Here is a 57671-nt window from a genome sequence, read left to right as displayed (position 1 = left end):
ACTTAACTATGTAGGCGGTTATGCCATTGGTTTGGATTTAACTGCTCGTGATGTGCAGACAGAACTAAAAGGTAAAGGGCTGCCATGGGAGAAGGCCAAAGGATTTCCTACCGCTGCGTGTGTTTCACACTTTATTACCCCAGATAAGGTCAACGATATCCAGACGCAGGATTTTTGCCTGAAAGTTAATGGGGAAATACGACAGCAGGGCAATAGTCGCGACATGATGTTCTCCTGTCGGCAGATTATCAGTTATTTGTCCCGTGTTTATGGTTTGCAGGCTGGTGATATTATTTATACCGGTACACCGGCAGGCGTTGCCGCAATTAAGTCTGGTGATGAGCTGGAATTGATCTGGCCGGAAAAAATTATGCTTAAATTTCAGGTGGCATGAATTTATTCAACCTGATTGATAAAACTCAAGCGCAATTTATCAAAAAAATTGCGCTTGAGTTTTTCGGGACAGGATGGCTTATTAAAGACTATCTGTCCGTAATCCACTGGTGCTGTACTGTGGAATTGACCTTAATCTTTACAGTACCGCTATAATAATGTGCTTTAAAAGCTGAAATCCTATCCATGTCATGTAGACCGTTTTCAGTCCGATTGCCTTTATGGTTAATCCTGTATTTTATTTTGTGGACAGTATTACCATTTGTGCTTTCTGCCAGCTACCCATTAGATGTGCCTGAAGGTATTTATTGGGGGCGTGAATGGCAATGGGGATATTACAAGCATCCACCACTTTCAAGCTGGATACTGTATTCTTTCTATCATATTTTCGGACACATCGGCCCGTATATTTTGAGCCAGTGTACTATTGCGCTGAGCTTGTGGCTGGCTTATCTGTTTGGACGACGCCTGATGAGTCCGAGCAGGGCATTTGTAGGTGCTCTGTTTTTATTGGCTATCTTTTACTATACGTGGCCTTCACTGGAGTTCAATCATAATATAGCGCAAATGCCAGTATGGCTTGGCTTGGTATACGTATTTTATCTGGCGATCCGAGAAAATCGCTGGCGATACTGGTTGCTGTTTGGTTTGCTGGCTGGCGCTGGTATGTTGGTAAAATATACTGTTGCCGTACTGATTATTACCATGGTACTGTATTCGCTGTGCACACCATACCGCCGCTTATGGTTAACAGCAAAACCATGGCTGGCGATACTGATAGCCTTACTGGTTTTTGCTCCGAACGTGTACTGGCTCATGCAGCATAACTGGTTACCATTGACCTATGCTTCCGCCCGTTCTGCCGAGGATGCCAGCCGCAATGGTCATTTGGCTGCTTTTGGTTATCTGGGAACACAGATAATCAATCATCTGCCCCTTTTACTGATTCTTCTTTTTACCCGTACACGCCTGAGCTTACGCACTCCCGTTCAGATAATGTATCGGTCTGACTGGCATTTTCTGTTATGGATGGGACTGGCTCCTACATCGATACTGGCTTGTGCCGGACTGATTTTCGGACTTGGTTTGCGGGATATGTGGGGTATGCCGATGTGGGGGTTATCTGGACTGATAATAGTTGCTCTCATCCCTGAACAGGTATTCACCAATAAAATTGACTCCTTGCTAAAAGGCACAGGCATCTGGGCATTAATCGTCACCATATTAATGGCTACTTATGTAGAATTTGGTGCCCGTATACGCCATAAACCTTCACGCATGGACTGGCCACAGGTTGCACTGGCCACACAGGCTGATAAACAATGGCAAATGCTTTCTTCATGTAAACTGGACAGTATGACTGGTTCAGACTGGGTAGTGCTATTGGTTGCTTCCTATTCAAAATTTGCCCCATCGGTAATGGTGTCGGGCGATGCTGCCTATTCACCTTGGATGAGTGATAATCGTTTGCAGCAGCATGGCACACTGGCATTATGGCCAGCCAACGAGCGGCCGCAAGTGCCATGGTTACAGCCTTTAGCTCACCAGCCTGATTTGATCATGAAACGAGGGGAGTGGACAATCGCATGGAATAAATTGCCTGATCGTGAACCGCTTAAAGTAGTCTGGCAGGCTTATATTCCAAAAAAATGTTTGAAGTAACAATGTGCTTACTTATTGCAAAAATGAAATCGGGTATTATCTATAAAATGCCTGGGTTATCTCAATCTGCCAGTCGTCTGTAAGGTAAATTATATGGATAAAAATATCATTGGTTTGAGCATTATTCTACCAATATATAATGATGCGGCCGCAGTAGGCCGTTTTTTGCCGGAATTATTTACTTTTACCAGCCGGCAGGAAAAATCTTGTGAAATTATTCTGGTTGATGATGGCAGTACAGATCATTTGACCGCTACGTATGAGCAGCTCAGGCAACAACTACCGGCCAACACTGCCTTGCGATTGGTGCAGTTTTCACGCAATTTCGGGAAAGAAGCAGCACTGACTGCCGGACTGGAGCAATCGCAGGGTGAGCTGGTTACTATGATGGATGCTGATGGCCAGCATCCTGTATTAGTACTTGAGCAAATGCTGACTTTGATGCATACCAATAATGTAGATGTGGTAGCAGCAGTACAGGCCTCGCGCGAACACGAAGGGTTATTAATCCGAACATTGAAAAATAGTTTTTACCATTTTATGCAGGATACGCATCGCTATGAGCTTACCCCTAATGCCGGTGACTTTCGTCTGATGAAGCGCAGAGTGGTACAAGCTCTGCTTCAGTTACCTGAGCGACAGCGTTTTATGAAAGGGCTGTATGCATGGGTTGGTTTTTCTACCATTTACATCCCATTTCAGGCATCTTTACGCCAGACTGGCAAAAGTAAATTTAACTATTTTAGCCTGTTTGAATTAGCCCTGATAGGTATTACATCATTTTCACAACGGCCGTTACGCTGGATTTCTCGGATGGGACTGATTATTTCCCTGCTGGCACTAATCTATGGCTTGTGTATTGTGGCTGATACCTTATTTTTTGGCAAAGACCTTGCCGGCTGGCCGACTTTGGCCGCTGGAATTATGTTTTCTGCCGGAATTCAGCTGGTTTGTCTTGGTGTGATTGGCGAGTATATTGGCCGTATTTATGAAGAAGTAAAACAGCGGCCGCTTTATCTGGTGGATAAAGTATGGGACAGCCGCGAACCAAAATGAAAATCGCTTCCAGACAGGGAGGCTGGTTTGCTCTGGTAGGAGGAGCTGCTGCTGCTATGCATTTTTTCTGTTTGTTACTACTGGTACAGTATGCTCAGCTTGTGCCTGTTTTAGCTAATCCATTGGCTTTCCTGTGTGCTTTTGTTATCAGCTTTATGGGACATTATCACCTTACCTTTAGCCAGACGCATTATTCGTGGTTTCAGGCTCTTTGGCGCTGGTTTTGCAGTGCCGTGGTAGGTTTTGGGCTTAATCAGATTTTATTCATGGCTGGCATAAAATGGTTTGGCAATCAGGCTTACTGGTGGTTATGGATCATTGTTACCATAATAGTGACGGTTTTATCTTTTATTCTGGGTAAATTCTGGGCCTTCAATGAGAAAGTAAGCCATGAAGCCAGTAATGATTAATGTAGATGATTTAGGTTTGTCGGCAGCCGTAAACGAAGCTGTAGTGCGGTTGGCGCAAATGAGACGCATACAGGCCAGTAGTTTCATGAGCCTGGGTACAATTGCAGCAGATGAAGTAGCTGAACTGAAAAAACAGCATATCGATATTGGTTTGCATTTTGATTTAACTGGTTTTGCAGGTTTGGGCAGCCTGAAACAGGTTTTAATCAAATCTTACTTACATGCATGGCCAAAAACAATTTTGCAGGATGTGATTAATCGCCAACTTGATGCCTTTGAAGAAAAAATCGGGTATAAACCGGTTTTTATAGATGGACATCAGCACGTTCATCAGTTTCCGCAGATACGTTCCGTTTTACTAGAGATTATATTACAGCGGTATGGATGTGATGTTGCAGTACGCAGCACTAAAAGCACACAGCACGATATCAAAGCAGGAATAATTCATGCTCTTGGCGGCTATCAGCTAGATAAATCATTAGAACAAGCACACATCACACATAATTGTGCTTTCGCAGGTATTTACAACTTCGATGCGGATGTCAAAATCTTACAGGCCAAATGGACAGAATGGCTTGGCAGTGCTTCAAAACAGGGTTTGTTGATTATGTGTCATCCCGCGGTTCCGTCAGTGAGTTGGAATGATGAAATTAAAAGTGCGCGTGAATATGAATGGCAATGGTTGCAAAGTGAAGCGTTTATCCAGTGCTGGCAGCAGCACCATTGCCATGCAGTTAACTGGCAAGACCTTCGACAGGGAAATCATTGTCGCTAAGCAGTAATCCATTGATAAATAATTCCAGCCATTTTGACTATTATTTACAGTATACTTGTGGTTTTTAGCCGTTGGCATGAAAAATTCAGTCAGCACGTTCATGATTTATCAAGTACACTATCTGTATTGCATTGCAACTACATCATCTGGAATCAAATTGCACTGGATATTCTAAGGGTCGTTATGATCATATTTGAAAATATAAAAAAAACTTATATCAAAAATAAACAGCAAGTACATGCCTTGAATGATATTAATCTCACTGTTGATACGGGTGATATCTTCGGGCTGATTGGTTGGAGTGGCGCAGGTAAGAGCAGCTTAATCCGTCTGGTAAACCAGCTAGAAAAACCTACAACTGGCACAGTGTGTGTAGATGGAGTTGACTTAAACAAACTGGATGCTACAGCACAACGCGCGCACAAGAAAAAGATTGGTATGATTTTCCAGCATTTTAATTTGCTGGAATCCAAAACAGTAGCCCAGAATATAGCCATTCCACTGGTTTTGCAGGGCTTAAAACGTGAAGAAATTGATCGTCGGGTTGATGCAATGTTGTCGTATGTTGATTTAGCCGGCAAAAAACACAGCTACCCCGGTCAGTTATCCGGCGGACAAAAGCAGCGTGTCGGAATTGCACGCGCTCTGATTACTGAGCCATCCATATTATTGTGTGATGAAGCAACCTCTGCACTGGATCCGCAAACTACTTTATCAATATTGAAATTATTAAAGCAAATTAATAATGAACGTAATATTACTATATTACTGGTTACCCATGAAATGGAAGTAATCAGTTCAATTTGTAATAAAGTGGCCGTGATGGAAAAAGGTCAGGTAATCGAGCAGGGTTCAGTATTGGATATTTTTTCAGCACCACAGCAGGAAACAACAAAAAAATTTGTCAGCACTGTAATCAATGCTGAAATACCCGAAGCTGTACTGGATAGTCTGGTTGAACAAGACAATATCTTCCGCCTAGAATTTCTGGGCGATTCAGCCAGAGAGCCAGTAGTAAACGAGTTGATTTTAAAACAGCTGGTGGAAATCAATATACTTTTTGCCAATATGCGTGAAATAGGTGGTGTTGTGCTGGGAAGTATGTTTATTCAAATGAACGGTACTGAAATAAATGTAGAACAGGCAGTGGCATTTTTACAAACAAAAGGCGTTCGGGTTGAAAGAGGTGGTGTATGAATCAATGGTTTGAAACCTCATTAACTGCTGACCAGTTTGGTACAGCATTATTGCAAACCTTCAACATGGTTAGCATTTCATTTGTTCTGGGTTCAATATTAGGTACAGCTCTGGGCGTATTATTATTGCTTACCCGTCAGGGAGGCGTGTGGCCAAAGCCAATATTGTATAACTTGTTAAATATTATTATTAATATTGTCCGCTCATTACCTTTTATTATTCTGCTGATTTGTGTATTACCGGTTGCCAGCTTGATTATTCATACCTCTATTGGCACCAAAGCAATGATTATCCCCCTGATTATCTTTGTTTCCCCCTACATAGCACGCCTGATAGAAAACTCATTACTGAGTGTGCCTGCCGGGATTATTGAAGCAGCTCAATCAATGGGTGCCACCAATTTCCAGATTATTCGCTATTTTATTTTACCGGAAGCAATGCCTTCTATTCTTCTGGCTTTAACCACAGCACTGATTGGTTTGATTGATGCCACAGCCATGTCTGGTACAGTTGGCGGTGGCGGTATTGGTGATCTGGCGGTTAATTATGGTTACCAGCGGTTTGATTACGTAATTATGATTGCTACTGTCATTGTACTGGTATTGATTGTGCAAATTATCCAGACTTTAGGCAACTGGCTCGCGGCCAAAGCCAAAAAGAATTAAGCTGTAAAAAACGGCTTTGAAAAAAGCCGTTTTTTGTACTTATAAGCTTATAACTTTTTAATCTTTGTTTATAAGCAGCCAATCTTTTAATATCCTGCTGCAATCAGTAGAAAATATCATTTAATCTCAATTTTCTAACTATTGGAAGACTCACTCAAACAATCATAAAGCCAAATGCAAGTGGTTAATCTCTATTCAGAACAGACTAAAAATTTTTGGTTTTTGCAAAATATAGGATTTAAATCTTACTTTAACCGGAGCAGATAGCATGAAGCTGATAAAGGATCTTTTTATTTTAATAATAGCCTGCTTAGCACTGGGGGCCTGCCAGCAGAATAAAAACAATAGCAAACAGATTATTATTGGTACATCGCCCGGGCCCTATAGCCAGCTTTTTCTTGATGCAGTCAAGCCGATTCTGGAAAAACAGGGTTACCAGATTAAACAGATTGATTTTTCTGATTTACTGCAGGCCGATATTGCTTTACAGCAAGGCAGTGTAGATATTAATGTCGATCAGCATACTGCTTATATGCTCGCTTTCAATCAAAACAAAAAAGCCAGTCTGGTGGCTTTGACACACATTCCAACCGTACCTACAGCTATTTATTCTAAACGCCATGATAATTTGCAGGCAATAAAAAAAGGCAGTGCCATCGCCGTACCTAATGACCCGGCAAATGCTGCCCGAGCATATCGTCTGCTAGCGAAAGCAGGCTGGATTACCCTAAAACCCCTAACTAATCCAGGCATGATTTCTAAAAATGATATCAAAACTAATCCTTATCAGTTGAGCATTACAGAACTAGACCCGGGTAATATTCCAAGAACATTGTCTGATTTCGATTACTCAGTGATACCGGGAAGCAGAGCCTATGCAGCCAAAATTAATCCTGATCTTGCCCTTTTGCAGGAAGATATAGTACCTGCATTTGAGCTGGTGGTAGCAGTAAGAGCGGATAATGTACAAAAGTCTTGGGCTCAGGCTGTTAAATCAGCTTATAACTCAGTAGAATTCAAGCAGTATATGCAAACACATAACACCAAGCATTACTGGTACATACCTAAAGAAAGTAACTAAATCAAAACTCAATAATAAAAACTGCCTTTTCAAGGCAGTTTTTAGATTTTTTATAATTACTGTTTAATCAGGCAGCGAAGCGTTTTTCTACTTCACCCCAGTTAACAATTTCCCAGAAATTACTTAAGTAATTTGGACGACTATTACGATAATCAATGTAGTAAGCATGTTCCCATACATCGCATGTTAACAGCGGAGTATTGGTACTGGTAAGTGGAGTGGCAGCATTACTGGTTGATACCAGATCAAGCTCACCATCCGGTGTTTTTACCAACCAGGCCCAGCCTGAACCAAAGGTACCTGCTGCTACTTTATCGAATGCCTCTTTAAAGGCATTAAAGCTGCCCCATTTAGCATTGATTGCCTTGGCTAAAGCGCCGTTTTCTGTCAATGCTACACCATTCGGGGCAAAACCAAACCAGTAAAAAGTATGATTCCAAGCTTGCGCTGCGTTATTAAATAGTCCACCTGAAGATTTTTTTACAATCTCTTCCAGAGGCATGTTTTCAAACTCAGTACCCTTAATCTGGTTATTCATATTGGTGATATAAGTTTGATGATGTTTACCATAGTGGTATTCCATTGTTTCTTTGGAAATGTGTGGTGCCAGAGCATCAAGAGCGTAGGGCAGTACTGGTAATTTATGTTCCATGGTTGAGATTCCTTTTGATTAGGTGGTTTGTTAGTGCTTTGTAGTGTGTTTATGCGTTCAGGCAAATTGGGTTAATTTGCAAATATAAAAAACGTTTAACTCACCTTAAACCATTATATGGTTCATTAATCATTGTAATACACTGCCCTCATCAGCGGCAAATAAACACGCGCTTAATGGTAAAATTAAAAAAGAGGTCATTAAAGTTAAAAGACATGGAAGAAATCAATATAAGCAGTGAAGAGATAAATCAGCTAGCAGTACCTCCACACTCAATGGAAGCAGAACAGTCTGTTCTGGGTGGTCTGATGCTGGAAAACAGCGCTTGGGACAGGATTGCAGATTTAATTGATGAAGATGATTTTTATCGTCATGAGCATCGACTCATATTCAGGGGAATCAAAACTTTAGTTGAACTGTCGCGTCCAGCTGACGTAATTACAGTACAGGAAGAATTGCAACGGCGTGAAGAGCTTGAACCAGCAGGTGGGCTGGAGTATCTTATCACGCTGGCTCAGAACACACCTTCAGCCGCAAACATCCGCCGTTATGGGGAAATTGTGCGCGAACGCTCCATTATGCGTCAGCTAGCACAGGTCGGCACACAAATTGCCCGCTCAGCTTATAGCCCTCAAGGTAAAGACGCAGCGCAGATGCTGGATGAGGCAGAAAATAGTGTATTCCAGATTGCCGAATCAACAGCACGTTCAAAACAGGGTTTTTTAAGTATGCCCGTGCTGTTGAAAGAAGTGGTAACCCGAATTGATTATTTGTATTCCCGTGACAACAAAAATGATGTTACGGGCGTATCAACCGGATTTATAGATCTGGATAAAATGACATCCGGCCTGCAACCTGGCGATCTGATCATTGTTGCCGGTCGTCCTTCTATGGGTAAAACCGCTTTTTCCCTGAATATTGCTGAACATGTGGCCATTTCAGAAAAATTACCAGTAGCTGTATTTTCAATGGAAATGGGTGGAGCACAGCTGGTACTACGTATGTTGGGTTCAGTAGGCCGGGTTGATCAAAGTGTACTCAAAACAGGACAGTTGCAGGATGAACATTGGGGCAAGCTGAATGATGCTGTAGTTAAACTGACTGATGCACCAATGTTTATTGATGAGACTCCTGGATTAACCGCCCTAGAAGTACGTGCACGCGCACGGCGGCTGGCTCGGCAGCAGGGTGGTAAACTTGGTCTGATTGTGCTTGATTACTTACAGTTAATGTCTGGTTCGGGTCGTTCGGATAACCGCGCTTCAGAACTGGGTGAAATTTCCCGTTCTTTAAAATCATTAGCCAAAGAGTTACAGGTTCCTATCATTGCCTTGTCACAGTTATCCCGCACAGTAGAGCAAAGAACGGATAAACGGCCAATGATGTCGGATTTGCGTGAATCTGGCGCAATTGAACAGGATGCAGACCTGATTATGTTTATGTATCGAGATGAATATTATCATCCCGATAGTCAGTTCAAGGGTTTAGCAGAATGTATCATCGGCAAACACCGAAACGGACCAACCGGAAAAGTACACCTAACCTTTCAGGGTCAATTTACCAAATTTGATAATGCAGCTATGCCTGATGGGTATTTTGATGATTAATTTTGTTTTTGGCACAAATAATTAGTTCAAAACAGGTGAAATGTTGTAAAATTATCTGAAAATAACTGTATATTAATTTGTGTCTGGAAATTTTAGGATTGAAATTATGGTTTCATCCAAACCAACAAATGCTGGTTTTACCTTGATCGAAATGTTAATTGTTATTGCAATTACAGCCATACTGGCTGCAATTGCTTTACCGGGTATGGAAAGATTGATTGCTTCGCAGCGAAACAGTAATCGAGCGGATCAGATGTTTGCTTTGTTTCAGTTTGCCCGTGCTGAAGCTATTCGTACCAATAAGCCAGTATTAATCTGTCCTACAAAGATCAGAAAAAATACGGCTGCTGATAATGGCTGCGAAAAATTTACTGAGTATAAAGAAGGTAAGGGCTGGCAAGGATTTTTGGCGTTTAATGATGTAAATATGAATGGAAGTTACGAAGCAAATACAGATTCCTCTGTACGAGTTGTTGCTCTGAATCAGAATACTAATGATATTAATAAAATCAAGGTAAAGCTGAGGTGGCAAATCTGCAACACCAATCAAACCACTTGTAGCGACACGATAGTAGGGAATGATGTACTGGGTTTCATGCCGAATGGCCAATTTGGCATTGGTAGTGGGGCAGGTGCTAATGGCTGGATTATTGGGCAGTCGAATGTTGTAATCGACGTTATTGATAGCCACTATGAGAATATAAACCGGCGTATTGTCATTACCCCAAGTGGCAAACCGATCGCATGCTATGGCCAGAGTAGCACCAATAAGACAAATTCTTTCTGTTCGGTGCAGTTACCTTAATTTTGAAACATAGGGAAATTGATATGTCACAGCATAATATAAAAAAAACAAAATACTGTTTGTATGCTTACCAGTCACAGCGGGGTACTACTATAGTTGAAGCAATTGTGGCTATATTCGTCCTGTCTTTCGGTGTACTTGCATTGATGTTAGCGCAGATTACAGCGGTTAATACGTCAATTAACGCGGCAAATCAAAGTGAGGTAACTAGAGCAGTGCAAAATTATATAGAAGAGATGCGCTCTCATCCTGGTCTAGAGATTGTGGAAAGAGAGGACGCAAATGGTACCAAAATACAATATATTGCTAAAGTCTATTCTCAATATGCTACCAATAATACGAATACTTGTTCAAACAAACTGGATATTCACTTAGTTAATGCAGGTCTAAATAGCTGTACCATTAGTCCAGATGGCCAGATTACTGTTAGATGGGGTGGACAATCTCTGGGTAATAATGATGTAAGTGATGAATTTTCATATAGTTTAATAGCAGGCCAATCATGAAAAAATCTTACCATGCTCAGATTAATCAAGATAATCTAGAGAGTAAATCTTACTCAAATTTCGCGGTTATTTTACATAAACAACGTGGTTTCAGTCTTGTCGAAATAATGGTGGCTTCAACTATCAGTATAATTATACTACTGGCAGCCAGTTCAACATTTTTAACTACCTATAAGCTGAAAGAACAGGTTAAAACAAGAATCAATTATGAGCAGGATGTCAGAAATGCAGCAAACCTGTTACGTAGTGATACACGTCAATTAGGTAATTTTAGTTGCATGAATCCACCAACAACAAATAATTTAAATAACATATTCAATGGTTCTTTTACTGATCCAAATAACAAACAGTTTTTATCAACTAGATTTACTAAAGATGGTATAGGTATTACTCAGACTAGAGGCAGTCAGCCACTAATAATGACATATATTAATGAAAATTATGCAAATACTCTTGTATCCACAAAGTGCAATAACAGTATACCGGACTTAGAACATCATGTAGATGCAGCAGTGTATATGGTTGGTACCACAAATTCTGATACTGTGCCCAGCTTATATCGCGTAAATTATAGTGGAGGACGCTGGAGTGCTCCCCAACTTCTTGTAAGTAATGTCTCCAATATACAATATAGCTTTGATTATGATGGGCATAGTGATGATGGGCATGCTAGTACAAAATGCCCACAGCCATCAGCAGGAGCTAACTCTTCCGTTCAAGTGATTGATAATGTAAAAAAAGACCAGCTTGATTTTAATTTTGCCAAACCACCTGTTTTAATAAAAGTAACATTGACAATAAATCAACCACAGGCGAACGCAGGTAATGTGAATTATGTAATTAATGCAATGGTTAGACAGGGTGAAGTTTGTATCAATAATCAGGTTCAACAGTAAATACTTAAATATTTCTAGAATAATGGCTACAGACATGAAGACTAATTATAAGACTCTACCAGGTAAGCAATCCGGCTTTGCACTGTTTCTAGTGCTTATTATGATGATTGTAATTGCTTTTCTAGTTGTTGCTACCATGCAGAGTACTTCAATGGATACTCGTACAAGTGCCAATGATAGCGACCATCAATTTGCTCTGGAGAATGCACAGTTAGGTATAATTGCAGCAGAAGATCTTATTAGTAGCTGGCCTGCTGCGCTTGGTATTAATGGAGATAAAAAAGTATTTACCTGTAACTGTAAAGATGGTTTATGTGCAGCCAATAATATACAACCATCAATAGCTAATAGTAAGTTGGCAACTGTAGAAAATTGTGGCACACCATTGAAAGAAGTCTGGAAAAGAGATAATGTATTTACCAATACAAATAATGATCCTTCCATTAAATCATCTCAATCAGAGGCCAGAGATGGAAAGCAGTACCGATATGTTATAGAATATTTAGGGCCTGATAAAGCAGCTGGAGTAGGTATATATTTGTTTCGCATCACGTCCAAAGGATGGGGGCGTAATCAATCTACAAACAGTATAGTTGAGGAAAATGTACAAGCTGCCCTATATGATAATTGATTTAATGAAAACAGATATAAAGATTGGCTTTTATGATCAATAAATTTTTAAGTAAAGGTTTCACTTTAGTAGAATTAATGATAGTAGTCGCTATTATAGCGATACTGTCTGTTATTGCCCTGCCTAGTTATAGAATCTATGTTGAAAAGGCAAATCTGGCAGATGCTAGCACTACGTTAATAAATCTCAATCAAAAAATTGCCGAACGAAAATTACAATTATTTAATGACAGTTTTGTTCAAAGTGATCTAAGTGCTATTGTTGGGCAGCAAGTTGGTAGCGGCAATAAATATACTATCGGGGTAATATGTCAGAACGATACCGATTGTTCAACTTATCATTTATATGCTGAACCCAAAAGAGGTAGTAATTTAAAAAAATCAGTATGGATGGGAAATAATAGTGGTCTATATATCTGTGATATAAGTAGTGTTAGTGGCATTGTTGATGCATCTAGTGAAACTAACTGTACAAAACAATAAAACAATTATTTCATTAGATAAAAAATTTAGAATTTATGGTCAAATTGTTTAACTAGAAATAATAACAAGACTTATTGTATAGATTAGTAAACCTTTATTTGTATGAACATATAATATTTTAAACTTACGACTTTAAAATTTGTAAGAAAATTATTAAATACCATATAAATCTTGGGTTAATTAAACCTTAATGAGTCACTTATTATATTTTTATGTATCTAGAGTTAAAATATTTAATAGCTGCATCAACAAATAGGGATATATATTAAGTAAACTGACAAGTTACACTGCAAAATTAAAGCTTATTCAGTTTGATAAACTATACTGAATACAAAGGCGGTTAAATTCACATATGGTAAAATTGTTTTTTCAAGAAAGAAATATAGAGCTAGTTTTAATTAATTGTTAATTATTAGCGTAAACAATTATTAATCCAGTTTTGACGCTGTTGATTATTTAAAACCTGTAAAAAATCATACTGAACCTTTAATTCTTCTACATCCTGCTGCATTCGTGGCATATAATGACTCAGCACATAGCGTTTAGCTTCTGCCTCATCAAACTTTGGTTGCATCAGAATTTGATTCAATTGTTCATTTTTACGTTTGTTATTTGCAGTATGTTGTAAGTTTGTATCATGATTGCGCTTATACTGCATTCTAATGAATCTGAGCCGTGCTTTTTGCATTTGAGTTAGTTCAAGCTTGCGGATATCACAATTGATTTGTCCAGAAGCAAAAGCAGGGCAGGCAAATGTCAATATGACAAAGCTAGTACAATAGCGTACTATTTTTTGCCAGCATGGGGTTACCATTCTGTTCTCCCTTTCAGTTCTCTTGAACGTTAAGAGTATACTTAAATAGCGGTCAAGCACCTATAATGGTAGTAAACTTGCGTAAATAATACAATTTACCATAGGCCTTTTATATGAATAAGTTAATAAAGCCAGATTTTTTTATAGCACCCAGTATTCTATCTGCTAATTTTGCCTGTTTGGGCAACGAGATTGCTTCAGTAATTGATGGTGGTGCTGACTGGATACATTTTGATGTAATGGATAACCATTATGTGCCAAATCTTACTTTTGGTCCTATGGTTTGTCAGGCTGTAAAGCCTTATGCCTCTGTACCGATTGATGTGCATTTGATGGTTGAGCCAGTAGACGAAATGATAAATGCTTTTGCTGCAGCAGGTGCCAATATTATTACTTTTCATCCTGAAGCAAGTCGGCATATTGACAGAAGCTTAAGTCTGATAAAAGCAGCAGGATGTGAGGCAGGGCTGGTATTAAACCCAGCTACGCCAATCCATGTATTGGCAGAGGTAATAGACAAACTTGATGTGATATTGTTGATGTCTGTTAATCCAGGCTTTGGTGGACAGAGTTTTATTCCATCAACGTTGAAAAAAATAAGTCAGGTTCGAGCGCTAATCAATGAATATGCAAGAGAAAATGGAAGGTATATTCGTCTGGAAGTAGACGGGGGTATCAAGATTGATAATATAGCTCAGGTAGCCGCGGCAGGTGCTGATACATTTGTTGCAGGCTCTGCAATTTTTGGACATGATAACTATGCCAAACAAATAACAGCAATGCGAACACAACTGACTGATATAAGTTAGTAATTAGTCAATTGGTATTTTGTTCGGATATAAACAACAATATCGAATTGATATATTGATTTCTGTAATTAATTGATTCTTATAATGACATATTATTTATGTTTCTTTAAGATTTAAATAATTTTATAAAAAAAGCAGTTAGTTTATATCCGACTGCTTTTTTTATTTTTACAAATAAGAGCAATATCAAAATAATATAATTAAATTTTAATGAGCCTCATCCCAGTTATGGCCATTTCCAACGTCGGCAATTAATGGTACCTTTAACTGGGCTACACCAGACATCAATTGTGGTAAATGATGCTGCAAGGTTGATAATTCAGATTCAGGTACTTGTAATACGAGCTCGTCGTGTACTTGCATAATTAGTTTTGTATGCATTTTTTCCTGCTCCAGCCAACTTTGTACAGCAATCATGGCACGTTTTATTAAATCTGATGCTGTACCTTGCATTGGTGCATTGATTGCAGCTCTAAATGCTCCAGCGCGCTCCGTACCATTGCTACTTTTTAAGCCTGGCAGATAAAGACGTCGTCCAAAAAGTGTTTCTACAAATCCATGCTGCAATGCCTGTTCTTTAGTTTTTTCCATATATTCATGCACACCCGGATATCGGCTAAAATAGCGGGAAATGAAATGTTGTGCTGCCTGAAGTTCAATTCCGAGTGATTTGGCCAATCCATATTCACTCATGCCATAAATTAAACCAAAATTAATCGTTTTAGCGTAGCGTCGCTGTTCTGCAGTTATCTGATCCTGACTGATTGCAAAGATTTCTGCAGCTGTACGCTTATGAATGTCTTCATTATTGCGGAAAGCATCAATCAGAGTAGTATCATTGGCAAGATGAGCCATAATGCGTAACTCAATTTGAGAATAATCCGCTGAAACTATGAGTTGGCCGGGTGGGGCGATAAAGCTTCTTCGTATACGCCGTCCTTCTTCGGTGCGTACAGGAATATTTTGCAAATTAGGATTGTTACTGGCTAGTCGGCCTGTAATGGCAACAGCCTGGGCATAAGTAGTATGTACACGCCCTGTGTGTGAATTTATCAGCTGAGGCAATTTATCCGTATAAGTAGACTTAAGTTTGGCCAGGCTACGCGTCTGTAAAATAAGTTTGGGCAGGGGATAGTCAGCAGCCAGTTTTTCCAATACTGCCTCATTGGTTGAAATACCGCCAGACGAGGTTTTTTTTAGCCCAGAAGTAGGGATACCCATTTTTTCAAACAGTATGGATTGCAGCTGTTTTGGAGAGTTTAGATTAAAAGGCTGGCCGGCCAGCTGATAAGCCTGTTCCTCCAGTTTAACCAGCTGCGTACCAAGCTCATGGCTTTGCTGGGCCAGTTCGTGACGATCAATTAATACCCCTGTACGCTCCATAATACATAATATGTTTTCAACAGGGATTTCCAGATTACGGTACAGCTCGAGCTGGGCTGCATCCATTTGTTGTCTGAGTAAAATTTCGAGACGTAAGGATACATCCGCGTCTTCTGCGGCGTAGTTAACTGCATCTTCCAGTGCTACATCAGCAAAACTTATTTGTTTTGCTCCTTTACCACATAAATCTTCATAGTGAATAGTTTGCCAGTCAAGATGTCGCAGTGCCAGCTCATCCAGACCATGCCCCAAATGGCTTTCAACAATATAAGAAGCCAGCATGGAGTCACCAACAATACCTTTTAAATTAATATTATAATTAGCCAGTACATGCTGGTCGTATTTGATATTCTGGCCAATTTTGCCAAGCTTATCGGCTTCTAAATAAGGTTTAAGGGCATTCAAAACCGTTTCAAGCGGTAATTGTTCACTAACTGCAGTAGGGCTGTGACCAACAGGGATATAGAATGCCTTTCCTGGTTCTAAAGCAATACTGACACCAACCAGATTGGCATTCATTGCATCCAAGCTATCTGTTTCTGTATCCAAAGCAATAGTGTGTATTGTATCTAATTGTTTCAGTAATTCAGCCAGTTGTGTGGCTTTGATAATAGCTGAATATTGTTTAGGAATGTTTTTTAAATCATCTGCATCTGATTTGTTCTGTACAATTTTTTTATTGGTATCTTCATTAATTTCCGTCTCGATAAACAGGTCGTTCACAGGCTGTAAAATAGTTGTGTTCTCTTCATGATGTGTCTGCGCTTCTTTTAACCAGTTTTTAAATCCCAGTTGCTGAAAATGGGGAATTAGTTCTGCCCATGCCGGCGTTTGGCGCTTTAGGTCTTCAAGACCATGTGGCAATTCCTGTTGCAAGTTTATATCTGTTTTAATGGTAATTAATTGATAAGATAAAGGTAATTTTGGTAGAGCTATACGTAAGTTTTCACCAACTTTTCCTTTAATATCATTAGCATGCTCAATGATATTTTGTAGTGTTCCATATTCCTGTAACCATTTGACTGCTGTCTTGGGGCCGCATTTATCTACGCCAGGTACATTATCAACTTTGTCACCAATCAGACTCAGGTAATCAATTATCTGATCAGGTTTGACACCAAACTTATCTAATACGCCGCTAGCATCAAGCTTTTCATTACTCATGGTATTTACCAGGGTGACCTGATTATTAACCAGCTGAGCCATGTCTTTATCACCAGTTGAGATAATAACCTGATAGTCGGCTTGTTGTGCTGAACAGGCTAATGTGCCAATTACATCATCAGCTTCTACACCATTTATAGATAAAACAGGCCAACCCATTAATTTTACCAATTCCGGTAAAGCTTCAGCCTGCGGTCGCAAATCTTCTGGCATCGGTGGACGGTTGGCTTTATATTCAGAATAAAGCTGATGGCGAAAATTTTCACCTTTAGCATCAAATACGCAACAGGCATAATCGTGTGGTGTGTCCAGCCGCAAGCGGCGTAACATATTTAGTACACCGTATAATGCACCTGTAGGCATACCTGTTGGACTAGTTAATGGTGCCAGAGCGTGAAATGCTCTATATAAATAAGATGACCCGTCAACAAGTAATAGTGTTTTTTTCATAGTAATTCCAGAAATATCAATTTTTAGCTCATAAGCCACCTGAAATTAAATCAGCTGGTTTCAATTGTTCGTACTAGATTTTTTAATCCCGTTTTGCTTAGTTGTTGCTAGCCTGATAAAGATATAAAAGACTTTAATTAATTTGTATTTTACGATAAAAAATATTGTTAGTAATTTTAAACTATGGCTTTATTGGTAAAGTCAGTATATAAAAACACGGAAAACGCAGAAAAAATTGATAATCACCGACACCAATCTAATTGATTCATTATAGCTGCTATATTGTTTGTTTATTTCGCATAATGAATATTATGTTAAATTTTTAATATTAAACTTGAACCGATTAAAGTTTATAATTTACAAGCTTCTTCGCCTACTAACCTTTTAGTTTATTTATTCATACAAGCAATTGTTATGTATCTTGCCTCTAGTTCATTTTCTCTGATTATTTTTTCTATTTAAATCCCTATAGTAATTACGAATCGTACTTCTAAAAGTATCTTGTGGATGTTCAATCATTTTTTTAGCAAGTTTATCTAAATCCTTACTATGATAAAGATCTAAACACTTTAAAAAATCAAATTTAATGCCTTTTATCTCAGCTTCAACCAATGGATTAAGGTAATTACGTGACAAATAAGAATCAATTATTTTAATTTCTGCATCTATGCTTTTGTCCATGTTGTAATAAGTCCATTCAATTAACGCACTTACACTACTACCTGCATCCATTGAAGCAATGTCCCCATAGGCTTTTGCTAAACAATTTCCTAAAACCATATCCTTATAGTTTTGAATAAAAGTACGGTTTACAGCTTCAGGTGTCATGGAGTTAATGCTTGATGCATTACAAATCAATGGAAATAAAATTAAACAACAACTGCACAAGATTTGCATTTTAAACTTTTTCATTTTAGCTCCCAGAAATTGGCTTGAATTGTTATGTGTCTTGCTTCTTATTTATTTGCACTGATTATTTTTTTCTATTTAAATCCCTATAATAATTACGAACTGTACTTCTAAATGTTTCTTGTGGATGTTCAATTACTCTTTTTGCTAAAGTATCTAATTCTTTACTATGATAAAGATCCAGACATTTTAAAAAATCAAATTTGATATCCTTTATTTGTATCTCAGCTGATGGATTTAAATAGTTGCGTGATAAATATGAATCAACCATTTTAACTTCTGCTATTATGCTTTCATTCATATCATAATAAGTCCACTCGCGTAACGCAGTGACACTACTTCCTGCATCCATTGAGGCAATTTCACCTTCTTGATAAGCATTAGCTATACAATGTGCTAACACCATATCCTTGTAGTTTTGAATAAATGTTCTGCTAGGCGCTTCGGGTGAAGTAGTTTTATCGTTAGCAGCATTACACAAAAATGGCAATAACGCTAAGAAATAACCACATAGAAATTTGAGTTTAAAGTTTCTCATAGCAAACTCTAAATTTTAATTTTCAGGATTACAAGATGATCTGAAATATTTTTCATTTATTTCTATTTAAATCTCTATAATAGTTATGTAATGAACTCTTGTAAGTCTCATGTGAATATTCAACCATTCTTTTAGCTAGCCTATTTAAATCTTTGCTATGATAAAGATCCAGGCATTTTAGGAAATCAAATTTCACCCCTTTTATCTCTGCTTCAACGAGTGGATTAAAGTAATTTCGTGACAGATATGTATCTACTAAATTTTGTATCGCTTTCGTACTTTCTTCCAAATCGTAGTAAGTCCATTCCTCTAATGCACTAACACTGCTTCCTGCGTCTATTGCAGCTAATTTGTCATCATGATAGGCATCTGCTATACAAAATGCCAAAACCATGTCCTTATAGTTTTGAATAATTGTTCGCTTAGGTGCTTCTGGTGATGTGATATTATTGTTTGAAGCATTACAACCAAATGATAATATAATCAGTAAACAAGCACATATGATTTGCATTCTAAAAATTTTCATAGCAAACTCCAAAAGTTAGCCCGATCTGTGGTATATGTTGACTCTGGTTCGTTAAAATAGCATATAAAAAATTGATTAGATGGTTAACTCGATAGAAATACTTGAATTTCTTATCTCCCCCAGATACTGTTTGCTTTGGTATAAATGGTATTCTGAATCCAGACTGATTCAGAATATAACTCATGCGAACTGCACAAGTGTTATTCCACCTTAGTTTTGGGTCTGGATGATTTATATTGTATGCAACAAGACCACCAATGATCTTAGCAACTCTTTGCCGTCTTTCTTCTAAATTATCAGCTTTATTGTAAATTATCTCAGAAGCAGCCAATTTAAATCTCCTTATATATGTTATGTTCAGATTTTGCATTTGAGATATTTGCTGCGAAACTTAAATATCAAAAGCATAAAAATTTCGCAGCTGATTTAGGGCGTTTTCCTGTTTATTAATACTTTACAGGTTATAACTACCCAATATTGTTTTTTAGATTACTGCTGTTGCCAACGCTGTTGAGATTCACGAATAACCTTTTTAGCTTCTTCGATGTCGCCCCAGTGTGTTACTTGGGTGGTGCCAGCCTTTTTCAGGTCTTTGTAGTGATTAAAGTGAAATTCAACCTGTTTAATCAATTGTGGCGGTAAATCCGCCAATGTTTGAATAGCATTACCATTGTTGCGATCATCTGCCGGTACAACAACTACTTTGTCATCAACTTCACCGTCATCAACAAATTTCATTACGCCAATAATCCGCGCTTCTAGGTAGATACCAGTGCTCAGAGGCTGGTCGGTAACGATTAAAGCATCCAGTTCATCGCCATCCTCGTCTAGTGTTTGCGGGATAAATCCGTAATTAGTTGGCTTAGCGAAAATAACAGGCTCAACACGATCCAGTTTCATTGCACCAAGCTTACGATCCCACTCTATTTTATGGTTGGAACCAGCAGGGATTTCTACTACTACATTGATAATACCGCCGTCTACATCACCGGCATCCAGAATCTGATTAAAATCTGCCATGATTAAATGTCCTGCATTTAAGTTTAAGTGGCCGTATTGTAAACAATAGCTTTTTATTTGCCCATATTTTATTAGATATTTATTGGATAAAATTTTAAAAAGCCAAACCATATCAGGTTTGGCTTTTTTCATTTGCTGATTGCTTCGTTAGCTGGCTATGTGTTGGGTATCATTTGCCAATTTATTTCCAAATTGAACATTCATGAATGCCAATTAGACTTACTTGCATGATCAAAGCCCGCTAAAGCGATAGGTGGGCAAGCAAGTATGAAAAAAATGCACTGATAGCCACTTGGGTAGCTTTTCTATTGCCGGTTATGATTCTGACGATCTCATGATATATACATGTCAAAAAAATGTCAAAACCGGCGAATCAGTGGACTATTCATTAACATCAAAAGTGTTAGATAAAGTATTGAATACAATGCAATAATCAGTGGTGGGTCGTCAGGGGATCGAACCCTGGACAAATGGATTAAGAGTCCACTGCTCTACCAACTGAGCTAACGACCCATCTGGGTAGGAGATTATACGCGTCTTTACATTGAAGGGCAATATCCATTGCTATGCTTTAATGTATTGCCCTTCTCTACTTTTAAATTTTTAAGTAATTATTAAGTTTCAATTATGTAGGCTTTTGATACTTATGGATGCAAGACGCTTTGGCCACCCAGATAAGGCTGTAACGCTGCTGGAATGTTGATGCTGCCATCTTCATTCTGATGGTTTTCCAGTACTGCAACCAATGCTCTGCCTACAGCTAAACCAGAGCCATTCAATGTATGTACCAGCTGGTTTTTGCCATCACTGTCTTTGAAGCGTGCCTGCATGCGGCGTGCCTGAAAGTCTTCGCAGTTTGAACAGCTGGAAATTTCGCGATAGGTATTTTGCGCTGGTATCCACACTTCCAAATCATAGGTTTTGGCCGCACTGAATCCCATATCACCTGTGCATAATACGATTACCCGATAGGGTAATTCCAGCAGCTGAAGAATTTTTTCGGCATGGCCAACCATTTCTTCCAGTGCTGCATAGGAGTTTTCTGGGTGCTGGATTTGCACCATTTCTACTTTATCAAACTGGTGCTGTCGAATCAGTCCCCGAGTGTCTTTACCATATGAACCGGCTTCAGAACGGAAGCAAGGTGAATGTGCGGTTAATTTTTTGGGTAATTCATCTTTGCTTAAGATGCGCTCACGCACGGTATTGGTTAAGGTGATCTCTGCGGTTGATATCAGGTATTGTTCCTGTGTATTTTCTTTATCTCCGCTGCTAACTTTATACATGTCTTCAGAAAATTTGGGTAACTGCCCTGTACCGACCAAGATTTCTGGATTAACAATGTAAGGGGTGTAATGCTCTATATAGCCATGCTGCTGTGTATGGGTATCAAGCATAAATTGCGCTAATGCTCGGTGTAATCGCGCTATCGGACCGCGCATTAATGCAAATCGGGCTCCGGACAGTTCTGATGCGGTTTTAAAGTCCAATCCTAATGGTTCGCCTAAATCGACATGATCTTTAACCTGAAAATCAAAATGCCGTGGTGTGCCAATGCGACGGATTTCAATGTTGTCGTTTTCATCTTTACCTACAGGAACATCGTTATGTGGCAGATTGGGAATAGTCTGGATTAAGTTGTTAATCTGGTTCTGTATGCTCTGGTAATTTTGGTCAGTTTGTTCCAACTCTGTTTTAATCTGGGCAACCTCAGCCATTACTTCGCTGGCTTCATTGTGTTTGCCCTGTCCTTTTAGTGCGCCAATCTGTTTGGACAGGTTATTGCGTTTGGCCTGTAATTCTTCTGTACGCATCTGTAATTGTTTGCGCTGCTGTTCCAGATGGGAAAAAGCTGCGGTATCCAGATTGTAGCCGCGGGTTTGTAATCTTTGGGCAATACTATTGATATCTTGACGGAGTAATTGAATGTCTAGCATGATAATAATGTGTTTAGTGACGAGTTATGGCTATTATTGTAAACGATTAGTAGTTGTAATGCAGGGTGGCTAACTGGCTTTAAATATTTTGTTGCGCAGCTAGCTGCTGTGTTTTCTGGATAAATTCAGTTTGTTTGGCTTTGGCCTTGCCTGAATCAATGGCGGTAATGGCTAAATCTACGCCCTCCTCTAATGAGGATGTGATATCGGCAGCGTAAATTGCTGCGGCAGCATTGAGTACGACTATGTCGCGACAAGGACCTTTTTCGCCGTTTAATACTGCATTCATAATATGCAGAGACTCTTCGCTATTAGATACTTTTAAGGGTTTCAGATCTTCAATAACAGGTATATCAAATTGTGCTGGATGAATATCGTATTCCATTATGGTGCCATTTTTCAGTTCGGCAACGCGGGTAGTACCTGTGAGCGTAATTTCATCCAGACCGTCACTACCATGAACTACTAAAACATGTTTGCTGCCAAGCTGTTTTAATACCCGCGATAGAATTCCAACTAGATCGATATGAAATACTCCTAATACCTGATTGCAAGCTCCTGCTGGGTTGGTTAGTGGCCCAAGTATATTAAATACAGTACGGACACCTAGCGCCCGGCGTACAGGAGCTACATAGCGCATGCTGTTATGGTGGTTTGGTGCATACATAAATCCAACACCTAACTGGTCAATACACTCCCCTACATGCTCGGGTGTTAATTCTAGTGCTGCGCCCATGGCTTCAATAATGTCGGCAGAACCGCTGGACGAAGATACTGAACGTCCGCCATGTTTTGCTACTTTGGCACCCGCAGCAGCCACTACAAACATACTGGTTGTGGAAATATTGAATGTATGCGCATTGTCACCACCAGTACCGACGATATCAATCAGATGTTCACGCTGCTGTACTGGAACTTTTGTTGCAAACTCGCGCATTACTGTAGCTGCAGCTGCAATTTCTGATACGCTTTCTACCTTGATACGTAAACCGATAAGAATGGCAGCAATAACTTCGGGTGCTACTTCTCCATTCATAATCTGGCGCATTAAATCGGTCATTTCATCATAAAATAATTCGTTATTGTCCAGCAGACGGTTAAGTGCCTGTTGCGGCGTAATCATATTAATTCTTTCTAAAAGAAACCAGTATGTTAAACGGCTTTATTACTTCTATTACTTTTGGTGTCGTTGCAGAAAATTACGCAACATTTCATAGCCATTTTCGGTAAGTAATCCTTCGGGATGAAACTGAACGCCTTCGATGGCGTGAGTTTTGTGCCTGATGCCCATAATTTCATTATCATCTGTCCAAGCGGTAATTTCGAGACACTCAGGTAATGTTTCTTTTTCGATAACCAGACTATGGTAGCGGGTACAGTTTACGGGATTGGGCAAATTGGAAAACAGAGAGTTATTGTGATGGTAAACAGGAGAAATTTTACCATGCATAACATTTTTGGCACGTACTATCTTGCCTCCGAAAGCATACCCAATACTTTGATGCCCCAGACAAATTCCCAGAATAGGTATTTTGCCACCAAAATGTTTTATGGTCGCCACCGAGATACCTGCTTCTTTTGGGGTACAAGGCCCAGGACCGATGACAATTTTTTCTGGTGCCAGGGCAATTATATCTTCCACAGTGATTTCATCATTGTTTTTAACGATTATTTCTTCGCCTAGCTGGCCAAGGTATTGCACGATGTTATAGGTGAAACTATCGTAATTATCAATGAATAGCAACATTAACCATGCCTTTTAAGGGTAGTATGAATCGTAGTGGTTTCACAGTAAGCTTTCCAGAGGTAGCCATGAGAGCATTTTGACCCATATGCGCTGCCAAATACTGGTGTCGGGTTCATGATGATAAACCCTAGTTTGATTTTTGTCGTTGGTTTTCAACCATTCGAGTTTGCCCTGTGCTGAAAGTTTTACCTGATAGGTTACATCCGGTAATGCTTCGTTGATGGCCTGATTCATGAATTGTGCCATCTCGGGTGACTGGATAACTACGCCCATTTCTGTATTAAGTCGAGCCGAACGTGGGTCAAAATTGAGGGAGCCAATGTAGAGCTGCTGCCCATCTATGGTAAAGGTTTTTGCATGCAGGCTTGACTCAGAATTACCTGTAAAAGCCCGATCACGTGGGCCTTTTAAGAATCCTTGATTCTTAAGTTCATAAATCTCAACACCCTCTTTTAACAGGGGAGTACGGTAATGTACATAACCAGAATGTACGGCAGGTACATCAGTTGCAGCCAGTGAGTTAGTAAGGATGCGTACTCTTACGCCCTCTTCCCTGAGTTTGAACAAATATTCCAAACCTGTTTGTGTCGGCACAAAATAAGGTGTGATAACCAGCAAATCTTTTTGTGGTTCTACAACAGATGCAGCAAGTGCATTCAGGGTCAAACTCGCTTTTTCATATTTAATTACAGGTGATTGTGCTGTATCTGGTGCAACTAAAAGACTGTCAGTAGGCTGGCTGGTATTTGATTTGTTTTTGCCTTTGGGCAAAGCTTTGTCTGGATTGTCGCTTACTAGAATCAGATGTGCCCACTGGTAATTGAGAGAACCGTCCAGTAACCGATTGATAAAGTTGTCGCGGTTGTAGGCATTACCGTAGCTATCAGCTCGCAAGTAGTTGAAACTTCGGCGCTTGAATATTGGCATACTGGCCTGTAGTTTGTTACGGCGGTGAACGATGCTGCTGAAATCATATGCTGAAGCGCTATTCCAATAACGATCGAAATTATTGGATACCTGATTGACGATCGGCCCTATGGCCAGAATGTCCAGATCAACAAATAGTGTACCTTTACCCATATCAAAGTATTCATCGCCGATATTACGTCCGCCAAGAATAGTTATCTGATTATCTGCTGTGATTGATTTATTATGCATACGCCGATTTAAACGGGCAAAATCAGTTACGTAACTTAATGCTCGCCAGTGCCGGTGCATAAATGGATTGAATAAACGTATCTGGATATTGGGTTCTTGATTAAGGGCAGTTAATACTTTATCCAGACCAACGGTATTGTTATCGTCCAGCAGTAAACGAACTTGTACACCACGTTGAGCAGCCAATACTAGTTCATGAAAGAGTAACTGGCCGGATGTGTCATTACGCCAGATGTAATACTGTACGTCCAAACTGTGCTCTGCGGCACGAATCAAAGCCATACGTGCTGCAAATGCCTCATGACCATCGTCCAAAGGATAGAGACCAGATAATCCCGGGTGCTGGGTGATCAGAGAAGCGTTGGTGTAAGCTAGAGAAGAAGGGATATCAGCTGCTATATGAGTTTCGACGCTACGCCCTTGCAGTGAAGGTAAACTTTGGCAGGCATTTAGCATGCATAGTATGCAAAGATTCAGACATAAAGTACAGACATGATTAATATATTTGCTGTTCATGTGTGTACCGTATGTGGGTTATCAAACTGAAAACTGAAAACTGCATATTGCCTGAATAAATTTATAAACCTAAATCTTGCCATAAGGCATCAACTTTGGCTATGGTTGCTGCATCTTTGTGTATCACCTTACCCCATTCCCGGTTCGTTTCTCCCGGCCATTTGTTGGTTGCATCCAGTCCCATTTTGCCGCCAAGTCCGCTAATGGGGCTGGCAAAATCCAGATAATCAATCGGGGTATGATCGATTAAAGTGGTATCTCGGACAGGATCCATACGCGTGGTAATAGCCCAGACAACTTCTTTCCAATCCCGTATATTAATATCATCATCTACAATAATAATGTATTTGGTATACATGAATTGACGCAGATAGCTCCAACAGCCCATCATTATTCTTTTTGCGTGCCCGGCATATTGTTTTTTCATACTGACAATAGCCATGCGATATGAGCATCCTTCTGGAGGCAGATAAAAATCTATAATTTCAGGAAACTGTTTCTGCAGTAAGGGAATGAATACTTCATTTAATGCGACTCCCAGTACTGCTGGCTCGTCTGGGGGTTTACCGGTATAGGTACTGTGATAGATGGCATTTTCCCGCATGGTAATGCGTTCCACTGTGAATACCGGAAAATAATCCTGCTCATTATAGTAACCGGTATGATCACCATACGGGCCTTCAAGTGCCATTTCTTCTGGCTGTATAACCCCTTCCAGTACGATTTCTGCTCTGGCTGGGACGTGCAAATCATTGCCGATACATTTTACCAGTTCGGTACGTGAACCGCGTAATAAACCGGCAAACTGGTACTCGCTGAGATTGTCTGGTACTGGGGTAACTGCCCCCAGTATGGTTGCCGGATCACAACCCAATACTACTGATACTGGATAAGGTTTATCGGGATGTTTCTGTTTAAATGCCTGAAAATCCAGTGCGCCGCCACGGTGAGCCAGCCAACGCATAATGAGTTTATTTTTACCTAGTAATTGCTGCCGGTAAATGCCCAGATTCTGGCGTTTTTTTTCTGGTCCGCGTGTAACGGTTAATCCCCACGTAATGAGTGGAGCAGCATCTTCTGGCCAACATTTCTGAATAGGTAACTGTGTTAAATCAACTGCGTTACCTTCAAGGACAATTTCCTGACATGGAGCCTTTTTTACGATATGTGGTGCCATGCTCCATAAATCTTTGAGTAATGGCAATTTGGAAAAAGCATCTTTGATGCCTTTGGGTGGTTCTGGTTCTTTCAGATAAGCCAGAGTTTTGCCTATTTCCCGTAACTGGTTGGTGCTGTCTGCACCCATACCCATTGCTACACGTTCAGGTGTGCCAAACAGATTGGCCAAAACCGGAAAACGATATGGTTTTCCAGCCTGACTAACAGGTTGTTCAAACAGCAAAGCCGGCCCTTGTTTGTGCAATACCCGATCAGCAATTTCTGTGATCTCCAGATGGGGAGATACTGGTGTGTGAATCCGCTTTAATAGTTGTTGCTGTTCAAGAACGGAAATGAATTCACGTAAATCACGATATTTCATGACATGAACTTTCAAAATTTATTTGCTGTGCAATTGCTGCTGTACGCTGCTGTATTCACCTTTTAACAAGTGAGGCATGGCAGTCAGGGATTTTTGTATCGCCTCAGTTATTAAGGCATGTTCCTGTGCCTGCGGCTTGTTTAATACATAATGCACAACTAGATTACGGTCACCCGGGTGGCCGATTCCCAGCCGAAGTCGGTAAAAATCTGGTGTACCTAACCATGCCTGAATATCTTTTAAACCATTATGGCCGCCATTACTCCCGCCTTTTTTAAATCTAATCTGACCACAGGGTATATCCAGTTCATCATGAATAATCAGTATTTCTTCGGGTGATATTTTGTAGAATTTGGTCAGCGCCTGCACCGCAGTACCTGATTTATTCATATATGTAGATGGCTTAAGTAGCCAGATTTCACCTTCATCCAGGTTAACTCGCGCAACCTGACCAAAGAATTTTTTTTCTTCTTTTAAACCAATTTTCCATAAGCTGGCCAGTTCATCGATAAAGTCAAAACCTATGTTGTGTCGAGTATGTTCATATTCTTTGCCCGGATTGCCCAGACCTACTATGAGCCGGATATGAGACATGTATGTTCCTCAGTGTGTAAGCAAGCTGAATAAATGAATTTAAAAGAAAGAAACTAGTCTTTCTGCTGTGCCCGTCGCCGTCGGTTTTCTTTGGGATCAATGAGTAATGGTCGATAAACTTCGATGCGATCCCAGTCGCACAGTACATACTCATCTTTAATTTTTTTACCAAAAATACCAATAGGCGCTGTATGAAAATCAATTTGCGGGAATGTTTGTGGTAAGTCTGATTGCAGTAATGCCTGACGTGCACAGGTTCCAGCAGGAACCTTCCCCTGCCAGAGATGCTGGTGTTCAGTCGTAGCATAAACTGCTTCTATAATGATGTCAGTTATCATAACGCCTGTCAGCTTCCTGAATAAAGGCATCTACCAGTGTGGTAGCAATATGGTTGAAAACCGGACCAATCAGGGCTGAAAGCACGGCATTTGAGAATTCATACTCTAGACGAAAATCAATTTTACAGCCCAGATTATCAATAGGGGTAAATTGCCAGATACCTTCCAGTTTGCGAAAGGGACCATTGAGTAAGCTCATCTGGATTTGATTTGGTCTTTGATTGATGTTTCTGGTAGCAAAGGATTGGCGTATTTTCATGTAATCCATATGCAAAACGGCTTCCAGCGATTGTCCATCCCGTTTTAAGATATCTGTACGATTGCACCAAGGTAAAAATTTTGGGTAATCTTCTACAGCGTTGACCAGATCGAATATGTGTTCGGCACTGTGTAACACCAAAACGCTTTTTTCAACTGTTTTCATTTTTTGTCACATATGATGAAGTTATCTGCATGCTGTTGAGGCTGCCAGAGTCAGAAATAAATGCTTGATTTCTGTCCATGCATCGCCGTCTTCTACACCTTTAATTAGCCGGTCGATATGCGCGCATGTTTGTAAGGCCCTGAGTAAATGTTTAACTCCGATACGTTTGGCTGCCTGTGGCGCCAGAGTTTGTTTGTCACCCCATAGACGCAGGCTTTGGCGTAATTCACTGATGGATTTACCTTGTTTTAATGCTGCAAGCAAACGCAACAGGGTACGAATATCTTCGCTGATAACCCATAACAATAGTACCGGCTCATTGCCTTCTGCGGCTAAACCATCAAGCAGACGCAACATACGCTCTGAGTTCCCGCTCATCCATGCGGTAGACAATTGAAATACATCAAAACGTGCTACATTGGCCACTGCTGCCTGTGCTTCAGCCAGGGTAACCACATGGCCTGCAGGATGAATTAGCGCCAGCTTATCAATTTCTTGCCGCGCTGCTAAAAGGTTGCCTTCAACCTTGTCTGCGAATAATGCCAATGCATCATTGTCAATGGCCAGCTTTTGTTCTGCCAGACGTTTTTTTATCCATTGCGGTAAGACAGCCTGGCTGATTGCTTTTGCATCATATACCTGAGCAACTTTAGCCCAGCTTGCAAACCATTTGCTCTGCATTTGCTGGCGCTCCAGTTTGGGTAGTATCAGAAGCATACAGGTACTGTCCGGCAATTGTTCTGCCAACTGTTGTAGCATTGCTGCACCTTCTTTACCGGGTTTGCCAGAGGGTATATGCATTTCCAGTAATTTCTTATCAGCAAACAAGCCAACAGACTGCACCGAAGCCAACAGCGACGCCCAGTCGAAACCGGTTTCAATAACCACAACTTCACGCTCGTTATATTGCTGCTCGCGCGCAGCTGTGCGAACGCTGTCTATAGCCTCTAGCCGCAACAAATCTTCTTCACCATAAATCAGATAGGCTGCGGCTAGAGGCTGGGTAGATAAATCACTCATTCGTCAGTAATTACGGGCAGAAAAGCCAGACGGCGTACAATCTGTTCAGCTGCATCAGTGCGCATATCACGCCAGATCATGCGTTGTTCATCTTCTTTAGCCAAGACTTCATGATCAGAGTAATCCATATAGCGATTTACAGTTACTTGTATAGGGTTTCCCAGCGGCTGATCATGGCGATAGGCTTGTACACTAACGTTAAGTGTCAGCAAGTATTCGCTGGCTCCGCCAGACAAGTCTACTGCTGATGTAGACGAATCCTGAGTAGCTGAAATGACTTTAACCACCACATCCGGTTTTTCGGTATTCACGATAACATCTGGCTGTCGCCGCAATACTACCTCCAGTGCTCGTTGCATACTACCACCATCAATTTTCCAGCTATGATAAGGCATTGGTGCATCAAATGCGGAAGTGCCTTTCAGATGAAAGCCACAACTAGTTAATCCGAATAGGATAGCCAGTACCAGCCAGTTTTTCATGTTTAATCCTTATAATACCTAGGCCAGTTTGCTACGCAGTAAAGACTGAACCTGTTGTGGATTGGCTTTACCACGTGAAGCTTTCATGACCTGCCCCACCAAAGCATTAAATGCTTTTTCTTTGCCAGACTTGAATTCTTCTACAGATTTCTGGTTATTGGCGAGCACTTCATCAATGATTTTCTCAATTGCGCCAGTGTCCGTCATCTGTTTCAGGCCATCACGTTCAATAATAGCATCAGCAGTCAGATCACTGTCCCACATGGTTTCAAATACCTGTTTAGCCAGTTTGTTACTTAAGGTATTGTCTGCAATCCGGCTTGTCAAACCCGCCAGACGTTCTGCACTGATTGGACTGGCGGAGATATCTATACCGGCTTTATTCAGTGCGGCAGCAAGTTCGCCCAGCATCCAGTTAGCGACCAGCTTGCCGTGACCGCTTAATTTGGCTGCCTGTTCAAACCAGCTGGCCTGAATATGATTGCTGGTTAGCAACCGTGCATCATAGTCAGAAATACCGTACTGTTCGATAAATCGGGTGGCCATTTCTTTTGGCAGCTCCGGCATGGCTGCTTTAGCAGCATCCAGCATGGCATCCGTAATGATTACTGGTAATAAATCAGGGTCGGGAAAATAGCGGTAGTCATGCGCATCTTCTTTGCTGCGCATGGCTCGGGTTTCACCTTTATTGGGATCAAACAGACGTGTTTGCTGGATAACTTTGCCGCCATCTTCAATCAGTTCAATTTGCCGCTCCACTTCATAATTAATCGCCTGTTCCAGAAAACGGAAAGAATTCAGGTTTTTGATTTCACAGCGGGTACCGAATTCTGCCTGCCCTTTGGGACGTACTGAAACATTGGCATCAATACGGAAAGAACCTTCTGCCATATTCCCGTCACAAATATCCAGCCACGTTACCAGACTGTGCATTGCTCTGGCATATGCAACAGCGTCGGCTGCTGAACGCATTTCCGGTTCGGATACCACTTCGAGCAAAGGCGTACCGGCACGATTCAGATCAATACCTGTATATTGTTCAAATTCATCATGGATAGATTTACCGGCATCTTCTTCCATGTGTGCTCTGGTTACATTAATGATTTTTACTTCATTACCCACTACAATTTCCAGCTGGCCATGTTCTACGATAGGCAGCTCCAACTGGCTGATTTGATACCCCTTGGGCAAATCAGGATAAAAGTAGTTTTTACGATCAAAAACATTTTTTCGGTTAATCGTGGCACCTAATGCCAGCCCAAGCTTGATGGCCTTGTTAACTACTTCACGATTCATTACTGGTAAGGCGCCGGGTAAGGCACAGTCCACCACATTAGCCTGAGCATTAGGAGCGGCACCAAATGCAGTTGATGAGCCACTAAAAATTTTTGACTGTGTATTTAACTGAACGTGGATTTCCAGACCGATTACAGTTTCCCAATTCATTCTGTCTTCTTTCAATTCGTATACTGGCAGTTATTGTGCAAATGGTGTTCTGGTATGCCAATCACTATTTTGCTGAATCTGGTGCGCAACACCAAGCAGACGGCTTTCTGCGAAATAGTTACCGATGAGCTGAACACCTACAGGCAGTCCACTGGTGGTAAAACCTGCTGGTAACGCAATGCCCGGCAGACCGGCCAGATTAAGTGAAACCGTGTAAATATCAGACAGGTACATTTGTACCGGATCACTGTTATGGCTTCCCAATGCGGGTGCCGCAGTAGGTGCAACTGGTGCCAGAATAATATCGCACTGATTTAGTGCAGCTTGAAAGTCATTTGCAACCATACGGCGTAATTTTTGTGCTTTCAGGTAATAGGCATCATAGTAACCATGAGACAGAACGTAAGTACCGATCATGATACGGCGTTTCACCTCATCACCAAAACCTTCCGCACGGCTATTACTGTACATTTCATCCAGATTGCCAAATTCAGCTGCGCGATGACCATAACGCACGCCGTCATAACGTGACAGGTTGGTACTAGCTTCAGCAGATGTAAGTACATAATAGGCTGGAATGGATAACTCAGTATGCGGCAAGGTGATATCTACAATCTCTGCCCCCTGTTTTTTCAGTACTTCTATAACATTATCAATAGATGTATGTACTTGATTATCCAGTCCCTCACCAAAAAATTCACGTGGCAGGCCTACTTTCAGTCCTTGTAACGGACGGTTTAAATCCCGGGTGTAATCTTCTTTATTGCGCTCGATGCTGGTGGAATCGCGTTCATCAAAACCTGCCATGCTATTGAGTAACAGTGCACAGTCTTCTGCGGTTTGTGCCATCGGTCCGGCCTGATCAAAGCTGGAAGCATAAGCAATCATACCAAAACGGCTGACTAAACCATAAGTGGGTTTCAGGCCAGTAATACCGCAATGTGAAGCTGGCTGGCGGATAGAGCCACCAGTATCCGAACCGAGTGCCGCGGGAGCCAGACGTGCAGCAATAGCCGCGGCTGAACCACCAGAAGAACCGCCGGGCACATGTTCATGCTGCCATGGATTACGAGTGATGCCATAGTGGGAAGACTCGGTAGTCGAACCCATGGCGAATTCATCCATATTGGTGCGCCCGAGAGTAACCATGCCTGCATCAAGCAGATTCTGTACTACTGTAGCCGTATAAGGAGCGATAAAGTTGTCCAGCATTTTACTAGAACAGGCACTGCGCCAACCCTGCTGACAGAAGATATCCTTATAAGCTATGGGCACACCTGTTAACGCTGTAGCTGAACCCTGTGCCAAAAGTGTATCAGCAGCTTTGGCTTCAGCAAGAGTACGTTCTTTATCCAATGTTACATAGGCATTCAGGCTGGTATTGCCCTCTGCAATTGCAGCCAGATATTCCTGCGCCAATTCGCTGGCCGAAGCCTGTTTTGATTGCAGCAACTCACTGCACTGTTTCAATGTATAAGTTTTTGGCATAATGGTTATATAGCTTTCAGGCAACACTTGTTAGAGGCTGCCTGCGATAAATTCAAACGAAATAAAGATAAGGTTAATATCATGAAGTATGAGCTTATTCGATAACCTTGGGTACGAGATACATATCCTTGTCTACCAGAGGAGCGCATGACTGTAACGCACTGTGCTCATCTTTTTCAGTAACGCAATCGTCACGTAAACGTAATGCCACTTCATGTGGATGCGCCATTGGTTCAACCCCATCTGTGTTGACTTCCTGCATTTTTTCGACCAGATCGAATACATGATTAAGTTCTGCCAGCATATTATTTCGCTCTGTTTCTGAAAGACTCAAGCGAGAGAGGCGTGCGAGCTTATCTACATCACTTAATGTTAAAGCCATCAAAAATCCTTAAATTTGATTTAGCAAAACGGGCAAACTGCGGTATCATTGCGCGTTCTGATTCGGTTATTACATAGCGTCGAATTATAACCGAAAACCCTATTCTTTGGCGCATTGATTTGCTTTGGTTAATGTGTCACACAACAGCTTTTGCCATACTTATAATTTAAAAGTTCATTAGGACAGCCTCATGTTTCGCTTTTTTACCAAATATTTATCCAATGATCTGGCTATTGATCTCGGTACAGCCAATACTTTGATTTTTATTAAAAATAAAGGGATCGTACTGAATGAACCGTCAGTTGTTGCCGTGCAAAACGATACCATAAATGCTAAAAATGGTATGCTGGCGGTAGGTACAGCAGCAAAAAAAATGCTGGGACGCACTCCGGGTAGTATTCAGGCAATCCGGCCAATGAAAGATGGGGTGATTGCTGACTTTAATGTCACTGAAAAAATGCTCAAGCAATTTATCAAAAAAGTAAACAATAGCCGCTTTACTGCACCACGTATTGTTATCTGTGTGCCTTGTGGCTCAACTCAGGTTGAGCGCAAAGCCATTCGTGACTCTGCTCTGGCTGCTGGAGCGTCAATTGTTAACCTGATTGAAGAACCAATGGCCGCAGCTATTGGTGCAGGTTTGCCTATTGAAGAACCTACTGGTTCCATGGTGGTTGATATTGGTGGTGGTACAACTGAAGTGGGCGTGATTTCCCTGTCTGGCGTGGTTTATTCTCACTCAATCCGTGTAGGCGGAGATGCGTTTGATGATGCAATCATCAACTATGTACGACGCAATTATGGCATGCTGATTGGTGAATCAACTGCTGAGGAAATCAAGAAAAGCATCGGTTCTGCTTTCCCAGGTATGGAAGTTAAGGAAATTGAGGTTAAAGGCCGTAACCTGGCTGAGGGCATTCCCCGTGCCTTTACAATCAGTTCGAATGAAGTACTTGAGGCGCTGACTGAACCATTAAACCAGATTGTGCAAGCCGTTAAAAACGCTCTGGAACAGACGCCACCGGAGCTGGGTGCTGATATTGCCGACCGTGGTTTGGTACTGACTGGTGGTGGTGCATTACTGAAAGGTTTGGATCGATTGCTGTCAGAAGAAACCGGTCTGCCAGTGATGATTGCCGAAGATCCGCTAACTTGTGTTGCTCGTGGTTCTGGTCATGCGCTAGATATGATTGGTAAAATGAATTCTGTATTTGTATCCAATCCTTAAACACCGTAATGTTTGTTTAATATAATTAACAATGGCAGAGCCTTCACTTAATTTTGTCCACAATGGCCTGCGCAGTACCAGTAAACTGGTTGTTTTGTCACTGGTTGCGGTTGCATTGCTGTTGCTTGATAATCGTTATGATGTGGTTAAAATCAGCCGCAATTATATTGGTACGGCCTTATATCCCTTGCAATGGCTGGCCATGCAGCCGGTTAATGCTGTTTCCAATAGCATGGTTTTTTTTGAAAAACAGCAAAACCTGAGCAATGAAAACAGGATGTTAAAGGCGCAAAATGCGCAGCTCAAACTGCAAATCAGTCAGTTGGATGTACAGTTAAAATCTGTAGTTAGCCTGGATCATTTGTCCCAACTCCAGAAAGCAGCGCTACCACAGGCACAGGTGGCACAGATTGTATCCAATGATGCCAATCCACTGGCTGATCGTTTCATTATTGATAAGGGCAGCCACCATCAGATTCGTCAGGGTGATGCGGTAAGCGACGAACATGGGCTGATTGGTCAGATTACGTCTGTTCAGCCATTAAGTTCTGAAGTCACCTTGATAACCAGTAGTAATACAGTTATTCCGGCGATGGTGATGCGAACTGGTGTACGTACACTGATTTATGGCCGTTCGGGCAGTCTGGATCTGCGCTATTTTCCTGCCAATGCAAGCCTGTTGCGTGACGACTTACTGGTTACTTCCGGAATGGACAGTATTTATCCGGCTGGTATCCCTATTGCTACTGTGACACAGGTACAAAGTGGTAATGGTTCGCCTTATTATCGTGTACAGATTGAACCTGTTGCACAGTTACACAATAGCAATTTTGTACTGGTTATTCCACAAAAGCATGGGCAGACTGCTCATTATTCTGCTGATGTAGTAGTTACTAACCCACCCTCTGCCAATCATGACTGAAGTTGACAGCCTGCACCGTCGTACCCGAAAACGGCTTATTGTATTGAGCCTGGTGGTTGCACTATTTCTTGACCTGATTCCTTTTCCTCAACCTCTGGCTGGCTGGTTGCCAGCCTGCACAGCTATGATGACTTTGTACTGGAGCTTACACCGGCCAAAAAACATTGGTATCGGTATGGCTTTTGTACTTGGTCTGGTGATGGATGTTGGCCTTGGTACACCGTTTGGGCAACATGCATTGGGTTTAATGGCGGCAGTATATCTGGTTGAGCAAAACCGGCATCAGATACTTGGTTATTCCTATGGATATCAGGCTCTGACTATTTTTGGCTGCCTGATGCTGATGACATTGTTATTAGTGATTGTACATTTCTTTTCAACCCATCAGTTTACTGGCTGGAATCTGTTTGTTTCTCCATTCATCAGTGCTCTGCTCTGGCCTCTTTTATCCAAGTTCATGCTTTATCTCGCCTATTCCAGACGTCTATGAAAGCACTGCAATTTCGAACCAAAAAAAAACGCCCGTCCAAACCTGCTCAACATGGTGATCTGGGGCTGCGGATTGCGGTTGCTTTTATATTGATTATCGTCTGTTTCTGCATGCTGATTGCCCGCTTTGTCTATTTGCAAGTAATTAAATATGACGACTATGTTATTGCAGCCACTAACAATCGCATCTCGCTGATACCCACGCCACCGATAAGAGGTGAAATAGTTGATGTTAATGGTGTGGTACTGGCACATAATTATCCAGCCTATTCGCTGGAAATCACCCCAAATCAGGTGCATGGCAAACTTGAAGATACAATTAATGCATTGCGCGCGTATGTAGATATCACACCTGGTGACCTGAAACGTTTTAAAAAATTCCGTGCCGACTATCGTTCCTATGACAAAGTGCCATTAAAACTTAAGTTAACCATGGAAGAAGCCAGCCGGCTGGCTGCTGAACTGTATCGTTTTCCGGGTGTAGAAATTAATGCACGAACATTTCGGGATTATCCGTACGGCGAATTGCTGGCACATATAGTGGGATATATCGGCCGTATCAGTGACCGTGATATGACTGCTCTTGAGAAAGCCAATCTGATTGCGTTATACCGTGGTAGCACACATATCGGCAAAATGGGACTGGAAGAATACTATGAACGGCAGCTGCATGGCGTTCCAGGTTATCGTGAAGTTGAAAAAGATGCGCAAGGTCATATTGTCCGTACAATTAAAACAGTACCTGCAATTCCTGGGCAAACGCTTCGTTTAGGACTGGATATCCGTGTACAGCAGGAGGCAGACCGCCTGATGGGTAATAAACGAGGTGCTTTGGTAGCTATCAATCCGCAAACGGGTGCAATATTGGCAATGGTATCCAAACCGAGTTATAACCCGAATTTGTTTATTGATGGAATTGATACGGATACATGGAAAAGTCTGAATGAGGACTGGCGCCATCCCTTATTGAATCGTGCCACACAGGGAATGTATCCGCCCGGTTCTACTTTCAAACCATTTCTGGCTATGGCTGCGCTCGAAAGTGGCAAGCTTACCCAAAGTACAGTTCTGCCTGCGCCAGGAGTATGGAGTATACCAGGTTCAACCCATCAGTTTCGTGATGCTGCTCGTAGCGGACATGGTTCGGCCAATCTGAGCAAGGCTATTCAGGTTTCATCAGATACATTCTTTTATCGTCTGGGTTATGAAATGGGTGTAGACCGTATGTCACCTTATTTAGCCCAGTTTAATCTGGGTAAACAGACCGGTATCGATATAAATCATGAATACACGGGGGTATTACCTACGCGCGCATGGAAGGAAAAAAGATTTGCTCGCAATAAGCCACAGGCGCGGGTATGGCAACCGGCAGATAGTGTTAGCATGGCCATTGGACAGGGCTACAATGCTTACACTCCATTACAGATAGCTTTTGCCACAGCAATTCTGAGTAATGATGGTATAGTCTATCGTCCTCATCTGGTTCAGGCTTTGCTCGACCATAATTCACAAAAAATGACTTTAATCGACCCGCAACCGGTTCGAACATTACCATTTAAGCGCAGCAATTTTGAATACGTTAAGGATGCAATGCAAAAGGTATTGAAACCGGGTGGTACTGCCGCGGCAATCGGTTCGGGTTTGAGTTATTCCATGGGTGGTAAAACCGGTACAGCACAGGTGGTGCAGATTAAACAGGGTGCCCGTTATAATGCTGCAGCACTGAAAATGCAGCTACGTGACCATGCCTGGTTTATTGCTTTTGCGCCAGCTGATAAACCACAGATTGCCATTGCTGTTATTCTGGAAAACAATGGCTGGGGGGCAACAGCTGCGCCACTTGCCCGGCAATTGGCTGATTTTTATCTGTTAAAATTAAAAAATCTACCCAGTGCAGGCCAATCAACCAACGCTTCAGATTTACCAATGAATGATTTATCCAATAATGCCATGATGGATGCGCGGCGGCATGATGAACATAGTCAGGCTGCTTTGCCGCCATTACTGCGCGCTTATCATCCCCAGTCTGGCTTGCGAGATAAATGATGATTAATGAAAAACAATGGCTCAAACGCTTTTGGTACAAATTGTGGGCACCAATGGATGTATGGCTGTTTTATGCCATGCTGACCATTTATGTGATGAGTCTGTTTCTGCTGTATTCTGCCGACGGACAGGATTTTGGCCAGCTGGAAAATAAAACTCTACATACCATTCTCAGTTTTATTTTATTGTGGGTGATTGCTCGTACGCCACCACAGATATTAAGTAATTTTGCTTTACCGTCGTATTGTCTGGGTATATTGCTGCTGATTGGTGTACATTTTGTCGGAATTACTGTAAATGGTTCTACTCGCTGGTTGAATATTGGTATAGCTCGTATTCAGCCTTCGGAAATTATGAAAATTGCGGTTCCCATGTTATTGGCATGGTATTTTCAAAAAAACGAAAGTAATATACGCTGGTATCACTATAGTATTGCCTTTGTGCTGATTTTTATTCCTGTAGCACTGATTTTAAAACAGCCGGATTTAGGTACAGCTACGTTAATTATGGCATCTGGTTTGTTTGTGATATTTTTCGCCGGTTTACCGTGGAAAGTCATTATTTCAGCGATTATTGGTTTCGTGGCCATGCTGCCTGTAATCTGGAATTATGGAATGCATGATTATCAGCGCATGCGGGTTTTAACTTTGCTTGATCCCACAAAAGACCGCCTTGGTGCCGGATATCATATTCTGCAATCAATGACTGCAATTGGTTCTGGTGGTATCTGGGGTAAAGGCTGGCTGGAAGGCTCACAAACTCATCTTGATTATATTCCCGAATCAACGACAGACTTCATCTTTGCTGTGTTTGGTGAAGAGTTTGGGCTGATCGGAAATATCCTGCTAGTCACTGTATACACATTTATTCTTATGCGTGGGTTATATATTACCTTTAAGGCACCTACACTGTATTGCCGTACCTTGGCTGGTGCTTTGACCATGACCCTGTTTTGCTATGCATTTGTAAATATGGGCATGGTTAGTGGTATTTTACCTGTGGTTGGGGTGCCTTTACCGCTAGTGAGCTACGGTGGTACCGCTACTTTATCGGTAATGGTTATCCTGGCAATGCTGATGGGTATCAGTAATCAGCGCAAACAGTAATACCAGATTGCATCTTGATTGATACTTTTTTTGGCGGCAGTAGTAAAAAATCGAAACCTTATAAAAGGTTTCGATTTTTTTGCATAAATATAAAATCTGAATCTAAATATCTATCTAAGCTTTTTATTTGGGTCTGTGGGTTAGGACTTCATCAATCAGACCGTATTTTTTCGCTTCCTCAGCCGACATAAAATTATCGCGATCGGTGTCTTTTTCAATTTGAGCCAGTTTTTGGCCGGTATGGCGCGCCAAATGTTCGTTTAATTGTTTTTTCAGCTTGAGTAATTCACGCGCATGGATTTCGATATCCGAAGCCTGGCCACCCAATCCACCACTGATAAGTGGTTGATGAATCATGACCCGGCTATTTGGCAAAGCAAATCGTTTACCTTTAGCTCCAGCCGACAGGAGGAAAGCGCCCATACTTGCAGCCTGCCCCAGACATAAAGTTGCCACATCAGGCTTGATGAAATTCATGGTATCAAAAATGGACATACCGGCAGTTACCGACCCGCCCGGAGAGTTGATGTAAAGAGAAATATCCTTATCAGGATTTTCACTTTCCAGAAACAGTAACTGGGCTACAACCAGATTGGCAGTTTCATCGGTAACTGGGCCAACCATAAATATAATCCGTTCTTTGAGCAGGCGCGAATAGATGTCATACGCACGTTCTCCGCGGCCACTCTGTTCTACAACCATAGGTACCAGACCCAGATTTTCAATATGTGACATGTTTTTTCCTCAATTGAAATAAAAGCACCTAAGCAGCTTCACAACTACTTCGGTGCTTTGGTCGTTGTTTAATGCGTACTACATTCAGGCCTGAGCCTGTTGTCCCATAACTTCATCAAAAGTCAGTACTTTATCTGCCACTTTTGCTTTGCTTAAAACGTAGTCAACTACATTCTGCTCTATAGCCAGTGAAGTAGGTGCCTGTAAATTCTTTTTATCGCTATAATACCAGTCGATAACTTCTTGCGGGTCTTCATAGCTATCCGCAAATTCAATGATTACGTTACGTACCTGTTCTTCTGATGGTTCCAGTTTTTCTTCGCGCACCAGTTCGCCCATAATCAGGCTGATGGCCACACGACGGCTGGCCTGCTCATTGAACATATCCAGTGGCAATTCCAAATCTTTCTGATCCATACCCTGTGCCGCAAAATTTTCTTTCATTCGCGCGGCCATGGTTTTTGCTTCTTCAGTGATCAATGATGAAGGAACATCAACCGGAGTAGCAGCCAGTAAGGCATTAATGGCACTGTCTTTAGTCATTTCACTTACACGACGGTTTACTTCACGGCTGACATTTTTCTTAATTTCAGCACGCATTTTTTGTACATCACCGTCTTCAATACCCAGTGATTTGGCAAATTCTTCATTTACTTCTGGCAGCACTGCTTCAGAAACATTTTTCAGTGTGATGGTGAAAATAGCAGTTTTACCGGCCAGATCCTTACTCTGATAATCTTCTGGGAATGTTACGGAAACTTCTTTTACATCGCCCTCTTTCATACCAGCAATACCTGCTTCAAAGTCTGGCAACATCTGGCCTTTGCCCAGCAGGAAGGGGTAATTTTCGGCAGTGCCGCCTGCAAATGCTTCACCATCAATTTTACCAGCAAAATCAATGATAACCCGATCATCGTTACGTGCTTCACGTTCTACATGATTGAAACGGGTACGTTGCTGGCGCAGGATATCTACAGTTTTGTCAATTTCTGTGTCGCCAATTTCAGTACTGAATTTAGTTACTTCCTGAGCACTTAAATCACCGATTTTGATTTCAGGGAATTCTTCAAATACCACGGCAATTTTATATACTTTTTCATCATCCTGATCAGCATCTTCCAGTGCAGTAAGACTTTTCAGGCCGGCAACCTTCAGTTTTTCAGCTACGATAAGGTCTTCAAATGCTTTATGGGTCATTTCATTCAGCACTTCATCGCGAATGCCATAACCATACATGGAATCAATCATTTTCAGCGGTGCTTTACCCGGACGGAATCCATCAATACGAGCACGTTTCTGTGCTACTTTCATGCGTGCGTTAACTTTTGCTCGGATGTCTTCCCAGTTCAGAGCCAAAATGATTTTACGCTCTAAATTATCTAGTTTTTCTACTGTTACGCTCATCGTAAACCCTTAGATGTCAGTTAATCTGATTTGGTTCATTTGTCTTAAAAGTACTGCTTGGGCTGTACGCACACGGGCATTCACTCATGCAGACAAAAATTAAATGGCAAGTGTACCATAAGCCTTTATAAAAGCCTATGTAATGACAAAACACTTTCAGCAGTTTGTGGCTGATTAGCTGTGCTGAGCTGTTTTCATTATTCTTTCTACTTCATGCCAATAGCCATCAGCGTGTTGTTGCACCAATGCAATCATGCCCTGCCTGATTTGCTTAATCTGATTGAAATTAACAATTGCATTACTGCTTACGCGTACTGGCGACAGGAAAGATAAATGGTCAAGTACATAGAAGCGCTGGTGCTCCTGAAATTCAAATTCTGCCCAATTTTCAATGTAACGTCCCTGCCAGCATAAAGGATATAACGGTGCCTGAAAATGCTGGTTGGCTGAGGGTGTAAATAGCATGCCACGGATAATACTGGCGCGCTGCAACAGGCTGGGTTCAAGTATCAGGTCTTTTAAAGCACTTTCAGCAGCAGGCTGAATACTTAATGCTAATTGCTGTTTGATTTTGTGCATTTTATCCATTAGCCGGTCTGCTTTGTTCAGGCCAATAAAACTTTCTGCTTTGTCTGACTGGCTGCCATAATATTTACAGGTTAATTCCAGATGGAAAATCTGATCATTTAGCTGCACGATGAAGTCAAAGGCTCCTATTGTGCGCTGATTATCCTGAACGGGCAAATTATGAGCAATTAAGCGGCTATGCGGCGCATGTAAAAACCAGTAGTAAAGTAAGCGTTCTGCATATACCCCCAGATGAGTCTGATAGCCACTATGTTGTTTCAGAAACAGGTACAGATTATCCGGCTGTTCATCTAGTGACAGCAGAAATCGAAATCCCTCATCTCCTAATAATATTGAAACTGGTAGCTCAGCAGATGATATCCAGGGCGATGGCGCGGTTAGCAAGCTGGCCAAATCACGCACAATCGTTTTTTTCAGACGCCACCAGATTGGATCAGAAGCATAATTCATAAGTTTTTTCTCCTCTTGTATAGACAGATTGTGCAATTGGCTGCTAATTATGCTTTTTCTGTATTTGTTGATTTATGGTGTTATAAAAGCCACGTAAGACATCAATATCTTCCGTGCTTAGCTGGGCACGATCAAACATGGCCGCCATGCGCCGCATTAGCCGTTCTTCATTGCGACGGTTAAAGAACCCGGCAGTGCTCATTACCTCACGTAAATGTTCTACCATACTGCTTGTCTGCTGATGTGTAGCCAGATTTTGTTCCTGCTTTAAATGAGCCATGCTGATATCAACGTGACTGAACAACTCATAACAGATTACCTGTACAGCCTGTGCCAGATTGAGGGAAAAATAACCTGGATTACCATTGATGGTAATCAAACGATTGCAGCTTTGTACTTCTTCAATACTCAAACCAAAAGTTTCATTACCAAATACAAGTGCTATTTTCTGCTCAGCACGTGCGGCATCAATTAGTGATGGCATAATTTCGCGTGGCGTATGCAATGATGCAGTCAGTTCACGGCGCCGGCTGGTTAATGCACAGGACAATGTAGTTTCTGCCAGTGCTTCATTGAGGGAGGCAACAATTCGCGCATTCTCCAGTACATCACGTGCACCTGAAGCAAGAGTAAAACTTTCTTCAGGCAGAACGAAAGCAGCAGGATTTGCATGATCAAACACAGCGGGCTCTGGTGTCATCAGAGTCTGCATCAGATTGGGTGCAACCAGTGTCAATCTGTTTAACCCCATTGTTTTCATGGCTCGTGCTGCTGAGCCAATATTTGCCGGATGGCTGGTGCGGGTAAGCACAACAGTAATGTTATTAAGAAAATCGGGAAGTATGGGTTTATTCATGTTTGCAATTAAAATAGGGATGGAGCTCTCAGACAGCGGAACACTGATAAATCCTGTATATTATAGCAAAATCATCCTGTGCAAACGGTAGGTCTGGCGTGCCGGTTTGGGAAAAAGCATTTTTTGCCGTATAATTGCTTTCTATCTATTCTGTTTAATTGCCGCAATGTTTTTGAGATGCGGCATTTGTTCTTTAACATACATCATTTTGTATCTGTTTTAAGCTTTTATCAGCCCTATCACGAGAATTAGCATGAATCCTATTTTAACTACTGCCTGGAAAGCAGCACGCAAGGCCGGCCAAATGATGCATCGTGCCAGCAGCAATTTAAATAATATTAAAATTGATAATAAAGCTGCTAATGATTTTGTTTCAGATGTTGATCGTGAGGCAGAACGTATTATTGTTAACACTCTTCAGGAAGTGTACCCACACCATGCCATTTTAAGTGAGGAAGCTGGCTATCTGGGTAACGACAATGCTGAATATCAGTGGATTATTGATCCACTGGATGGAACTACCAATTATTTGCATGGTCATAAACAGTATGCCATTTCAATGGCATTGCTGCACAAAGGAACTTTAACTGAAGCGTTGGTTTATGCACCGGAGCAAAATGATTTGTATGTGGCCAGCCGCGGCCAAGGTGCATTACTGAATGATAAACGCATTCGGGTGAGCAACCGCATTGATTTGTTGCGCAGCCTGATTGCAACGGGTTTTCCAGTTGTTGACCAGAGCATGATGGATACTTATCTGGCCATTTTAAAAGATATATTGGCGAAAACAGCCGGTGGCCGCCGTGAAGGGTCTGCGGCACTGGATTTATGTAATGTAGCCTGTGGCCGTGTAGATGGATATTTTGAGTTTAATCTGAAACCGTGGGATATTGCAGGTGGTGCTTTGATTGTGCAGGAAGCTGGCGGTATTGTTACCGACATGCAGGGCGAGCAGACTTGGCTGGATAGTGGTGACATTGTGGCTGCTAATCCGAAAATTCTGGCACAGTTATTGCAAATTATTGCACCTCATTTAGCAATATAATATATTTTGTGGTGGTTTATGCGGTTAAACCGCTACCACCAGATTTTATATCTGTCTTTGATAGGGGTAATAGTCATGAAAAAAGTTCTGTTTACCACTTTGTTAGCTTCATATGCAGGTCTGGTATTAGCACAAGGTATTGTAGCCAATAATGCATGGGCACGATTCAGCGTACCCGGTATGTCTTCCAGCGGTGTATTTATGGATTTGGACAATCATTCTGGTAAAGATGATGTATTGCTGAGTGCATCCACACCGGTAGCAATGTCCAGTGAAGTACATGAAACTATTGAGGTAAACGGTGTGATGAAGATGCGCCCGCTAGCACATGGACTGCCCTTGCCTGCTGGACAGGTAACCCAGCTACAGCCGGGTAAAATGCATATTATGTTGATGGGTTTGAAAAAACCACTGACAAAAGGGACTACCATTCCTGTGCGCCTGACCTTTCGCCATGCCAAACCGATTACCCTTAATGTGCCAGTTAGTGTCGCACCGGCCACTAAGACAGATGCGGCCATGCCAGAACATTCGCATATGCATCATTAAGTTAGCCTGCCAGCTGGATAATTGAATTGGCTAACTTAAATTCCAAACCTGAATTTACTCAGGTAATTCTATGTAACTATTTGTATAATCAGTGCTGTGTTTTCAGTGTCGATTATATTTGCTGTCAGTAATAGATATTTCTCAAATATATAGTCTCATAGCAGGCAGATTACTGCTTTTTGAAAATAATTTAATTTTAACTATTTATGATTTCCTTATTGCATTCAGGCAAATTCTGGCTGAAATTGATGGTATTTAGCTGTCTGGGCATCTTTTTGCTCTTGGCCATCGATATGGCTGTGCTACATTATTTGTTTAATGCAGAAGAAATTAATAAGCGCGCTAATGCACTCGTGGCTGAGAGCGGCCGTCAGGTTGTTTTTGACCCGGATATCAGCCGTTCAATATTTCCACGCCCAACTGTAACCTTGCATCAGGTACACATTCAAAATAAAGCCACCAAAACAGATGATATCAATATTGATAATATGAAAATCGGTCTGGGCTGGCAGAGTCTGTTTGGCCGTCTGACTATTGAAAAGTTGCAGCTAATGGATACAGATATTAATCTGATTCGAAATAGTCAAGGGCACTGGAATCTGGTTGATTTATGGCAAAAGTCACATAAAGGTAAGAAGCTTCAGATTAATCGTCTGATTCTGGATAATGCCAGTTTTCGCATTCATGATGGGATTAATCTGCAACAGATTAATCAGTTCAATTTAAGGTGGCAAAATCTTGGCAGCACCAGCATGCTTCAGCTAAACGGGGTGTTAAGTGGTGAAGGTATGCAAACCACGCAATGCCAGCTTAGCGCTGTATTCCATCCTGATGCAGTCATGCAATGGCAGGATGTTAAACTCGACGTAAAAACCAGCTTGCCCACTTTGGGTGACAGTAATGGCCAGTGGCATTTTGATGCTCGCTGGCTGCCACAACAGCAGTTATTCCAGACATCGGCCGTGCAATGGCAGTGGCACAGCCAACGTAATAAGTTACATGTTACTGGTAACGGCCAAAACTGGCAGGTAGGCTGGGCTAAACTGTTTTTACCGCAGTTAAATGGTGTAGCCACTGCACAGATTGGCGACAATGAGATTAATGCAACATTATCTGCCAGCAATACCAGCTGGTTGCAGAATCATTGGTCTCTACCCCAGTTTCAAATCGATAGTGGCTGGCAAAGTCATTTATATCAGACCGCGCTGACCCTCAGGGGGCAGTTATCCTGGCTGGATATGCGTCACTGGAAAATTGATAATTTTTCGATTAACAGCCATCAGGATACAGTAGATGCACTGCCCAATTCACGTTTTATCAGTGATTTATCAGGTACCGTACAGGGTGATGATGCCGGTAATGGCCAACTCAATCTGCAAGGTCAGTTTGATAATCAGCCTATAAACATTGCACTGGATTATCAGACAGACCGGCATTTGGGGAAAATAAGCGGCAATATTCATCTTGTGCAGTTGAATTTACGCCCTTACTTAGAAACGACTACAGATCTGCTATCAGCCGACTGGCAACAACTCTGGCTTCGCTGGTTCAGAAACAATTCAGTTAATACACAACTGGCTATCGACTCCATCCTCACACCTACGGTGCAACTGAATCAGTTTAAAACCCAACTAGCCTTAGATGCACGTACTTTCACGCTGAACCCAATCAGTCTGCAAATATATGGTGGTAGCAGTAATGGTATGTTGCAGGTAAGTAATACCAATCCATTAACTTGGAAAGTGCAGCAACACGCAAATCGTGTGCAAATGAAGTCTTTCCTACAGGATACATTTGGTTTGCATAATCTGGATGGCAAGGGCGATGCAGATATTGATTTCTATGGTGTTGGCATTAGCCGCCAGCAATGGTTGTCCAGCCTAAGCGGGCAGGCACACATCCAGATTAATCAGGGTGTCTGGAATGGTATTGATATCAATAATATTCTGCAAAACAGCGATAACCAGACTACAGTGGCCTATAACGAAACCAGTCAGACGCCGTTTCGCTTTATCCGGCTGGCTATTCCATTAAATAATGGATATACCAAAAACAGTCGTATCGAATTGCATGCCGATAATTTTGATATTAAAGGTACAGGCAGTGTTAAGTGGCTGCAACAGCAGATGGATTACAACGTACTGATTGCTACCCGACGGGCGAAACAGCAAAATCTGTTGCCATTACGTATCAATGGCTCATTTACCCGACCAGCCTTCACCATTGACTATCAGCGCTTGACTGCTGGCTTGCATACATCGCAGCAAAAGCAGGACAGTTTACGGCAAACATTACAGCAGCAATGGTTATGGCTGAATCAGGGAAGCACTGCATCATCTGAAAACCATGAACCAGCGCACCAGCCATGAGCATTTACGTTTTTCATGGATGGCCACAGCCAGATGAGTTAGCCCAGCAGCTAGGCAATGATGAGCAAGTAGAGCTAGTGATTGTTGCCGAAAAGTGGCCAGAATCTTTGCTTGCAGAATCATCAGCCGGCCAGACTATTGTGCAGCAATGGCTTGAAGCAAAAGTATTCTGGCAGCAGCAACCCGTTTTCAGCTATCCCTTTCATGATGCTGGTAAATTTACGCTTATTCAGCCACAGGTATACGAGCAATGGGTGCAGTTTAATCCCGGTATGGCCTGCCCTACACCGCTATATTCCAAATTCATTTACAAGCCCTGGCTTACCTTGCCGGCACCACTACCGATTAAATCTGTAGTGGTTATTGGTGCGGGTATCGCCGGAGCAGCCACCGCTTTTGCGCTGGCAAAACGTGGTATAGCGGTAACAGTAATTGAGCAGCATGCAATTGCCAGTGCAGCATCAGGCAATCATCTTGGCCTGTTGTATGCAAAAATTTCAGCGCATGCAACTGTACAAACAGAATTGTTACTGGCTGGTTATGGCTACAGCCATGCGCTCCTCAGGAATTGCCTGCCTGCCAGACAAGGCTGGCTGGATTGTGGTGTTATTCATCTGGATTACAACGCCACCGAAGAGAAGCGTAACACTTTGCTGGCACAGCAAAATCCTCAGAGCGCACTCTTTCAGACTGTTACAAAAGCAGAGGCAGGCCAGATTGCTGGTATAGATGTGCCATATAGTGGCCTATGGTGGCCGTATGGTGCTGCGATTAACCCATTTAGCTTGATTCAGGTTTTACTCAGACATCCGCTGATACAGGTGTTAACGGCTACTAAAGTAAATACGATTTCCCGCCAGAATGACTTATGGCAGATCACCTGTCAGCACCAGCAAAAATCGTTTTATCTTGATGCATCTCATATTGTGATTTGTGCCGGTGCCGAGAGTAATTCCCTGTATCCAGTTGCTGGCTGGCCACTGCATAAGATACGCGGGCAGACAACCACTGCCAGCATGCGTTCAGAAGCAACCCATCTAAAGTGTGCACTGAGTGGCAATAGCTATATCACACCAGCATGGCAAGATAAACTTTGCTTTGGCGCTACATTCCATCCTAACCAGACTGATGATAATTTGTCTGCCGAGGATGAAAATCTTAACTGGCAACAATTACGCCAATGGCTGCCACATCTGGCCGCAGATTTATGTCCAAATACCAGCCCCCAGGGACATGCAGCAATACGCTGTGATGCTTTCGACCATTTACCGGTGGTAGGGCCTGTTGGTGATACTTTTGCCATGCTGACACAGTATGCCCAATTACGTCTGGACAAAAACTACCCGCTTACTCAACCCTGTCCATGGCAGCCGGGTATATTTATCAATACAGCTCATGGCAGCCGCGGGCTGGTAACTGCTCCCCTATGTGCAGAAGCCATAGCCGCCACTATGCTTGGCCTGCCATCGCCATTGTCGGTTCGGCTGCAACAGGCGCTCCACCCTAACCGCCTGCCCATTAGATCACTGACGCACCATCAGTCTTTCCAGTTATCGATTTAAGCATAATAACATTTTGCACAGCTCTAATGTTATAGGGTATCATTACTGTAATGTTATATAGTAACATTTATTATCAGGCTGAATCGGTAAAGGCATAATATGTTTTCTCTTTTGCTGTGTGGAGTGGGTAAACGCTTATCCTGGGTGAGCGTGATTCTGGGATTGCTGTGGTTGATGTATGCTTGGGCAGTGTGCGCATCATGAGTATTCAGGTTGACAATGTTACCGTTAGCTATCGACACCGGCCAGCTATCCACCATATCAGTATCGATTTTAATTCTAATGAAATGTGGGCAATATTCGGCCCTAATGGTGCGGGTAAATCGACACTGCTGAAAGCCATCATGCATCTTGTTCGCCTTGATAGCGGCCAGATTCGCTGGCCACAATTGCAACGATCTGATATTGCCTATCTGCCGCAACAATCCGACATTGATCGCAGCCAGCCAATGAGTGTATTTGAGCTCGTAGCGATGGGTTTGTGGTATGAGACCGGTTTTTTTTCCGCTGTCTCCGCAAGCATGCATCAACGTATTCTTGATGTTTTAAATCAGGTAGGCATGCTGCAATATAAGGAACGCAGCATTGCCCAGTTATCCAATGGCCAGTTTCAGCGTGTATTACTGGCGCGCATGCTGATTCAGAATGCCAAAGTATTGTTATTGGATGAGCCATTTAATGCCGTAGACGCCGCTACTACTTTTGCTTTGCTGGATATTCTCAAGGCACACCAGCAACAACACCAGTGTACCGTAATTACCGTTTTGCATGATTACGAACAGGTACAAGCCTATTTTCCTAATACCCTGCTGATTGCACGTGAAAAAATTGCCGCAGGGAAAACTGACAGCGTATTAACGGATCAATATCTGCAACAGGCAAAAGAAGCCATGCAGCAATATGAACAAAACCAGTGGTGTGACAGGTAAATCAATGAATATTGCCCATTTTCTTCTAGAGCCTTTTGCTGATTACGATTTCATGCGTTTTGCCCTGTGTTCGATTGTATTTCTGGCACTGGGAACCGCACCCGTAGGTGTTTTTCTGATGATGCGTCGCATGAGTCTGGTGGGTGATGCACTGGGACATGCCATTTTACCGGGCGCCGCGGTAGGCTATATGCTCGCAGGTTTGAGCCTGCCTGCAATGAGCATAGGCGGCTTTATAGCCGGCCTGCTGATGGCTTTGCTGGCGGGGCTGGCCAGCCGCTTTGCCAATGTGCGCGAGGATGCCAGTTTTGCCGCTTTTTTTCTCACCTGTCTGGCACTTGGGGTGGTCTTGGTGAGTAGAGGTGGTAATAGCGTAGATTTACTTAATTTATTGTTTGGATCCATACTTTCAGTAGACCGTGCGGCACTAACATTAGTCGCAGTTGTCAGCAGTATAACCATGCTGGTACTGGCCGTTATCTATAGACCACTGATGCTTGAAAGTATCGACCCTTTGTTTTTACGCTCTGTAAATGGTAAGGGTACACTGTGGCATATTATATTCCTGGTACTTGTCGTATTGAATCTGGTATCTGGTTTTCAGGCTTTAGGCACACTGATGTCCGTAGGTTTAATGATGTTACCCGCTATCAGTGCGCGTTTATGGCATAAAACCATGGGCGGCATCATGACCATAGCTGCTGCTATTGCAGTGGTGTGCGGCTATGTAGGCCTGTTATTGTCTTACTATATTGATTTACCTTCTGGCCCCGCCATTATTCTGTGCTGTGGCTTTGTCTATATTTTGTCGTTATTTATTGGCAGTGAGAGCGGTATATTATGGCGTTTATACAGACGCCAGCGCCATCATGTTGCCTGAAAAACAGATTACTGATTCATAAACCCATTTTAGGAGATGTGCTAATGAAACGTGGCTTTTTTATCTGCCTGTTAACCTTATGTCTGACGGGCTTTGCCCGCATGATTTATGCCGCACCTATACCTGTTATTACCAGCTTCAGTATTCTGGGTGATGTTACTCAGCAAATTGGTGGCGAACGTGTTCAGGTACACAGCCTGATTGGTACCGATCAGGATGCACACATGTATCAGTTGGTAAGCAGGGATTTGCGTCAAATGCGTACGGCCAAACTGATTTTGCTGAATGGTTTGGGACTGGAACCTTTGTCTTTACAACGTGCTGCCCAGCAAAGCCGTGTTCCCCTGTTTGTCGTTACTCAGGGTATTCAGCCACTGATGATGGCTGATGATGGACACGATCATCACCAGCACACCGACCCGCATGTCTGGAATGACCCCGTTTTAATGCAAACGTATGCGCGTAATATCGCCAATGCCCTGATTAGTGTAGACCCGCAAGGTAAAGCCTACTATCAGCAGCGGCTGACCGCCTACCAGCAACAACTTGCAGGATTAAACACCTGGGCCAGCAAAATGTTTAATGCCGTACCGCCAGAAAAACGTAAAATACTGACCGGACACGATGCTTTTGCCTATATGGCCAAGCGCTACCAGATTCAATTCATCGCTCCGCAAGGTGTAAGCACAGAAGCAGAACCGTCTGCGCGACAGGTAGCAGCAATCATCAATCAGATTCGCCGTGACCATATTAAAGCCATTTTTATTGAAAATATTAAAAATCCAAAAATGGTACAGCGGATTGCCAGTGAAACCCAAACCAGAATTAGCGGCCACCTGTATTCTGATGCACTGAGTAAAGGCGCACCCGCCGCAACTTATATTGATATGTTCCGTTATAATGTCAATGCTTTAAGTGCTGCCATGAAATAAGCGGGCAAACAAACGCATAGCCCAATCAACTTATGTGCCTGGTTTATGCGTTTGCTTTTAATTTTGCAGAGCCTGCCGCCAGCTATGTACATTAGACTGGCGGTTTTGCTCAAAATTTTCCAGCATATCCAGTTCAAAGCGCGAAAAACCGGCCTGTTCACGTGCATCAATATTCACATAGCCACGAAAAATAAATAAATCATAGCGACTGAGTAAGCGCCGGAATAAAGCCAATGGTTCCAAACCGCGCAGTCTGCATAGATACTGATACCAGTAATTCCCCACCTGCACATGCCCCACCTCATCGCGATAGATAATATCCAAAACGGCACAAGTGGCATCATCTCCCTTTTGCGCTATTTTAGTACGCATTCCCGGAGTAACATCCAGCCCACGCGCTTCCAGTACTCTGGGCACCAGAGCCATGCGTAACAGTGGATCAAATGCGGTTTTATAAGCCATATCCCACAAATGATTATGCGCGGAAAAATCACCATAATCGTAGCCCAAGGCCTGTAAACGCTGCCGCATAAGCTGGAAATGATGTGCTTCTTCGGCAGCAATCCGCACCCAATCGCGAGTAAATTCTTCTGGTAACAGCCGAAAACGATAGGCAGCATCAAGCGCCAGATTGATTGCATTAAACTCAATGTGACAAACTGCATGCAATAAGGCTGCATAACCCTCCGCTGTCGTAAACTTGCGACTTTTGACTTTGGCTGGCGGCACCAGCGTTGGCCGCACCGGATGGCCAGCAAAACGAAAATCTTTAATTACAGCAGTTTCATCCCGTTGCAATGCATTAGCTGGTGTTTGTAAACATAACTGTTGTGCCGCATTGCTCAGGGCACATTTTTCATCGGGCAAACAACTTAATAAGGCAGATTCCAGCAAGGCAGCAATAGACATTTTCAAAAACAGGCATAAAGTAAATTACAGTTCAGTATACATGGCCTGCACGAGCAAAATAAACCATCATTTAGATAGATTTTACTTTGCATATAGTGGAAATCACCTAATAGTTTTACAATATAAAATCTTTAACATGAAAAGGATAAATATATGAATTATTCACGCACGCTTAAAGGTACCCTACTTGCACTGACCTTGTCAGCCACATTTCCTGCCATAGCAGATGACAATTGGCAAACCTGTAAAGAAAAGCAGCAACAGATTGAGAAGCAATTACAATATGCTCGTGCCAATAATAATCAGAAACAAATTAATCGTCTAAATATCCAGAAAACCGATATTGCCCAAAACTGTAGCAACGAAGATTTGCGGCAGAAATATACCCAGAAAATCGATAAGTTAACCAATAAAATTAATGAAACCCAGCGCAAGCTGGACAAAGCTCAGGCTAAAGGCGACAGTGACAAAATTACTGACCTGCAAAATAAACTGAATGAGAATAAGGCAAAACTTCAACAGGCAAAACAGAACTTTGCCCGTTTTGAGCAGGCAGCCAAGCAGTAAATTGATCAATCCATGCTGATGGAAAAGTTAATAGGATTACGATTTTTTCTATTAGAATCCTATTGCATGATTACTTTACTTATATGGCACCCACGCCAATATTGCTTTAATCTTTAAATATAATTAAAAAGTAATTTATTATACAAACTAATAATTAATATTATTAATTTGTAATTTTATTTTAGCCCCCTCAGGAAACCGGTTACTTGCCTGAGATGCATAAGATATCATTTAAAATAGCCACTTGATTTACTAAAATGGTTTTGCCTGTTTGCAGCACTATTGTGCAGAAGTAGCCAAACAAGCAATTTCTGTTTCAACTTTAGCCGCGAACAGCTAAAATATTCATTAATAGTTTAGCAAAGGAGTGATTAATGCGAATTTTGAGTAAAGCTGTGCTTAGTGGCATTATGGCTATCAGCAGTGTACTGGTTAGTGCAGGTGGTTTAGACACCCTGCAAAAATTTAATTCAGATACAGATGGTATTTCTGGCCAGTTCACCCAGACAGTTCACAGCAAAAAACGCACGCAAACAACATCCGGGACATTTGCCATTCAACGCCCGGGGCTCTTTCGCTGGGAATACACGCAGCCTTATAAACAGACAATTGTCGGCGACGGTAAGACTGTCTGGTTATATGATCAGGATTTGGCTCAGGTAACCAAACAAGAGCAGAACCAGACAATTGGTGATTCGCCAGCAGCCATTCTTTCCAATAAATCAGCACTGAATGCCAATTATTCCCTGTCAGATGATGGCAGCAGCGATGGTGTCGATTATGTACGCGCCATACCGAAACGCAGTAATACCGGTTATCAGAATATTCGTATCGGTTTTCGTGGCGACAATCTGGCCAACATGCAGCTAAAAGACAGTTTTGGTAATCAAACCACCATCACATTCAGCAAAATCAATACCCATCCGCAATTTAACCGCAGTCAGTTTAAATTTACACCACCCAAAGGTGTCGATGTACTGACCCAGTAGCAAGCACAATTAAACAAACAGGCAGGTATTACCTGCCTGTTTTATTTCGCTATCAGCAGCGGTATACATATGAACGTCCATTGTGGGTGCTGCGACACCAGCGTGGCCTAAACATCATCCAGTTCATATCATCATCCCATCTGCGCTGCATTGCCCAGTCTCGCGCCTGTTGTAACCTTATCTTACTCACATAGTTGTCCCAAGCCAGTCTGTAACAACTCTGAAAAATCGGCAGATTAACCTTTTGCCGATATTCTTCCGCTATTTTCGCATTGGCAGGGTCAGAAAAAAATGCCGGATTTTGCATTTGTGCCTGCATCAATTCGGCAGTACGTGCATCACATTGTGATGCCAAATCCAGCTTCAGCTTCTGTTCAGCAGCTTTTTCCGCTGCCGCCCGGGCAGCTTTTTGTTCCGGTGTAGCACAAGCAGCCAGCACTAAGCCCATCAAGCCCAAAGTGAAAATTCTACGCCAATGCATATTAATTCCTTCTATCCAGCCAGTTAACGGACATTTATCATTATACGCCAGTATATTATGCCGTTCAGAAGCTATTTTGGCATAATCTCTACTACCGGCTTGCGCTGCCAGTAAGGCCGATAAGTGTGTAATAGCTGCCAGCGCACCGGCCGTGCCGATAAAGTAGTTTGCATGCCTCCCATCCGGTCTGTGCGCAACAGGGTAATACCCTCCTGTAGCAGCAACTGCTGTACCTGAACATGCGGGTGGCCATATGGATTGGCGAAGCCAGCACTGGCAACAGCATATTGTGGCGCCACTGTACGGATAAAATTCATATCACTGGAATGACGGCTGCCATGATGGCCTAAAATTAAAATCTGGCTGAATAAATTTTCGTTATATGCAGCCATTAAAGTACGCTCTCCCTTTTTGCCCAAATCACCAGTAATCAGGATGGCTTTATCGGCACTCACAACACGTAACACGCAGCTATATTCATTTTTTCCGCTTTTGGCCACCACCGGCTGATTAAGAAACTCAAACCATACCCCATCCCATTGCCAGTTTGAACCACCTCTACATGCTTGCACTGGAAAAGAATATGCTTGTGGTTGTCCAGCAATAATACTGTGTGGTTGCAGGTGCCGCTTAATCAGCGTTGCACCACCATCATGATCACTATCATTATGAGACAGAACCAGCGTATCCAGCCGTTTAATACCAGCAGCACGTAAATTGGGCAACAAGGCAGATTGCGCTGCATAGGCAGTGCCAGTATCAAACAATAATTCATGTTTGGCTGTACTGATACTTACAGCCAAACCCTGCCCAACATCCCATACCCTGATAACTGCTTCACCCTGAGCAGGACGCGGTGGTCGATAGCTGAGCAATAAAAGTAAAATCAATAGACATAATGGACGTAAATACCACCCGCGTGGCAGTAGCAACAGCAAAACAGCAATAAGCGCCAGCAGCCATAACGCCAAAGGAGCATGTGCCGGATAATATTCAGGAGCATAGCCAGCTACCCAGTGTAGCAGGCACATGGTTTGTTCACTCAGATAGGCGGCAAGAGTACGCAATATATCCACTGGTATAATCAATGACAGTAAGGCCAATGGCACCAGTACCAGCGTGAACCAGGGAATAGCCAGTGCATTTACCAGCGGCGATATGAGCGGTACCGAACCAAAGCAAAAAGCCACCAGTACAACCGAAGCCAGCCCTGCTGCCCATTGTGCCAGTACTAACTGACGCCATTTAGCACTATGGCCATAGCCGTCACCAGCCCACATCAACACAGCAACCAGCAGAAAAGACAGCCAGAATCCAACACTTAATACAGCCAAAGGGTCAAACAGCAATACAATCGCTATCGTTAACCACCATACCTGAAAGGCACGCAAATACCCGCGTCGCCAAGTTAAGGCCAGAATAATAATCATCAGCATACTGCGCTGAGTGGGAACAGCAAAACCGGCCAGTGCACTATAAAGAATAGCTGTCAGCACAGCCGTGCAGCGGGTGTATATCCATGGCTGGTGAATGCGTACGGGTAAATACTGTAAACATTTACCACATAACCATGCAGCCAGCATGGCCAGCATACCTACATGCAGGCCGGAAATACTAACCAGATGATTCAATCCAAGTGGGCGAAATATTTGCCAGGCGGCTGCAGGTAATGCAGACTGCTCACCGACAGCAAGCGCTTTGAGCAAGGCTACACCCTGCGGGTAAGTCTGAGCCTGTGCCTGCCAGCGTGCGCTACACCACAGACGCCAGCGTGCCAGCCATTCCAGCCAGCCAGATGTAGCTGGTAATGCTTTACGCTGCCCTTTGACGACTGTAGCCATCGCACCAATATGATTGGCCAGCGCCCAGGCTTCCTGATTGAAACCAACCTTATTGGTTTCGCCGATAATCGCACGTACTTTTGCCCTTACCTGCCATCTGCTGCCCGGCAGCCATTGCTGTTTTGTGTAATCCGTTAATAACCATTGCTGCTGTTGGCCGTTGGGTAAACTTACCTGAGCCACAAAGCGGCTGCGCTGCTGATTCTGCTGGGGAATATCCGTGACTTTAATCACAACATCTTGTAACTGTGCTTTATCCGTTAATGGCCATTGTTGTTGCAATATCATATCGGTACGCCATAATGCAAATATCACGCCAGCGCAAATTGCACAGCCATAACGACACCATTGCCAGCCAGGCCACACAATCAATACAGCCAGAATAAACAAAGCACTTAGCCATGGCAAAATTACAGACTGAGGTAATAAGTAAGACCCACAGACGCCCACAACCCACCATGGTAACCATGCACAGGCAAAACGGATTTTCGCCATATAAACAGCTACAATTCCCCAAAAAGATATAATTAATTTTATATTTATACTACATACATTATACCAAATAAATTAACATAAAATGTCTTTGTAATTTATTCATGGTTTAATCGGTATAATTCTAAATTAATCTCAGAAAACTTATAATTATTTTTCTATGTGTTATCGACTGAATCAGTTCAATCTTAAAGCCACTCAGGCATTAGTCAGTAATTAACCGATTTTCATCTGCTTATTTTATATATGGGTAAACACTAGCTACAGCAATCATCTTTGCATCAAATAATCAAACAGTTAAATGGAAGTAAATCATATAATAGCTTATACAAGACAGCGGACATCAATACTCAGATTTAACTATAAATAGCAAAGTATTCACAAAACTGATTTTTGCCCCGATCGATTACTCACTCGCATCAGATTAATCACAAGCCTGCCCAGATAGAGACAGCTTATATTTGCAAAACTACCCGCCTAAAATTAAATTTAATTAACATCAGTAATAGCCACTGTGAAAACAACCAAATGTAGGTATAATATAAAATTTGATAATCGTAAGCTGACTAGATTAAAAGGATTTAACTACACCATGGCGCAACAGCCTGCCGAGAGCGGAAAACTGAAAAAATCCTTAAAAAAATACATGCTCACTGGCGTGCTCGTATGGCTGCCCATTATTGTGACAATTTGGGTAATCAGTTATATCATTGGCATGGCAGATCAGCTCGTCAACATTTTACCGGCACGCTGGCAACCACAGGCATTTTTAGGTTTCAAAATCCATGGTATAGGTTTG

At 42.1% G+C, this 57671-nt stretch carries 58 protein-coding genes and 1 tRNA gene (2 of these 59 cut by a window edge); 30 read left to right on the top strand and 29 right to left on the bottom strand.

Annotated elements, in window-relative coordinates:
• The 8 genes from BGI33_RS01235 to BGI33_RS01200 form a co-directional block, all read left to right on the top strand.
• Positions 1-394, top strand: partial view of a fumarylacetoacetate hydrolase family protein gene (locus BGI33_RS01235; protein WP_100089566.1) — the 3' portion only. The gene continues 257 nt to the left of window position 1, outside the view; only the last 394 of its 651 coding nucleotides appear in the window; its start codon lies off the left edge, out of view; the stop codon is at positions 392-394.
• Between the two features lie 242 nt (positions 395-636).
• The gene (locus tag BGI33_RS01230; RefSeq protein ID WP_180296987.1) at positions 637-2055 is read left to right on the top strand and encodes a glycosyltransferase family 39 protein; all 1419 of its coding nucleotides are present in this window, start codon (positions 637-639) and stop codon (positions 2053-2055) included.
• A 93-nt stretch (positions 2056-2148) separates the two neighbouring features.
• Positions 2149-3111 carry a glycosyltransferase family 2 protein gene (locus BGI33_RS01225; RefSeq protein WP_100089564.1) on the top strand — a complete coding sequence of 321 codons (963 nt, stop codon included), beginning with the start codon at positions 2149-2151 and terminating at the stop codon, positions 3109-3111.
• The gene (locus tag BGI33_RS01220; RefSeq protein ID WP_180296986.1) at positions 3108-3521 is read left to right on the top strand and encodes a GtrA family protein; all 414 of its coding nucleotides are present in this window, start codon (positions 3108-3110) and stop codon (positions 3519-3521) included. The genes BGI33_RS01225 and BGI33_RS01220 overlap by 4 nt, the downstream gene beginning before the upstream one ends.
• A complete protein-coding gene (locus BGI33_RS01215) occupies positions 3514-4296 on the top strand; it encodes a ChbG/HpnK family deacetylase (RefSeq protein WP_180296985.1) in 783 nt (260 codons plus the stop codon). The genes BGI33_RS01220 and BGI33_RS01215 overlap by 8 nt, the downstream gene beginning before the upstream one ends.
• Before the next feature lie 243 nt (positions 4297-4539).
• The gene (locus BGI33_RS01210; RefSeq protein ID WP_202984291.1) at positions 4540-5493 is read left to right on the top strand and encodes a methionine ABC transporter ATP-binding protein; all 954 of its coding nucleotides are present in this window, start codon (positions 4540-4542) and stop codon (positions 5491-5493) included.
• Positions 5490-6158, top strand: a complete 669-nt coding sequence (locus tag BGI33_RS01205) for a methionine ABC transporter permease (protein ID WP_100089560.1) — start codon at positions 5490-5492, stop codon at positions 6156-6158. The genes BGI33_RS01210 and BGI33_RS01205 overlap by 4 nt, the downstream gene beginning before the upstream one ends.
• A gap of 268 nt (positions 6159-6426) precedes the next feature.
• The gene (locus BGI33_RS01200; RefSeq protein ID WP_100089559.1) at positions 6427-7239 is read left to right on the top strand and encodes a MetQ/NlpA family ABC transporter substrate-binding protein; all 813 of its coding nucleotides are present in this window, start codon (positions 6427-6429) and stop codon (positions 7237-7239) included.
• A 67-nt stretch (positions 7240-7306) separates the two neighbouring features.
• Here the strand turns inward: BGI33_RS01200 and BGI33_RS01195 are convergent, their stop codons facing one another.
• Entirely contained in the window at positions 7307-7891 is a 585-nt protein-coding gene (locus BGI33_RS01195; protein ID WP_100089558.1) for a superoxide dismutase, read from the bottom strand.
• 215 nt (positions 7892-8106) lie between these two features.
• On the opposite strand from BGI33_RS01195, the gene dnaB reads away from it, so the two are divergent.
• From dnaB to BGI33_RS01165, 6 genes are all read left to right on the top strand, one after another.
• On the top strand, positions 8107-9498 hold the full coding sequence (dnaB, locus tag BGI33_RS01190; RefSeq protein ID WP_100089557.1) for a replicative DNA helicase: 1392 nt from the start codon (positions 8107-8109) through the stop codon (positions 9496-9498).
• A 106-nt stretch (positions 9499-9604) separates the two neighbouring features.
• Positions 9605-10303 (top strand): GspH/FimT family pseudopilin, encoded by a 699-nt coding sequence (locus tag BGI33_RS13620; protein WP_100089556.1) that lies wholly within the window; start codon positions 9605-9607, stop codon positions 10301-10303.
• A 23-nt stretch (positions 10304-10326) separates the two neighbouring features.
• Positions 10327-10809 (top strand): type IV pilus modification PilV family protein, encoded by a 483-nt coding sequence (locus tag BGI33_RS01180; protein WP_100089555.1) that lies wholly within the window; start codon positions 10327-10329, stop codon positions 10807-10809.
• Positions 10806-11705 carry a PilW family protein gene (locus BGI33_RS01175; RefSeq protein WP_100089554.1) on the top strand — a complete coding sequence of 300 codons (900 nt, stop codon included), beginning with the start codon at positions 10806-10808 and terminating at the stop codon, positions 11703-11705. Before BGI33_RS01180 ends, BGI33_RS01175 begins: the two co-directional genes overlap by 4 nt.
• Before the next feature lie 34 nt (positions 11706-11739).
• Positions 11740-12336, top strand: coding sequence for a pilus assembly PilX family protein (locus tag BGI33_RS01170; protein WP_180296984.1), 597 nt, complete (start codon positions 11740-11742; stop codon positions 12334-12336).
• Between the two features lie 32 nt (positions 12337-12368).
• On the top strand, positions 12369-12818 hold the full coding sequence (locus BGI33_RS01165; RefSeq protein ID WP_100089552.1) for a type IV pilin protein: 450 nt from the start codon (positions 12369-12371) through the stop codon (positions 12816-12818).
• A 412-nt stretch (positions 12819-13230) separates the two neighbouring features.
• On the opposite strand, the gene BGI33_RS01160 is transcribed toward BGI33_RS01165, so the two are convergent.
• Positions 13231-13632 (bottom strand): Spy/CpxP family protein refolding chaperone, encoded by a 402-nt coding sequence (locus BGI33_RS01160; protein ID WP_100089551.1) that lies wholly within the window; start codon positions 13630-13632, stop codon positions 13231-13233.
• 113 nt (positions 13633-13745) lie between these two features.
• Between BGI33_RS01160 and rpe the strand changes: the two genes are divergently transcribed.
• Positions 13746-14441: a ribulose-phosphate 3-epimerase gene (gene rpe, locus BGI33_RS01155; protein WP_100089550.1), complete on the top strand. Its 696-nt coding sequence runs from the start codon at positions 13746-13748 to the stop codon at positions 14439-14441.
• A 207-nt stretch (positions 14442-14648) separates the two neighbouring features.
• Here rpe and polA read toward each other — a convergent pair whose 3' ends face one another.
• The 20 genes from polA to gatC form a co-directional block, all read right to left on the bottom strand.
• Positions 14649-17438, bottom strand: a complete 2790-nt coding sequence (gene polA / locus BGI33_RS01150; RefSeq protein WP_100089549.1) for a DNA polymerase I — start codon at positions 17436-17438, stop codon at positions 14649-14651.
• 432 nt (positions 17439-17870) lie between these two features.
• Positions 17871-18266 carry a type VI secretion system amidase immunity protein Tai4 gene (locus BGI33_RS01145; protein WP_218965091.1) on the bottom strand — a complete coding sequence of 132 codons (396 nt, stop codon included), beginning with the start codon at positions 18264-18266 and terminating at the stop codon, positions 17871-17873.
• 145 nt (positions 18267-18411) lie between these two features.
• Positions 18412-18885, bottom strand: coding sequence for a type VI secretion system amidase immunity protein Tai4 (locus BGI33_RS01140; protein WP_100089547.1), 474 nt, complete (start codon positions 18883-18885; stop codon positions 18412-18414).
• 52 nt (positions 18886-18937) lie between these two features.
• A complete protein-coding gene (locus tag BGI33_RS01135; protein ID WP_180296983.1) occupies positions 18938-19411 on the bottom strand; it encodes a type VI secretion system amidase immunity protein Tai4 in 474 nt (157 codons plus the stop codon).
• Positions 19398-19742, bottom strand: coding sequence for a T6SS effector amidase Tae4 family protein (locus tag BGI33_RS01130; RefSeq protein ID WP_218965090.1), 345 nt, complete (start codon positions 19740-19742; stop codon positions 19398-19400). The genes BGI33_RS01135 and BGI33_RS01130 overlap by 14 nt, the downstream gene beginning before the upstream one ends.
• A gap of 158 nt (positions 19743-19900) precedes the next feature.
• Positions 19901-20431, bottom strand: a complete 531-nt coding sequence (locus BGI33_RS01125) for an inorganic diphosphatase (RefSeq protein ID WP_100089594.1) — start codon at positions 20429-20431, stop codon at positions 19901-19903.
• Positions 20432-20868: 437 nt separating this feature from the next.
• A tRNA-Lys gene (locus tag BGI33_RS01120) sits at positions 20869-20944 on the bottom strand.
• A 131-nt stretch (positions 20945-21075) separates the two neighbouring features.
• Entirely contained in the window at positions 21076-22368 is a 1293-nt protein-coding gene (serS, locus tag BGI33_RS01115) for a serine--tRNA ligase (RefSeq protein WP_100089546.1), read from the bottom strand.
• A 79-nt stretch (positions 22369-22447) separates the two neighbouring features.
• Positions 22448-23491: an anthranilate phosphoribosyltransferase gene (gene trpD / locus BGI33_RS01110; RefSeq protein WP_100089545.1), complete on the bottom strand. Its 1044-nt coding sequence runs from the start codon at positions 23489-23491 to the stop codon at positions 22448-22450.
• Positions 23492-23542: 51 nt separating this feature from the next.
• Positions 23543-24115 (bottom strand): aminodeoxychorismate/anthranilate synthase component II, encoded by a 573-nt coding sequence (locus BGI33_RS01105; protein ID WP_100089544.1) that lies wholly within the window; start codon positions 24113-24115, stop codon positions 23543-23545.
• A 39-nt stretch (positions 24116-24154) separates the two neighbouring features.
• On the bottom strand, positions 24155-25729 hold the full coding sequence (locus tag BGI33_RS01100) for a phospholipase D family protein (protein WP_180298946.1): 1575 nt from the start codon (positions 25727-25729) through the stop codon (positions 24155-24157).
• A 121-nt stretch (positions 25730-25850) separates the two neighbouring features.
• Positions 25851-27329 (bottom strand): 4-hydroxy-3-polyprenylbenzoate decarboxylase, encoded by a 1479-nt coding sequence (gene ubiD, locus BGI33_RS01095; protein WP_100089542.1) that lies wholly within the window; start codon positions 27327-27329, stop codon positions 25851-25853.
• Positions 27330-27347: 18 nt separating this feature from the next.
• Positions 27348-27923 carry an aminoacyl-tRNA hydrolase gene (gene pth, locus BGI33_RS01090; protein WP_100089541.1) on the bottom strand — a complete coding sequence of 192 codons (576 nt, stop codon included), beginning with the start codon at positions 27921-27923 and terminating at the stop codon, positions 27348-27350.
• 53 nt (positions 27924-27976) lie between these two features.
• Positions 27977-28261 (bottom strand): RnfH family protein, encoded by a 285-nt coding sequence (locus tag BGI33_RS01085; RefSeq protein WP_100089540.1) that lies wholly within the window; start codon positions 28259-28261, stop codon positions 27977-27979.
• On the bottom strand, positions 28251-28685 hold the full coding sequence (locus BGI33_RS01080) for a type II toxin-antitoxin system RatA family toxin (RefSeq protein WP_100089539.1): 435 nt from the start codon (positions 28683-28685) through the stop codon (positions 28251-28253). Before BGI33_RS01080 ends, BGI33_RS01085 begins: the two co-directional genes overlap by 11 nt.
• A 21-nt stretch (positions 28686-28706) precedes the next feature.
• Positions 28707-29705, bottom strand: coding sequence for a DNA polymerase III subunit delta (gene holA / locus BGI33_RS01075; RefSeq protein WP_100089538.1), 999 nt, complete (start codon positions 29703-29705; stop codon positions 28707-28709).
• Positions 29702-30187 carry an LPS-assembly lipoprotein LptE gene (locus BGI33_RS01070; RefSeq protein WP_100089537.1) on the bottom strand — a complete coding sequence of 162 codons (486 nt, stop codon included), beginning with the start codon at positions 30185-30187 and terminating at the stop codon, positions 29702-29704. Before BGI33_RS01070 ends, holA begins: the two co-directional genes overlap by 4 nt.
• An 18-nt stretch (positions 30188-30205) precedes the next feature.
• Positions 30206-31648, bottom strand: coding sequence for an Asp-tRNA(Asn)/Glu-tRNA(Gln) amidotransferase subunit GatB (gene gatB / locus BGI33_RS01065; protein ID WP_257380397.1), 1443 nt, complete (start codon positions 31646-31648; stop codon positions 30206-30208).
• A gap of 15 nt (positions 31649-31663) precedes the next feature.
• The gene (gene gatA / locus BGI33_RS01060) at positions 31664-33121 is read right to left on the bottom strand and encodes an Asp-tRNA(Asn)/Glu-tRNA(Gln) amidotransferase subunit GatA (RefSeq protein WP_100089593.1); all 1458 of its coding nucleotides are present in this window, start codon (positions 33119-33121) and stop codon (positions 31664-31666) included.
• 94 nt (positions 33122-33215) lie between these two features.
• Positions 33216-33503: an Asp-tRNA(Asn)/Glu-tRNA(Gln) amidotransferase subunit GatC gene (gatC, locus tag BGI33_RS01055; RefSeq protein WP_100089535.1), complete on the bottom strand. Its 288-nt coding sequence runs from the start codon at positions 33501-33503 to the stop codon at positions 33216-33218.
• Positions 33504-33693: 190 nt separating this feature from the next.
• Here gatC and BGI33_RS01050 point away from each other — a divergent pair, with 190 nt between their 5' ends.
• The 5 genes from BGI33_RS01050 to rodA are packed head-to-tail and all read left to right on the top strand — an operon-like array spanning position 33694 to position 39294.
• The gene (locus BGI33_RS01050; RefSeq protein WP_100089534.1) at positions 33694-34731 is read left to right on the top strand and encodes a rod shape-determining protein; all 1038 of its coding nucleotides are present in this window, start codon (positions 33694-33696) and stop codon (positions 34729-34731) included.
• Positions 34732-34762: 31 nt separating this feature from the next.
• A complete protein-coding gene (gene mreC / locus BGI33_RS01045) occupies positions 34763-35653 on the top strand; it encodes a rod shape-determining protein MreC (protein WP_100089533.1) in 891 nt (296 codons plus the stop codon).
• Positions 35646-36143 (top strand): rod shape-determining protein MreD, encoded by a 498-nt coding sequence (mreD, locus tag BGI33_RS01040; RefSeq protein WP_100089532.1) that lies wholly within the window; start codon positions 35646-35648, stop codon positions 36141-36143. Before mreC ends, mreD begins: the two co-directional genes overlap by 8 nt.
• Positions 36140-38188, top strand: coding sequence for a penicillin-binding protein 2 (mrdA, locus tag BGI33_RS01035; protein WP_100089531.1), 2049 nt, complete (start codon positions 36140-36142; stop codon positions 38186-38188). Before mreD ends, mrdA begins: the two co-directional genes overlap by 4 nt.
• Positions 38188-39294 (top strand): rod shape-determining protein RodA, encoded by a 1107-nt coding sequence (rodA, locus tag BGI33_RS01030; protein ID WP_100089592.1) that lies wholly within the window; start codon positions 38188-38190, stop codon positions 39292-39294. The genes mrdA and rodA overlap by 1 nt, the downstream gene beginning before the upstream one ends.
• A 123-nt stretch (positions 39295-39417) precedes the next feature.
• On the opposite strand, the gene clpP is transcribed toward rodA, so the two are convergent.
• The 4 genes from clpP to BGI33_RS01010 form a co-directional block, all read right to left on the bottom strand.
• On the bottom strand, positions 39418-40029 hold the full coding sequence (gene clpP, locus BGI33_RS01025) for an ATP-dependent Clp endopeptidase proteolytic subunit ClpP (protein ID WP_100089530.1): 612 nt from the start codon (positions 40027-40029) through the stop codon (positions 39418-39420).
• Positions 40030-40113: 84 nt separating this feature from the next.
• A complete protein-coding gene (gene tig, locus BGI33_RS01020) occupies positions 40114-41433 on the bottom strand; it encodes a trigger factor (RefSeq protein ID WP_100089529.1) in 1320 nt (439 codons plus the stop codon).
• Positions 41434-41607: 174 nt separating this feature from the next.
• The gene (locus tag BGI33_RS01015) at positions 41608-42471 is read right to left on the bottom strand and encodes a DUF1853 family protein (protein WP_100089528.1); all 864 of its coding nucleotides are present in this window, start codon (positions 42469-42471) and stop codon (positions 41608-41610) included.
• A gap of 43 nt (positions 42472-42514) precedes the next feature.
• Positions 42515-43327: an RNA methyltransferase gene (locus tag BGI33_RS01010; protein ID WP_100089527.1), complete on the bottom strand. Its 813-nt coding sequence runs from the start codon at positions 43325-43327 to the stop codon at positions 42515-42517.
• Between the two features lie 253 nt (positions 43328-43580).
• Between BGI33_RS01010 and BGI33_RS01005 the strand changes: the two genes are divergently transcribed.
• From BGI33_RS01005 to BGI33_RS00975, 7 genes are all read left to right on the top strand, one after another.
• A complete protein-coding gene (locus tag BGI33_RS01005; protein WP_100089526.1) occupies positions 43581-44372 on the top strand; it encodes an inositol monophosphatase family protein in 792 nt (263 codons plus the stop codon).
• Between the two features lie 75 nt (positions 44373-44447).
• Positions 44448-44921 (top strand): copper chaperone PCu(A)C, encoded by a 474-nt coding sequence (locus BGI33_RS01000; RefSeq protein WP_180297534.1) that lies wholly within the window; start codon positions 44448-44450, stop codon positions 44919-44921.
• Positions 44922-45169: 248 nt separating this feature from the next.
• Positions 45170-47290, top strand: coding sequence for an AsmA family protein (locus BGI33_RS00995; RefSeq protein ID WP_180298945.1), 2121 nt, complete (start codon positions 45170-45172; stop codon positions 47288-47290).
• Positions 47287-48852: an FAD-dependent 5-carboxymethylaminomethyl-2-thiouridine(34) oxidoreductase MnmC gene (gene mnmC / locus BGI33_RS00990; RefSeq protein WP_100089523.1), complete on the top strand. Its 1566-nt coding sequence runs from the start codon at positions 47287-47289 to the stop codon at positions 48850-48852. Before BGI33_RS00995 ends, mnmC begins: the two co-directional genes overlap by 4 nt.
• A 200-nt stretch (positions 48853-49052) precedes the next feature.
• Complete coding sequence (locus BGI33_RS00985) at positions 49053-49781, top strand: metal ABC transporter ATP-binding protein (RefSeq protein ID WP_100089591.1); 729 nt, start codon at positions 49053-49055, stop codon at positions 49779-49781.
• Between the two features lie 4 nt (positions 49782-49785).
• Positions 49786-50661 carry a metal ABC transporter permease gene (locus BGI33_RS00980; RefSeq protein WP_100089590.1) on the top strand — a complete coding sequence of 292 codons (876 nt, stop codon included), beginning with the start codon at positions 49786-49788 and terminating at the stop codon, positions 50659-50661.
• 44 nt (positions 50662-50705) lie between these two features.
• The gene (locus BGI33_RS00975; RefSeq protein ID WP_100089522.1) at positions 50706-51593 is read left to right on the top strand and encodes a metal ABC transporter substrate-binding protein; all 888 of its coding nucleotides are present in this window, start codon (positions 50706-50708) and stop codon (positions 51591-51593) included.
• Between the two features lie 57 nt (positions 51594-51650).
• Here BGI33_RS00975 and BGI33_RS00970 read toward each other — a convergent pair whose 3' ends face one another.
• Positions 51651-52502 (bottom strand): ferritin-like domain-containing protein, encoded by an 852-nt coding sequence (locus BGI33_RS00970; RefSeq protein WP_373885076.1) that lies wholly within the window; start codon positions 52500-52502, stop codon positions 51651-51653.
• Positions 52503-52655: 153 nt separating this feature from the next.
• Between BGI33_RS00970 and BGI33_RS00965 the strand changes: the two genes are divergently transcribed.
• Entirely contained in the window at positions 52656-53069 is a 414-nt protein-coding gene (locus tag BGI33_RS00965) for a DUF1090 domain-containing protein (protein ID WP_100089520.1), read from the top strand.
• A gap of 374 nt (positions 53070-53443) precedes the next feature.
• A complete protein-coding gene (gene lolA / locus BGI33_RS00960; protein WP_100089519.1) occupies positions 53444-54058 on the top strand; it encodes an outer membrane lipoprotein chaperone LolA in 615 nt (204 codons plus the stop codon).
• A 52-nt stretch (positions 54059-54110) separates the two neighbouring features.
• Here lolA and BGI33_RS00955 read toward each other — a convergent pair whose 3' ends face one another.
• Together BGI33_RS00955 and BGI33_RS00950 are read right to left on the bottom strand one after the other, a co-directional pair.
• Positions 54111-54539, bottom strand: a complete 429-nt coding sequence (locus BGI33_RS00955) for a hypothetical protein (protein WP_180298944.1) — start codon at positions 54537-54539, stop codon at positions 54111-54113.
• 71 nt (positions 54540-54610) lie between these two features.
• A complete protein-coding gene (locus BGI33_RS00950) occupies positions 54611-56875 on the bottom strand; it encodes a DNA internalization-related competence protein ComEC/Rec2 (RefSeq protein ID WP_100089518.1) in 2265 nt (754 codons plus the stop codon).
• A 589-nt stretch (positions 56876-57464) separates the two neighbouring features.
• On the opposite strand from BGI33_RS00950, the gene BGI33_RS00945 reads away from it, so the two are divergent.
• A protein-coding gene (locus BGI33_RS00945) for a DUF502 domain-containing protein (protein ID WP_100089517.1) crosses the window boundary here: on the top strand, positions 57465-57671 show its 5' end (the start). Its footprint extends 510 nt past the window's final position; 207 of the gene's 717 nt are visible here — the first part of the coding sequence; the start codon lies at positions 57465-57467; its stop codon lies off the right edge, out of view.

The organism is Snodgrassella alvi (assembly GCF_002777425.1).
GTDB lineage: Bacteria > Pseudomonadota > Gammaproteobacteria > Burkholderiales > Neisseriaceae > Snodgrassella > Snodgrassella alvi_B.
The sequence above is the reverse complement of the archived record's forward strand: the minus strand, read 5'-3'. Positions and strand labels throughout refer to the sequence as shown.

Excerpts from the sequence above, each read along its gene's own strand:
- BGI33_RS00965 (WP_100089520.1), top strand. The coding sequence starts at position 52,656 with ATGAATTATTCACGCACGCTTAAAGGTACCCTACTTGCACTGACCTTG.
- mreC (WP_100089533.1), top strand. The coding sequence starts at position 34,763 with ATGGCAGAGCCTTCACTTAATTTTGTCCACAATGGCCTGCGCAGTACC.
- BGI33_RS01215 (WP_180296985.1), top strand. The coding sequence starts at position 3,514 with ATGATTAATGTAGATGATTTAGGTTTGTCGGCAGCCGTAAACGAAGCT.
- serS (WP_100089546.1), bottom strand. The coding sequence starts at position 22,368 with ATGCTAGACATTCAATTACTCCGTCAAGATATCAATAGTATTGCCCAA.
- BGI33_RS01170 (WP_180296984.1), top strand. The coding sequence starts at position 11,740 with ATGAAGACTAATTATAAGACTCTACCAGGTAAGCAATCCGGCTTTGCA.
- BGI33_RS01180 (WP_100089555.1), top strand. The coding sequence starts at position 10,327 with ATGTCACAGCATAATATAAAAAAAACAAAATACTGTTTGTATGCTTAC.
- BGI33_RS01145 (WP_218965091.1), bottom strand. The coding sequence starts at position 18,266 with ATGACACCTGAAGCTGTAAACCGTACTTTTATTCAAAACTATAAGGAT.
- BGI33_RS13620 (WP_100089556.1), top strand. The coding sequence starts at position 9,605 with ATGGTTTCATCCAAACCAACAAATGCTGGTTTTACCTTGATCGAAATG.
- BGI33_RS00995 (WP_180298945.1), top strand. The coding sequence starts at position 45,170 with ATGGTATTTAGCTGTCTGGGCATCTTTTTGCTCTTGGCCATCGATATG.
- gatA (WP_100089593.1), bottom strand. The coding sequence starts at position 33,121 with ATGCCAAAAACTTATACATTGAAACAGTGCAGTGAGTTGCTGCAATCA.
- mreD (WP_100089532.1), top strand. The coding sequence starts at position 35,646 with ATGACTGAAGTTGACAGCCTGCACCGTCGTACCCGAAAACGGCTTATT.
- BGI33_RS01195 (WP_100089558.1), bottom strand. The coding sequence starts at position 7,891 with ATGGAACATAAATTACCAGTACTGCCCTACGCTCTTGATGCTCTGGCA.
- BGI33_RS01070 (WP_100089537.1), bottom strand. The coding sequence starts at position 30,187 with ATGAAAAACTGGCTGGTACTGGCTATCCTATTCGGATTAACTAGTTGT.
- gatC (WP_100089535.1), bottom strand. The coding sequence starts at position 33,503 with ATGGCTTTAACATTAAGTGATGTAGATAAGCTCGCACGCCTCTCTCGC.
- BGI33_RS01010 (WP_100089527.1), bottom strand. The coding sequence starts at position 43,327 with ATGAATAAACCCATACTTCCCGATTTTCTTAATAACATTACTGTTGTG.
- BGI33_RS00980 (WP_100089590.1), top strand. The coding sequence starts at position 49,786 with ATGAATATTGCCCATTTTCTTCTAGAGCCTTTTGCTGATTACGATTTC.
- polA (WP_100089549.1), bottom strand. The coding sequence starts at position 17,438 with ATGAAAAAAACACTATTACTTGTTGACGGGTCATCTTATTTATATAGA.
- BGI33_RS01125 (WP_100089594.1), bottom strand. The coding sequence starts at position 20,431 with ATGGCAGATTTTAATCAGATTCTGGATGCCGGTGATGTAGACGGCGGT.
- BGI33_RS01165 (WP_100089552.1), top strand. The coding sequence starts at position 12,369 with ATGATCAATAAATTTTTAAGTAAAGGTTTCACTTTAGTAGAATTAATG.
- BGI33_RS01175 (WP_100089554.1), top strand. The coding sequence starts at position 10,806 with ATGAAAAAATCTTACCATGCTCAGATTAATCAAGATAATCTAGAGAGT.
- BGI33_RS01005 (WP_100089526.1), top strand. The coding sequence starts at position 43,581 with ATGAATCCTATTTTAACTACTGCCTGGAAAGCAGCACGCAAGGCCGGC.
- BGI33_RS01105 (WP_100089544.1), bottom strand. The coding sequence starts at position 24,115 with ATGTTGCTATTCATTGATAATTACGATAGTTTCACCTATAACATCGTG.
- BGI33_RS01225 (WP_100089564.1), top strand. The coding sequence starts at position 2,149 with ATGGATAAAAATATCATTGGTTTGAGCATTATTCTACCAATATATAAT.
- clpP (WP_100089530.1), bottom strand. The coding sequence starts at position 40,029 with ATGTCACATATTGAAAATCTGGGTCTGGTACCTATGGTTGTAGAACAG.
- mrdA (WP_100089531.1), top strand. The coding sequence starts at position 36,140 with ATGAAAGCACTGCAATTTCGAACCAAAAAAAAACGCCCGTCCAAACCT.
- holA (WP_100089538.1), bottom strand. The coding sequence starts at position 29,705 with ATGAGTGATTTATCTACCCAGCCTCTAGCCGCAGCCTATCTGATTTAT.
- pth (WP_100089541.1), bottom strand. The coding sequence starts at position 27,923 with ATGTCTCATATCCGGCTCATAGTAGGTCTGGGCAATCCGGGCAAAGAA.
- BGI33_RS00950 (WP_100089518.1), bottom strand. The coding sequence starts at position 56,875 with ATGGCGAAAATCCGTTTTGCCTGTGCATGGTTACCATGGTGGGTTGTG.
- BGI33_RS01160 (WP_100089551.1), bottom strand. The coding sequence starts at position 13,632 with ATGGTAACCCCATGCTGGCAAAAAATAGTACGCTATTGTACTAGCTTT.
- BGI33_RS01015 (WP_100089528.1), bottom strand. The coding sequence starts at position 42,471 with ATGAATTATGCTTCTGATCCAATCTGGTGGCGTCTGAAAAAAACGATT.
- lolA (WP_100089519.1), top strand. The coding sequence starts at position 53,444 with ATGCGAATTTTGAGTAAAGCTGTGCTTAGTGGCATTATGGCTATCAGC.
- BGI33_RS00955 (WP_180298944.1), bottom strand. The coding sequence starts at position 54,539 with ATGCATTGGCGTAGAATTTTCACTTTGGGCTTGATGGGCTTAGTGCTG.
- BGI33_RS01220 (WP_180296986.1), top strand. The coding sequence starts at position 3,108 with ATGAAAATCGCTTCCAGACAGGGAGGCTGGTTTGCTCTGGTAGGAGGA.
- rpe (WP_100089550.1), top strand. The coding sequence starts at position 13,746 with ATGAATAAGTTAATAAAGCCAGATTTTTTTATAGCACCCAGTATTCTA.
- BGI33_RS01080 (WP_100089539.1), bottom strand. The coding sequence starts at position 28,685 with ATGAAAACAGTTGAAAAAAGCGTTTTGGTGTTACACAGTGCCGAACAC.
- trpD (WP_100089545.1), bottom strand. The coding sequence starts at position 23,491 with ATGATTACGCCGCAACAGGCACTTAACCGTCTGCTGGACAATAACGAA.
- BGI33_RS01050 (WP_100089534.1), top strand. The coding sequence starts at position 33,694 with ATGTTTCGCTTTTTTACCAAATATTTATCCAATGATCTGGCTATTGAT.
- mnmC (WP_100089523.1), top strand. The coding sequence starts at position 47,287 with ATGAGCATTTACGTTTTTCATGGATGGCCACAGCCAGATGAGTTAGCC.
- BGI33_RS00975 (WP_100089522.1), top strand. The coding sequence starts at position 50,706 with ATGAAACGTGGCTTTTTTATCTGCCTGTTAACCTTATGTCTGACGGGC.
- dnaB (WP_100089557.1), top strand. The coding sequence starts at position 8,107 with ATGGAAGAAATCAATATAAGCAGTGAAGAGATAAATCAGCTAGCAGTA.
- BGI33_RS01085 (WP_100089540.1), bottom strand. The coding sequence starts at position 28,261 with ATGATAACTGACATCATTATAGAAGCAGTTTATGCTACGACTGAACAC.
- BGI33_RS01100 (WP_180298946.1), bottom strand. The coding sequence starts at position 25,729 with ATGCTAAATGCCTGCCAAAGTTTACCTTCACTGCAAGGGCGTAGCGTC.
- tig (WP_100089529.1), bottom strand. The coding sequence starts at position 41,433 with ATGAGCGTAACAGTAGAAAAACTAGATAATTTAGAGCGTAAAATCATT.
- BGI33_RS00970 (WP_373885076.1), bottom strand. The coding sequence starts at position 52,502 with ATGTCTATTGCTGCCTTGCTGGAATCTGCCTTATTAAGTTGTTTGCCC.
- BGI33_RS00985 (WP_100089591.1), top strand. The coding sequence starts at position 49,053 with ATGAGTATTCAGGTTGACAATGTTACCGTTAGCTATCGACACCGGCCA.
- rodA (WP_100089592.1), top strand. The coding sequence starts at position 38,188 with ATGATTAATGAAAAACAATGGCTCAAACGCTTTTGGTACAAATTGTGG.
- BGI33_RS01205 (WP_100089560.1), top strand. The coding sequence starts at position 5,490 with ATGAATCAATGGTTTGAAACCTCATTAACTGCTGACCAGTTTGGTACA.
- BGI33_RS01200 (WP_100089559.1), top strand. The coding sequence starts at position 6,427 with ATGAAGCTGATAAAGGATCTTTTTATTTTAATAATAGCCTGCTTAGCA.
- BGI33_RS01135 (WP_180296983.1), bottom strand. The coding sequence starts at position 19,411 with ATGAAAATTTTTAGAATGCAAATCATATGTGCTTGTTTACTGATTATA.
- BGI33_RS01000 (WP_180297534.1), top strand. The coding sequence starts at position 44,448 with ATGAAAAAAGTTCTGTTTACCACTTTGTTAGCTTCATATGCAGGTCTG.
- BGI33_RS01140 (WP_100089547.1), bottom strand. The coding sequence starts at position 18,885 with ATGAGAAACTTTAAACTCAAATTTCTATGTGGTTATTTCTTAGCGTTA.
- ubiD (WP_100089542.1), bottom strand. The coding sequence starts at position 27,329 with ATGAAATATCGTGATTTACGTGAATTCATTTCCGTTCTTGAACAGCAA.